The organism is Streptomyces sp. NPDC059679, assembly GCF_042734105.1.
GTDB lineage: Bacteria > Actinomycetota > Actinomycetes > Streptomycetales > Streptomycetaceae > Streptomyces.
Window position 1 is genome coordinate 112,166 of the sequence record NZ_JBHWES010000002.1, and the last position, 57,671, is coordinate 169,836.

The following is a 57,671-nucleotide window of genomic DNA, read 5'->3' on the forward strand; positions in this document are numbered from 1 at the left end:
CGTCCGTGGCGGCGGCCCCAGCTGACTCATAGGACGAGGCCCGCTCCGACGGCTCCGAGGGCACGGAGCCCGGGCGGTCGGCGGGTGTGGCGTCGACGCCGCTTGTGGCGGGCGGCGGGGACGGGTCCTGGCGGTTTCCTGAGGCGCCGCGGTAGACGGCCGTGAAGGCCAGCGCGACGACCCCTATGCCCATCAGAATCGCCAGCAGCCAGGCCACCGGGCGGTGCCAGCGGGCGTGGCCGCGGTAGGGGCGCCCCGCGCTGCCGTATCGGCCGTACGGGCCATAGGGTCCGTAGCCGTCCCGGCCGTGGCCGAATCCGTCGGCCTGGTCGGTGTCGGGATCGGCGGCCTCGTCGTCGTACACGCCATATCCGAACTCGGCGTCGCCGTCGGGGCCGTAACCGTCCTCGTAGAGCTCGTCCTCGGGAGAGACGCCGGCCGAGCGGCGGCGGGACGCCTCGGCGTCGGCGCGGGCCTGGGCGGCGGCCAGCATCCGCTCGATGGCGGTGGGTTCGTGAATCGCGGCGGATCGTACGAAGTCCTCGTCGAAGACCACGGTGGCGAACTCGTCGTTCGCTTCCCCGTGGCTGCGGTCTTCGGGCTCGTCACCGTCCGGGAACGGCTTGCCTCCCACATCGTCCGGCACCCATTCAGAGTAGACCGGACGGGTCAATTTGGGCAGGGTGAAATGCTATTCGGGGGAACAGGCACCTGGAGTGGAGCGGCAGAAGTCCACCCGACCGGAGTACCCCCGAGTGCCCGCGGCGTCCCCCGATCGGGGGACGCCACATGGGGGATGCGACGCGGATGCCGCAGCAGGGAATCCCGCTCAGCGGGTGTGGCCGTCGCCGGTGACGATGTACTTGGTCGAGGTCAGCTCGGGCAGGCCCATCGGGCCGCGGGCGTGCAGCTTCTGCGTGGAGATGCCGATCTCGGCGCCGAAGCCGAACTGGCCGCCGTCCGTGAACCGGGTGGAGGCGTTCACCGCGACCGTCGTCGAGTCCACCAACTGGGTGAAGCGGCGGGCGGCCATCTGGGACGTGGTGACGATCGCCTCGGTGTGACCGGAGGACCACAGCCGGATGTGGGCCACCGCGGCGTCCAGGGAGTCCACGACCGCCGCCGCGATGTCGTACGAGAGGTACTCGGTCTCCCAGTCCTCCACCACCGCCGGGACGACCGTGGCCTTGGAACCCTCCAACTGCTCCGCGAGGGCCACCACCCGCTCGTCGCCGTGCACCGTCACCCCGGCCTCGGCCAGGGCGTCCAGCGCGCGCGGCAGGAACGCGGCCGCGATGTCCTGATGGACCAGCAGGGTCTCGGCGGCGTTGCACACGCTGGGCCGCTGCGCCTTGGAGTTCACCAGGATCTCGACCGCCATGTCGAGATCGGCCTGCGCGTCCACGTACACGTGGCAGTTGCCGGTGCCGGTCTCGATGACCGGGACCGTCGACTGCTCGACGACCGTACGGATCAGCGATGCGCCACCGCGCGGGATCAGCACGTCCACCAGACCGCGGGCGCGCATCAACTCGGCCACCGAATCCCGGCTCTCGCCCGGCACCAACTGCACGGCGTCCGCAGGCAGTCCGGCCCCGCCGACCGCGTCGCGCAGGACCTTCACCAGCGCGGTGTTGGAGTGGTACGCGGACGACGAGCCGCGCAGCAGCACGGCGTTGCCCGACTTCAGGCACAGCGCGGCCGCGTCCACCGTGACGTTGGGCCGGGCCTCGTAGATGATTCCGACGACGCCGAGCGGCACCCGCACCTGGCGCAGATCGATCCCGTTGGGCAGGGTCGAGCCGCGCACCACCTCGCCGACCGGGTCGGGCAGCGCCACCACGTCGCGCACGTCCGAGGCGATGGCCCGCACCCGCTCGGGGGTGAGGGTGAGCCGGTCGATGATCGCCTCGCTCGTGCCCGCCTCGCGCGCCCGCGCCACGTCCACCGCGTTGGCCTCGACGATCTCCTTGGTCCGCACCTCGAGCGCGTCGGCCATCGCGAGCAGCGCGTCGTCCTTGGCTGCGCGCGGCAGCGGGGCGAGGTCGGTGGCCGCGACCCGGGCCCGGTAGGCGGTCTGGAGGACCGGGGACTTCGGCCAGGGGTTGGTGAGAGGCGAGGTGGGTGCGCTGGTCATGAAGTGAAGCCTACTGAGCGCTCGGCCGTATGCCCTCCGTCGTTCCGCCTTTCGAGACGGAATTCTCACGATGGGAACGGCCGAGCCGTATCAGGACACATCGGGCCACATAGGGGCCCTGTCGGTCCCTGCCAGTCCCTGCCAGTCCCCGTCAGTATGGGTGCACCCCTACCGGCGCGGCCGGCGGCGGTCCGTACCCCTCCGCGATGCGCTGATGGTAGGTCTCGCGGTCGATGACCTCGAGGCCGACGATCTCCCAGGGCGGCAGCTTGGCCGTGGACCGGTGCTCGCCCCACAGCCGCAGGGCGACCGCCGCCGCGTCATGCAGGTCCCGGGCCTCTTCCCAGTAGCGGATCTCGGCGTGATCGTTGGCATAGCGGCTGGTCAGCAGGAACGGATGGTCATGCGCCAGCCGCTCGAGCGCCTGCCGGACGTCCCGCAGCGGGGCCTCCGCGCCCGAGAGGCTGAGGGTGACGTGCCACATCCGGGTGGCCTCACCGGGCACGCCCGGCGCATCCGCCACGTCCACCGCGCCGGGCGCCTCGCCCACCCCCGCGCCCACGGTCCCGACACTGGTCAGGGTGCGCCCCACAGCTTCTTTGGGCAGCGCCCCCTCTTTGGGCAGCGCCCCCGAGCGCCCTCGTCTCACCGGCGGCCTCCTGTTGCTCGCTGCTCCGCTCACGCACCGGCCGGAGCCGGTGTTGCGCTGCGGTTACCCACGGTTCGATGTACGGGCCCACTGCCGGTGCGGCCCCGTGCAACAAAGTTGACCAGTCCGCGGGAGGCCGCGTGGCGATTTTCCGGAAGCTCTCCGTTGAATGAACGGACTTGTCGGATTTTCTCTCCCCTGAGTGACGTCCGTCACGTGTGCATCATGTGTGCAACACGACCAGGTCGTCCCGGTGCACGACCTCGCGCTCGTACGCCGGACCCAGCTCGCGGGCCAGCTCACGCGTCGACCGCCCGATCAGCCGGGGGATCTCCTTGGCGTCGAAGTTGACCAGCCCACGGGCGACGGCCCGCCCCTCGGTGTCGCGCAGCTCGACCGGGTCCCCCGCGGTGAACTCGCCCTCCACTGCGGCGATACCGGCCGGCAGCAGCGAGGTACGGCGCTCCACCACGGCCCGCACCGCCCCGTCGTCCAGGGTGAGCGCCCCGCGCGGGGCGGAGGCATGCGCCAGCCACAGCAGCCGGTCGGCGGAGCGGCGGCCGGTGCGGTGGAAGAACGTGCCCGTAGGGCGGCCCAGCAGGGCGTCACCGGCCCGGCTGGCGGAGGTCAGCACCACCGGAACACCGGCCGCAGCCGCGATCCGGGCCGCCTCGACCTTGGTGACCATGCCGCCGGTGCCCACCCCGGAGCGGCCCGCGCTGCCGATCGAGACGCCGTCCAGGTCCTTGGGGCCGGTGACCTCGGCGATCCGGGAGGTGCCGGGGGTACGGGGATCCCCGTCGTAGAGGCCGTCCACATCGGAGAGCAGCACCAGCAGATCGGCCCGCACCAGATGGGCGACCAGGGCCGCGAGCCGGTCGTTGTCGCCGAACCGGATCTCGTCCGTGGCCACCGTGTCGTTCTCGTTGACGATCGGCACGGCCCCCATGGCCAGCAGCTGGTCCAGGGTGCGGGTGGCGTTGCGGTAGTGGGCGCGGCGGCTGGTGTCGTCGGTGGTCAGCAGCACCTGGCCGACCCGGCGCCCGTAGCGCGCGAAGGAGGCCGTGTAGCGGGCCACCAGCAGGCCCTGGCCGACGCTGGCGGCGGCCTGCTGGCGGGCCAGGTCGCGCGGGCGCCGCTCGAGCCCCAGCGGCGCCAGGCCGGCGGCGATGGCGCCGGAGGAGACCAGGACTATCTCCTTGCCCTCCACGTCGCCGGAGCCGCCGGGACCGCCCAGGCCGCCCAGGCCGCCCGGGCCGCCCGGGCCGTCCACGAATTTGGCGAGGACGTCCACCAGCGCGTCGACCCGGTCGGCGTCCAGACCTCCCGCCGCGGTGGTGAGGGAGGACGAACCGACCTTGACCACGATCCTGCGGGCCGCGGCCACCTCGTCCCGTACCGCCGCCGACCCGTCCTGCTCGCTCACACCGCTCCCCTGCTCGTCCCCTGGTCGTGCGCGCCCTGAAGAGCGCTTCTTTCTACACACTCATCATGACAAGCGCGCAATGTACGTCAGCCGGGCCGCCGGATGCCCGCGTATTTCAGCCCCTGGACGCGCCGACCCGTCGAACACCCGACGAACCTCTGAAAGAAGGCCCCGACGGCCGTCCACAGGTCGCCCTCCGGTCGTCCGTGAGTTGCCCGGCAGTCGCCTCGAAGTCGTCCGGTGGCCGCCTGAGCGGCCTCGGGAGGCTCCTTTGGACCCGATTCGAGATGGTTGGCGCGGGCGCGGATTGTCACCGGGCCGGGCGGCGGCATACGGTCAGGGGTCCCCCCATCAAAGTTCCCTCGTCCTCCTGCCAGGAGCTCAACCCGTGCCCTCTGCCGGAATCGCCCCCCGCCGGGCCGTACAGCTGGCTGCGCTGCTCGCGATGCTGGTGTTCTTCACCACACAGCTCATCGGCGCCGTGCTCCCGAACGTGCCCCTCCTGATCGCCGCCTCGGCGGGTGGCCTCGCGCTCGATCTCTATCTGCAGCACAAGCAACCTGGACTGCTGTCGCTGCTGGGCAAGGTCCGCCTCGACGTCACGGTGCGCCAGCTGTTCCGGGACATGCTCATCCTGGTGGGACTGCTGCGCATAGACGGCATCGACCCGCTGCACGAGCAGGCGCCGCTGACGGCCGGGCTGCTGCTGTTCTATGTGACGCACTTCGCCTGCCAGGCCGCGGCCATACTGGTCCGCCGCACCCGCCAGCTGCCGTTCGTCACCCGCAACATCGACGCGTCGGCGCTGCGGCTGAGCGACGCCCCGCCGCGGCTGTTCGCCCGCCAGCACGCCCGCCGGCTGGTGCGTCTGTCGATCCCGGTCACCGCGGGTCTGCTGGTCACCGCGGGCACCAAGAACGCCGGGTGGGGCGGGATCGGCGTGGCCGTCGGCCTGCTGATCGCGCTCGCCGGCACCGTCCACCTGGGCACCTGGCTGCTGCCGAGCAAGCGCGTGGCCGGCGAGGCCAAGGCGCTGGAGTGGCTGGACAAGTGGCTGGCGGAGTACCAGCCGACGGTCGGCATGTACTTCTCCGGCGGCACCACCTCCGCGTACCAGGCGAACATGTGGCTCTCCACGCTCGCCGCGCTCGACGGCAACCCGATCATCGTGCTCCGCGAGCGCTTCATGGTGCAGAAGATCGACGCGACGGACGTACCGATCGTGTGCCTGCCCAAGGTCGCGCACCTGATGCGGCTCGAGCACTCCACGCTCAAGGTGCTGCTCCACCCGGCGAACTCCGGCAAGACCTCGCAGGTCCTGCGCATCCCGTCGATCAAGCACGCCTTCATCAACCACGGCGAGAGCGACAAGCTCTCCAGCTGCAACCCGTACGCCAAGGCGTACGACGAGGTGTGGGTCGCGGGTCCGGCGGCGCGTGAGCGCTACCAGCTCGCCGACATCGGCGTCGAGGACAAGGACGTGGCCGAGGTCGGCCGCCCGCAGCTGGCCCCGATCCGCCCCTACGCGGCCGCGGCCACCGGCGCGCTCGGCGGCGCCGGCGGGGAGGACTTCACCACCGTGCTGTACGCGCCCACCTGGGAGGGCTGGGACGGCAACCCGGGCAACACCTCGGTCATCCTGGCGGGTGAGAACATCGTCCGCGAGCTGCTGGCCGACCCCAAGGTGCGCCTCCTGTACAAGCCGCACCCGATGACCGGTTCGGTCGACCCGCGCGCGGGCCGCGCCAACGAGCGCATCATGGCGATGATCGCCGAGGCGAACACCAAGCGGAGCGGCGACCGGCCCGGTCCGGAGGCCGCCGCCGAACTGGCCCGTCGCACCGACGAGCTCAACCGCCTCACCAGCACCTCCTTCCGCCCCAGCGCGGACGAGATCGAGCGTATGAAGCTCCAGGGCGCCCCGGACAAGGACCGCGCCGCGGTCGTCACGGCGGCCACCACGGCCTGGGAGAACGCCTACTGGGCGTCGATGCCGGTGTGGGAGCACCAGATCGTCACCGGCCCCCGGCCGGCCATCTTCGCCTGCTTCAACCAGTCGGACCTGCTGATCAGCGACGTCTCGAGCGTGGTCTCGGACTACCTGACGAGCGAGAAGCCGTACGCGGTGGCGAACACCAGCGGGCTGTCCGAGGCCGAGTTCAAGGCGGGCTTCCCGACGGTGCGCGCCGCGACCATCCTCACCCCGAAGGCGAAGGGTCTGACCACGCTCCTCGAAGCGGTCCGCGACCCGGCGAAGGACACCAACGTGGCCGCGCGCGCGCAGCTGAAGGTGCATCTGCTGGGCCCGTCCGACCCGCCGTCGCTGGTGCGCTTCAACGCGGCCGCCCAGGCCCTGTGCGCCAAGGCCGACGCCCGCCGGGCCCGGATGGCCACCCGCCTGGCGGACGAGATCCCCGCGCAGCGCGAGGCCAGGGACGCCGCCGAGGAGGCGGAGCTGGAGCCGGGCTCGCCCGAGGCGGAGGAGACGGCGGCGGTCTGACCACGCCACCGCACGCCGCAGGACGCGTCGCAAAGGGCCCCGGGAGAACCGAGCGTTCTCCCGGGGCCCTTTGCCGTACGCACCGCCGTCCGTACGCGCCGCCGTAGCGGGCCCTCAGGCGCCGCTAGAAGGGCTCAAAGGCGTCGTACTCGTGCTGGGCCTCGTCCCGCTCCGCATCGCGCTCACGGCGGCGCTGGGCGGCCGGGCGCGGGGCCTCGAAGCGGTGGTCCTCGCCGCGGCGGCCGAGCATCTCCGCACCGGCCGTGAGGGTCGGCTCCCAGTCGAAGACGACGGCGTCGTCCGCGGCGCCGATGACGACCTCGTCGCCCGCCCGCGCCCCGGCCTTCACCAGCGCCTCCTCGACGCCCAGCCGGGCCAGCCGGTCGGCGAGGTAGCCGACGGCCTCGTCGTTGTTGAAGTCGGTCTGGCGGACCCAGCGCTCGGGCTTGTCGCCCACCACCCGGTAGAAGCCGTCCTCGGCGACGACCTTGAAGCCCGCGTCGTCCACGGCCTTCGGGCGGATGACGATACGGGTCGCCTCCTCCTTGGGCTTGGCCGCCCGCGCGTCCCCGACGATCTTCGCCAGGGCGAACGAGAGCTCCTTGAGGCCGTGCCGGGAGACCGCCGACACCTCGAAGACCTGGTAGCCGCGGGCCTCCAGGTCCGGCCGGATGATGTCGGAGAGGTCCTGGCCGTCGGGGACGTCGACCTTGTTGAGGGCGACCAGCCGCGGCCGGTTCTCGAGGCCGCCGTACTCCCTCAGCTCCGCCTCGATGACGTCGAGGTCGGTCAGCGGGTCGCGCTCGGACTCCAGCGCCGCCGTGTCCAGGACGTGGACGAGCACCGAGCAGCGCTCGACATGGCGCAGAAACTCCAGGCCCAGGCCCTTGCCCTGGCTGGCGCCCGGGATCAGGCCCGGCACATCGGCGATCGTGTAGACGGTCGAACCGGCCGTCACCACGCCGAGGTTGGGCACCAGGGTGGTGAAGGGATAGTCGGCGATCTTCGGCTTGGCGGCCGAGAGCACCGAGATCAGCGAGGACTTGCCGGCGCTCGGGTAGCCCACCAGCGCCACGTCCGCGACGGTCTTGAGCTCCAGGACCACATCCCCGGCGTGGCCCGGCTCGCCCAGCAGCGCGAAGCCGGGGGCCTTGCGGCGGGCCGAGGCCAGCGCCGCGTTGCCCAGGCCGCCGCGGCCGCCCTGGGCGGCGACGAAGGTGGTGCCCTGCCCGACCAGGTCGGCCAGCACATTGCCCTGTGTGTCGAGGACGACGGTGCCGTCCGGGACGGGCAGGACCAGGTCCGTACCGTCCTTGCCGGAGCGGTTGCCGCCCTCGCCCGGTTTGCCGTTGGTGGCCTTGCGGTGCGGGCTGTGGTGGTAGTCGAGCAGCGTGGTGACCGACTGGTCGACGACCAGGATCACATCGCCGCCACGGCCGCCGTTGCCGCCGTCCGGGCCGCCGAGCGGCTTGAACTTCTCGCGGTGCACGGAGGCGCAGCCGTGGCCTCCGTTACCCGCGGCGACGTGCAGCTCGACGCGGTCCACGAAGGTGGTCATGACGCTGTGCCTCCAAAGTTGCTACGTACGGTACGTCTTACGTACCGAATGTCTTAGGCGTAACGCACCGAGGGCGGACCCGCTTCCCCGTCACGGGAAAGAGCGGTCCGCCCTCGGAAAGGTGTGTGGTGTCGCCCCGGGCTGATTACTCAGCGACCGGAACGATGTTCACGACCTTGCGGCCACGCGCGGTGCCGAACTGAACCGCACCGGCGGCCAGCGCGAACAGCGTGTCGTCGCCGCCACGGCCGACGCCCGTGCCCGGGTGGAAGTGCGTGCCGCGCTGGCGGACCAGGATCTCACCCGCGTTGACGACCTGGCCGCCGAAGCGCTTGACGCCGAGCCGCTGGGCATTGGAGTCGCGACCGTTCCGGGTGGACGATGCGCCCTTCTTGTGTGCCATCTCTCCTCAGTCCCTTACTTCGCAGCCGCGTCGATGCTGGTGATCTTCAGCGCGGTGTGCAGCTGACGGTGGCCGATCCGCTTGCGGTAGCCGGTCTTGTTCTTGTACTTCAGGATGTCGATCTTGGCGCCCTTGTGGTGGTCCACGACCTCGGCCTGAACCTTCACCCCGGCCAGCACCCACGGGTCGCTGGTCACGGCGTCGCCGTCGACAACGAGCAGAGTCGAGAGCTCGACGGTGTCGCCGACCTTGCTGCTGGACAGACGGTCGACCTCGATGACATCGCCCACGGACACCTTCTGCTGGCGGCCGCCGGTGCGCACGATTGCGTACACGCGGTTCTCACTCTCTCGTTAGTAATCGGGACCTCTGATGCCAGCCGCTCCCCACCGACCCGTACGGTCCGTGGTTCACCGATCGCCTCGTAGCGCCACGCGTCTCCACGTGGGGATGCCCAGACAACAGCGAGCGGCCTCTCCCGACAGAGCGGGAGGGATTTGCTCAGGGGTTTGGCGTACAAACGCCGACGGTCAAGGTTACGGGGCCGGGACCAGGGGGTCAAACCGGGGCCGGGGCGGGGTGTACACCGTGTGTCGGTGCACACCCCGGGCGCCCCGGCCCCGGTCCGGCGTGCTCAGTCGTCGGTGGAGGCCGTGACCGAGGACGGCGTCTGCTGCTCCGCCGCCGCGGTCTTCTTGGCCGCCGCCTTCTTCGCCGTCGTCTTCTTCGCGGCGGTCTTCTTGGCGGTCGTCTTCTTCGCGGCCGTCTTCTTCGCCGCCGTCTTCTTCGCCGGCGCCTTCTTGGCGGCCTTGCGGGCCGTCTTCTTCGCCGGCGCCGGGGCCGCCGCCTCCTCCGGCTCCACCGCGGCCTCGGCAGCCGCCTCAGGAGCCTCGGGCACCGTCTCGGGCTCGGGCTCGACCGCCACCGGCCCCGGTGCCGACTCCGGCGCCGAGTCCTGGGCGGCCGCGCTGACGACCACCACGGCCGCCTCCTCGGAGCCCGACGGCGAGCCCGCGGGAGCGGTCACCTTACGGGTCACCCGGCGGCGCGCACGGGGCGCGGACACCGGCTCCGGCGCGCCGACCGGCTCGGCCTTCGGCTCCTCCGCCGGGGCCGGGGCTTCCTTGGGCTCCTCGGCCGGCAGGACCACCACGGCCGCCTCCGGCCGCTCCGCGGCCTTCGGGGCGCCCGCGGGGGCCGTCACCTTCCGGGTCGCCCGGCGGCGCGTACGGCCACGCGTGGCGGCGGCCTCGGCCTCCGCGGCGCTGCTGTACAGCTCCTCGTCGGCGGCGAAGGTCACCGGCTCCGGCACGGTCTTGTGCTCGGCGGCCTCGTGGGCGGCCTCGGCCACCGTCTCCGGCTCGGCCTCGACCACGGCCGCCACGGCGGCCTCCACGACCTCGGCGGTCTCCGGGGCCTGCTCGGGCTCGGCCAGGTGGCCGGTGGCACCCTTCTTCTTCTTGCGCTTGCCGCCACCGCCGCCGACCGCCGCCGGCTGGTCCATGTGGACGATCAGACCACGGCCGTTGCAGTGCACACAGGGCTCGGAGAAGGACTCCAGCAGGCCCTGGCCGACCCGCTTACGGGTCATCTGGACCAGGCCCAGCGAGGTGACCTCCGCCACCTGGTGCTTCGTACGGTCCCGGCCCAGGCACTCCAGCAGGCGCCGCAGCACCAGGTCCCGGTTGGACTCCAGCACCATGTCGATGAAGTCGATCACGATGATGCCGCCGAGGTCGCGCAGCCGCAGCTGGCGCACGATCTCCTCGGCCGCCTCCAGGTTGTTCCTGGTGACCGTCTCCTCCAGGTTGCCGCCCTGGCCGGTGAACTTGCCGGTGTTGACGTCGACCACGACCATCGCCTCGGTCCGGTCGATCACCAGGGAGCCGCCGCTGGGCAGCCAGACCTTGCGGTCCAGCGCCTTCATCAGCTGCTCGTCGATCCGGTACGTGGCGAACACGTCGACGTCCGACGTCCACTTCTGGAGCCGGTCCGCGAGGTCCGGCGCGACATGCGAGACGTATCCGTGGATCGTGTCCCAGGCGCCGTCACCGCTCACGATGACCTTCGAGAAGTCCTCGTTGAAGATGTCGCGGACGACCCGGACGGTCATGTCCGGCTCGCCGTACAGCAGCGTGGGGGCGCCGCCGTTCTTCGCCTTCTTCTGGATCTCCTCCCACTGCGCCTGGAGCCGCTGGACGTCGCGGGACAGCTCGTCCTCGCTCGCGCCCTCGGCCGCGGTGCGGACGATGACGCCCGCGTCCTCGGGGACGATCTTCTTGAGGATCTGCTTCAGGCGCGCCCGCTCGGTGTCCGGCAGCTTGCGGCTGATGCCGGTCATCGAGCCCTCGGGCACGTACACCAGATAACGGCCGGGCAGGGAGACCTGGCTGGTCAGCCGGGCGCCCTTGTGGCCGATCGGGTCCTTGGTGACCTGGACCAGAACGGACTGGCCGGACTTGAGGGCGGTCTCGATACGGCGCGGGCCGTTGGCGAGACCCAGCGCCTCGAAGTTGACCTCGCCCGCGTAGAGGACGGCGTTACGGCCCTTGCCGATGTCGACGAAGGCGGCCTCCATCGACGGCAGGACGTTCTGCACCTTGCCCAGGTAGACGTTGCCGACGTAGCTGTTCGACTGTTCCTTGTTGACGAAGTGCTCGACGAGGACGTTGTCCTCCAGCACGCCGATCTGGGTGCGCTCGCCGTTCTGCCGGACGACCATCACCCGCTCGACCGCCTCGCGGCGGGCCAGGAACTCGGCCTCCGTGATGATCGGCACCCGGCGGCGGCCCTGCTCACGGCCCTCGCGGCGGCGCTGCTTCTTCGCCTCGAGCCGCGTCGACCCCTTGATCGACTGCACCTCGTCGGCGCCGGACTCGGTCTCCTTCGCGCGCCGCTCCCGCGGCTCGCGGATCTTGACGACCGTACGCTCCGGGTCGTCGCCCGCCTCGACCTCGGCGGCGTCCCCGCTGCGCCGGCGGCGGCGCCGACGGCGACGGCTGCTGCTGGAGCCCCCGGCGCCGGCCGTCTCGTCGCCCTCTTCTGCCTCCTCGGCCTCGCCGGTGGCCTGCTCGTCCGCGCCCTCGCCCGGGTGCTCGTCCTCGTAGCGCTCGCCGGTCTCGCCCTCGGCGTCCGCGGCCTCGCCCCGGCGGCGGCGGCGACCGCCACGGCGACGGCGGCGGGACGGGCGCTCGCCCGACTCCTCGTCGCCGTGCTCGCCCTCCGCGAGCTCGGCCTCCTCGGCGGTCTCGGCCGTCTCCTCGGCCTCGGCCTGTGCGGCCTGGGCGGCCTGCTCGGCCTGGTCGTCAAACGCCTCGCCGCGGCGACGGCGACGGCGGCGCGCACCGCTGGTGGGCGCCGACGGCTCGGCGATCCCGAACGCCCCCGCGTCCTCGGTCTCGTCCGTCTCATCCACCTCGTCCGCCTCTTCGGCGGCCGCGGCGGCGGCCAGGGCCGCGCTCTCCGGCGTCTGGAACACCGGCTCGGTGAACACCGGCGCCTGGAACACGGCCGTCGGCGGCCGTACGGCCCGGCGCCGCCCCCTGGCCGGAGCCTCCGGCTCGGCCTCTTCGGCGGCCTGCGGGGCTTCGGCCTGCTCGTCGACGGTGGCTGCGGCCGCCGCACGGGTCGCCCGGCGGCGGGTACGGGCTCGCGGCGCGGCCTCGGCGGGCTGCTCCGCGGCGGCGTCACCGGCAGCACTCCGGTCGGCGGAGGTCTCGTCGGCCGGTGTGGCGGAGGTCTCGGCCACGGCGGTCACCTCCGGGGCCTCGGACTCGGTCGAGCCCGCAGCGGCGGTCGCCTTACGCGTCGCACGACGGCGGGTACGCCGCGCGGGCGCGGCCTCTTCCGGCGCCTCGGCGGCGACGTCAGCGGTCTCGGGGATCTCGGTGGGCTGGGCGGCGGTCTCTTCCGCCGGGGCGGACGCCTTACGCGTCACCCGACGACGCCGACCGACCGGCGCCACAGCCTCGTCGGCCTCGGCGGTCTCGGCGGCTTCAGCGCTCTCGTCAGCGGCCTCGGCGGCCTCGGCGGCGACAACGGGTTCGGCCGCCTCCGGCGCACCCGCCGGAGCGGACGCCTGACGGGTCGCACGACGGCGCTTGCGCACCGGTGCCGCGGCCTCGGCGGTCTCATCGGACTCGGCAGGCTGCTCAACAGCCGCCTCGTCCGCCTCGTCCGACACGTCAGCGGCCTCGGCCGCGACAACGGTCTCAGCGGTCTCCGGCGCACCCGCCGGAGCGGACGCGTGGCGGGTCGCACGGCGGCGCTTGCGCGCCGGCGCGGCGGCCTCCTCCGCGACCTCGGCGTCAGCCGCCTCGGCGGCCGCGATGCCGTTTTCAGCCGTCTCCGGCGAACCCGCCGGGGCGGTGGCCTTGCGCGTCGTCCGACGGCGCGTACGCGGCGCGGGCACCGGCTCCTCGGCCGGTGTGGCGTCCTCAGCGGCGGAAGCCGACTCCGCGGCCGAGACCCCCGTCTCGGCCGTCTCCGGCGAACCCGCCGGAGCAGTCGCCTTACGGGTCGCACGACGGCGCGTACGCGGCGCGGGCACCGGCTCCTCCGCCGACGCCGACGAGACTGCGGCCTCGGCCGACACGCTCTCGAGGTCGGTGGCCTGGGCGGCCGGTATGGCCGGAGTGGCGGTCTGGGCCGCCTCGTCGCTCAGCGTCCCCGCGGGCGGGCCGGCCGGCCGGGAGGCCGCGCGGCGGCGGCGCGGCGGCAGGGTGTCGCTGGGCGTGTTGTTCTCCGTGGTGTCCCTGGGCGCGACGGCACGCTGAGCGGGCTGTCCCAGAGGCTGGATAGGTTCGATCGGCTCAATAGGCTCGAGCATGCGGGCGTTTCTCCCGTCACGCTCCCGGGCGCCGCGTCTGCGTCCGGCCGCAATCCGCGCGCTGTGCGCGATTGCCGCCGCCCGCGGCGCGGGCGCCGCACGGGAGCTGTCGTCTCACTCGCCGGGACCGGAAATGCCGGGACCGGCGAAAGTCTCCTGGTCAGTGCGCCTGCCGGACCCGGGTGGCTCCCTGGTGCATCGGCGGCGCGTCGACGGCGGTCCTACGCGGAACCTTCCGGCGCCATCGCGGCGGTCAGCCCGGCGGCCGTGGGTGGGGCGGCCAAGGCTGCCTCGCGATCGGGCGCGAGCGGGTCGGTCACCGTGCCGGACTCCTCATCGAGCAGCCCCTGCGCCAGCCTGGTCACCGCTGCGGGGACCGGCGGCGCCAGGTCGGCCGTAGCGCGGAGACCGGACAGGACGTCGTCGGGTCGTACGGCAGGTGTCAGATGCCGTACCACCAGCCGCAGTATCGCACAGGCAGGGTCCTCCGGCCTATCGACCGGGGCCGTAAGGGCCTCGAGCCGGGCCACCGCGCCACGCGCGTCGAAGGACCGCAACCCATTTTTCGTCATGCGCTCGACCTGGACCGTTTCGGCCACGAGGAAGGCGGCGACGGCGCGTTCGGCCTCGTCCGGGTCGACTCCCTCGAGCCGGATCTCCCAGACGGAGGCCTGCAGCCGCTCGGCCAGATTCGACGTACGGGCCTCGACGGCGTCGATGACGTCGAGCCCGGGGGGCAGCGACTCGTCGAGGAGTCCACGCAGCCTTTCGGGGTCGCGCGCCTCGGTGAGCTGGATCTCCAGGTACTCGGCCTCACTGCCCGTGCCGGTGGGTGCGGCATTGGCGTACGACACCTTGGGGTGCGGGGTGAACCCCGCCGAGTACGCCATGGGCACCTCGGCGCGGCGCAGCGCCCGCTCGAAGGCGCGCTGGAAGTCGCGGTGGCTGGTGAACCGGAGGCGGCCGCGCTTGGTGTAGCGCAAACGGATGCGCTGCACCGCGGGTGCGGGCGGCGGGCCTTCGGGCTGTCGCTTGCCCAGGGGTCCTTCTCCTTGCTGTCTGACGGCTGTGGTGCGCCGGTGGGCGGGCCGCTCACCCGAGCGGGTGGAGCGGTCCGTGCCTCTTCCAGCGTACTTGTCGGGCCGTGGGTTACTTGACGACCGACAGCGGCAGCAGCTTCCTGCCGGTCGGTCCGATCTGGATCTGGGTGTCCATCTGCGGGCAGACGCCGCAGTCGAAGCACGGGGTCCAGCGGCAGTCGTCGACCTCGGTCTCGTCGAGCGCGTCCTGCCAGTCCTCCCAGAGCCAGTCCTTGTCGAGACCGGAGTCCAGGTGGTCCCAGGGCAGGACCTCTTCGTAGCCGCGCTCGCGGGTGGTGTACCAGTCGACGTCCACGCCGAACTCGGGCAGCGTCCGCTCGGCGCACTCCATCCAGCGGTCGTAGCTGAAGTGCTCGCGCCAGCCGTCGAAGCGGCCGCCGTCCTCGTAGACGGCGCGGATGACCGCGCCGATCCGGCGGTCGCCGCGGGAGAGCAGGCCCTCGACGATGCCCGGCTTGCCGTCGTGGTAGCGGAAGCCGATGGAGCGGCCGTACTTCTTGTCGCCGCGGATCTTCTCGCGCAGCTTCTCCAGGCGCGCGTCCGTCTCCTCGGCGCTGAGCTGCGGCGCCCACTGGAAGGGGGTGTGCGGCTTGGGGACGAAGCCGCCGATCGAGACGGTGCAGCGGATGTCGTTCTTGCCGGAGACCTCGCGGCCCTTGGCGATGACCTTCGTCGCCATGTCGGCGATCTGCAGCACGTCGTCGTCGGTCTCGGTCGGCAGACCGCACATGAAGTAGAGCTTCACCTGCCGCCAGCCGTTGCCGTACGCGGTGGCGACGGTCCTGATCAGGTCGTCTTCGGAGACCATCTTGTTGATGACCTTGCGGATGCGCTCACTGCCGCCCTCGGGGGCGAAGGTGAGGCCGGAGCGGCGGCCGTTGCGGGTGAGCTCGTTGGCGAGGTCGATGTTGAAGGCGTCCACCCGGGTCGACGGGAGCGACAGGCCGATCTTGTCTTCCTCGTAGCGGTCGGCGAGGCCCTTGGCGATGTCGCCGATCTCGGTGTGGTCCGCCGAGGACAGGGACAGCAGGCCGACCTCTTCGAAGCCGGTGGCCTTGAGGCCCTTGTCGACCATCTCGCCGATGCCGGTGATGGACCGCTCGCGCACCGGGCGGGTGATCATGCCCGCCTGGCAGAAGCGGCAGCCGCGCGTGCAGCCGCGGAAGATCTCGACGGACATCCGCTCATGGACCGTCTCGGCGAGCGGCACCAGCGGCTGCTTGGGGTACGGCCATTCGTCCAGGTCCATCACGGTGTGCTTGGACACCCGCCACGGCACACCGGAGCGGTTCGGCACGACGCGGGAGATCCGGCCGTCGGGCAGGTACTCCACGTCGTAGAACCTGGGCACATAGACCCCGCCGGTCCGGGCGAGGCGGAACAGCACCTCGTCCCGGCCGCCGGGGCGGCCCTCGGCCTTCCAGGCGCGGACGATCCCGGTCATCTCCAGGACGGCCTGCTCACCGTCGCCGATCACCGCGCAGTCGATGAAGTCCGCGATCGGCTCGGGGTTGAACGCGGCGTGACCGCCCGCGACCACGATGGGGTGGTCGTCGCCGCGGTCCGCGGCGTCGAGCGGGATCCCGGCCAGGTCGAGCGCGGTGAGCATGTTGGTGTAGCCGAGCTCGGTGGAGAACGAGAGCCCGAAGAGGTCGAACGCCGCGACCGGGCGGTGCGAGTCGACGGTGAACTGCGGCACCTTCTGCTCGCGCATCAGCGCTTCCAGGTCCGGCCAGACGCTGTACGTGCGCTCGGCGAGCACGCCCTCGCGCTCGTTCAGCACCTCGTAAAGGATCATGACGCCCTGGTTGGGCAGACCGACCTCGTACGCGTCCGGGTACATGAGCGCCCAGCGGACGTCGCAGCTGTCCCAGTCCTTGACGGTGGAGTTCAACTCCCCGCCTACGTACTGGATCGGCTTCTGCACATGCGGGAGCAGGGCCTCGAGCTGCGGAAAGACCGACTCGACAGACATCCGGGAGACCTTCGTGAGCTGGCAAGGGTGACCCTCAAGCCTAACCCGCCCGGCGGACACCCTTGACGCCGCTCACGGCGGCCCCTTTCCGGCCCTTCCAACCCCTTTGGCCTACCCGCGCATCACGGCCGCAGCGCCGCCCGGTGCTCCTCGCGCGAGACCTCGGCCCACAGCGCGGGCAGCTCCCGCTCGCGGGCGGCGGCCCGCGCCTCCTCGCGGCCGTAGAGCAACCCGAAAGTGAAGGCGCTCTCCCCCGCCCCGTGGGCCTGGACGGCCAGCTCGCGCAGCGTCGCCCGGGCAACCACGCTGTCCTGGTGGTCGCCCAGCAGATCCTGCAGCTCGGTCATGAGGCGAGCGAACGCCTTCGCGGGCTTGCCGAGAACGGGGCGGGCGGCCTCGGCGGCGTAGCGGACGCGCTTGGCCTTCTTGCGCGCCTCGTGCACGGCGACGTCCCGGTCGTGTCCGGGGGGAGCGGCGAGGGCGGCGGTGACGAGGCGGGCGAGCCGTTCGTCGTCGCGCAGCACGGCCGCGAGGATCACCTTCTCGGCCGGCCGGGCGGCGGCGGGCCGCAGCGGCGGGTCGGCGGACAGCGCGTCGAGGGTGGCGAGCAGGGCGAGATAACGCTCTCCGTCGAGCACGCCGATCAGCCGCTCGCGCGCGCCGAGCCGGCTCGTCTGCGACCAGATGCGCAGCCGGGCGGACACGGGGCCGAGCCGCAGCTCGACAGGGACCTCGCCGAGCCGTTCCTCGATGCGGGCGGTGAGCACTTCCCGGTCGCGGTCGATGCCGAGCTCGCCGGCCAGCCACTTCAGCTCGTCGCCGATGGGATCCGTGACGGCCCGGTCCAGGACCTTGCGGTACGAGCGGAAGCAGCTGCGCAGCCGGCGGGTGGCGACGCGCATACGGTGCACGGAGTCGGGCACGTCCAGGCGTACGGCGGGGTCGAGCGAGATGATGGCGGCGATCTGGGCGCGGACGTAGTCGAGGACCACATCGCCCGCCGTGGGCTCGGCGGCCTTCTTACCCTCCTTCCCCTTCTTGCTCGCCTTGCCTGCCTTACTCGCCTTGTCCGCCTTGATGGCCACGCCCGTTTCGGCCAGCGCCCTGGCCAGCTTGGACGGGGCGGCCGACCGGCGCAGCCCCGCCTCCGTCAGATGCGACTCGAGCGCGTCGAGGAACGCCGGGTCGCCGCCCGGGGCGAGTTCCGTCTCGACCTCCGTCCACTCCACCGGACCGCCCGGCTCCGGGGTCAGCCGACGCGCCGTGACATGGTCGGCGGACAGCTCGGCGAGCAGGGCGCCACCGGCGTCCACGAGGTGTCTGACGTTCCGTTCGGACACCAGGCGGACCAGCGGTACGAGCGCCTGGTCGCGGACGCGGGAGCGGACGAGGGCCGCGAGCTCGGCGGGCAGCGTGTCCGACAGCGGCGCGCGGATCTCATCCCGGGCATCCGGTCCGGCCGGCAACTTGAGGTGCCACCCGGCGTCGCTGCCGCCGGTGCGGCGGCGCAGCGTGATGCCGTCCGCCGCGAGCCGCTGGTCGACGGTGTCGTAGTACGTGGCGTCCAAAGTGGCCACGCCCTTGTCCACGACCTCCGCGACGCCGGCGACTTCGGCGATTCCGGCCAGCTCCGGGAGCCGGCCGTCGTCGGGAGCCTCGTACTTGCGCTCGATCTCACGCACCGTGTCCGCCATGACGTGAATGTACTGCCGTGCGCTGTTTGAGGGCAGCCCCCAGACGTCAGGCCGATACGGGACGCTGCACCCGGATCGACTGCAGCAGACCGACCGCTATCCACACGGCGAACATCGACGACCCGCCGTACGAGACGAACGGCAGCGGCAGACCGGCCACCGGCATGATGCCCAGCGTCATGCCGATGTTCTCGAACGCCTGGAAGGCGAACCAGGCGATGATCCCGGCGGCGACGACCGTGCCGTACAGCTCGGAGGTGTCCCGCGCGATCCGGCAGGCGCGCCACAGCACGATGCCCAGCAGCACGATGATCAGGCCCGCGCCGAGGAAGCCCAGCTCCTCCCCCGCGACCGTGAAGACGAAGTCGGTCTGCTGCTCGGGCACGAACTGGCCGGTGGTCTGGGTGCCGTGGAACAGGCCCTTGCCGGTGAGGCCGCCCGAGCCGATCGCGATCCGCGCCTGGTTGGTGTTGTAGCCGACGCCGGCCGGGTCGAGGGCCGGGTTGGCGAAGGCGGCGAAGCGGTCGATCTGGTACTGGTCGAGCACGCCGAGCTGCCAGATGAGGACCGCGCCGATGACGGCCGCGCCGATCAGCCCCACCACCCAGCGGTTGGAGGCGCCCGAGGAGAGCAGCACGGCGAGCACGATGACCGCCATGACCATCACCGAGCCGAGGTCCGGCATCAGCAGCACGATCGCGATGGGCAGCGTGGCGAGCCCGAGCGCCTGGACGACGGTGCGGTGGTCCGGGTGGACCCGGTCCCCCGCGTCCACGCGCGCGGCCAGCAGCATCGCCATTCCCAGAATGATGGTGATCTTGGCGAACTCGGACGGCTGGAGGGAGAAGCCGCCGCCGATCACGATCCAGGCGTGCGCGCCGTTGATGGTCGAGCCGAGCGGGGTGAGAACGGCGAGGACGAGCACCACGGACAGCGCGTACAGCACGGGCACGGCCCCGCGCAGCGTGCGGTGGCCGAGCCAGATCGTGGCGATCGCGAGGACCAGCCCGATACCGGTGTTCATGGCGTGCCGGATCAGGAAGTAGTACGGGTCGCCCTGGTTGAGCTCGGTGCGGTTGCGGGTGGCGGAGTAGACGAGGACGGTGCCGATGCCCGACAGGGCGAGCGCGGCGAACAGCAGTATCCAGTCCAGCCGGCGCACGATCGAGTCGCGCGCCATGAGCTTGCCCCAGGTGCCGCGCTCCGGGGTGAACCGCCGCGTGGTGTACGTATGCGTGGACGCACTCATGACAGCTGCTCCCGCCTTCCGACCACCGCGATCGGCTTGCCCAGCGGCTGGGCCTGGATGGTGCCATCGGAGTCGATCCTGGGCAGGGTCGCCTGGGGCTGGGGCAGCAGCGCCTTCTTGTTGTCGATGCCGCCCTTGGCGTCCACCCCGTAGAGCGCGTTGTAGATGTTGCGCACAGCCGGGCCGGAGGCGCCGGAGCCGGTACCACCCTGGGAGATCGTCATGACGATCGAGTAGTCCTTGGTGTACGTCGCGAACCACGAGGTCGTCTGCTTGCCGTAGACCTCGGCCGTACCCGTCTTGGCGTGCATCGGGATCTTGTCCTGCGGCCAGCCGCCGAATCGCCAGGCGGCGGTGCCACGGGTCGCGACTCCCGCGAGGGCCTTGTCTATCTTGTCGCGCGTGCCCTGGGTCATCGGCAGCTTGCCGTGCGACTTGGGCTTGATCTGCTGGACCTTCTTGCCGTCGGCGCTGACGATCGCCTTGCCGATGGTCGGGTCGTAGAGCGTGCCGCCGTTGCTGATCGCGGCGTAGATGGTGGCCATCTGGATCGGGGTGACGAGCGTGTCGCCCTGGCCGATGGAGTAGTTCACGGAGTCACCGGCGCGCATCTTCATGCCTTCGAGGCAGTTCTCGTAGGCGATCCGCTGACCGTAGTTCCCGCTCTTCTTGCCGTACTTGCACCAGGCGTTCTTGTTGGCCTTCCAGTAGTCCTTCTTCCACTGGCGGTCCGGGATCCGGCCGGTGACCTCGTTGGGAAGGTCGATGCCGGTCTCCTTGCCGAGGCCGAACTGGTGGGCGGTCTTGTAGAACCAGTCCGCCGGGTGCTTCTTGGGCTTGTTGCCGCCGTCCTTCTGCCACTGCTTGTACGAGAGGTCGTAGAACACGGTGTCGCAGGAGACCTCCAGCGCCCGGCCGAGGCTGATCGGGCCGTAGCCCTTCGACTCGAAGTTCTTGAAGACCTGGCCGCCGATGTTGAAGGAGCTGCTGCAGTTGTAGTTGCCGTCGAAGGGGTAGCCGGCGTTGACCGCCGCCGTGGTCGGGACCACCTTGAAGATCGAGCCGGGCGCCGACTGGCCCTGGATCGCCCGGTTCAGCAGCGGATAGTTGGAGCTCTTGCCGGTGAGCTTCTTGTAGTCCTTGCCGGAGATGCCGCCGACCCAGGCGTTGGGGTCGTACGTCGGGTTGGAGGCCATCGCGACCACCCGGCCCGTCTTCGCCTCCATGACCACGACCGCGCCCGCGTCCGCCTCGTACTTGCGGCCGGTGTTCCGGTCCATCTCCTTGCGGGCGTCCTTCATCGCCTGGGCCAGCTCCTTCTCGGCCACGGCCTGCACCCGGGCGTCGATGCTGGTGACGACGTTGGCGCCGGGCTGGGCCTTCTGGCTCTCGGCCTGGCCGATGACCCGGCCGAGGTTGTCGACCTCGTAGCGGGTCACCCCGGCCTTGCCGCGCAGCTCGTCGTCGTACTGGCGCTCCAGGCCGTTACGGCCGATCTGGTCGGAGCGGAGCAGCGGCGAATGGCTGTCCTCGGCCTTCTTGATCTCCTCGTCGGTGACCGGGGAGAGATAGCCGAGCACCTGGGCGGCGTTGGCGTCGCCGGGAGCGGCGTAGCGGCGCACGGCGGTGGGCTCCGCGCTTATCCCGGGGAAGTCCTCTTCACGCTCGCGGATCTGCAGGGCCTGCTTGGGGCTGGCCTCGTCGGTGATGGGGATGGGCTGGTAGGGCGAACCGTTCCAGCAGGGCTGGGGCGTCTTGGCGTCGCACAGCCGGACCTTGTCCATGACGTCCTTGGGCTTCATGTCCAGGACGCCCGCCAGGCGGGTGAGGACGGCCTTCCCGTCGTCCTTCATCTTCATCAGCTCGGTGCGGCTGGCGGAGACGACCAGACGGGTCTCGTTGTCGGCGAGCGGCACCCCGCGGGCGTCCAGTATCGAGCCGCGTACGGCGGGGTGGACGACCTGCTGGACGTGGTTGTTGGCGGCTTCGGCGGTGTATTCGTCGCCGTTGCGGATCTGCAGGTACCAGAGGCGGCCGCCGAGCGTGAGCAGCAGCGAGAAGACGAGGATCTGGATGGCGACGAGCCGGATGGTGACGCGCGGCGTCCGCCCGGTCTCGGGGATGTTGCTCACGACGGCAGCCCCCACTGGTTGTCAGAACGCGGCTGAATGCCAGAACGCGGCCTCACAGGCGCTTGACCCCCTTGAGGCGTCCCGTCCCCCGGTTGGCGGCCTTCATCAGGAGGCCGCCGCGCTGGCTGCCGATGCGGGAGCCGCCGGAGGAGTCGGCCATCGGGTCGTTCTCGCTCTTTCTGGCCATCCCCATGATCAGCGGCACCGTGAACGGCGCCAGCAGCAGGTCGTACAGCGCCGCGGTGAACAGCAGCTTGCTCAGGCCCGCATGGCGGGCGGCGTCGTCGCCGACGAGCTGGCCGACGCCCGCGTACAGCAGCGTGCTGCCGATGGCCGCCGCGACGACCACCAGCATCGGCCCGGTGGCCGACCTCAGCTGGCCGGTCTCGGGCTTGGCGAGGCCCGCCAGATAGCCGATGACGCACAGCACCAGGGCGTAGCGCCCGGCCGCGTGGTCGGCGGGCGGGGCGAGGTCGGCGAGCAGGCCCGCGCCGAAGCCGATGAGCGCGCCGCCGGTGTGGCCGTAGACGAGCGCGAGGCCGAGGACGACGAGCAGCAGCAGATCGGGGACCGCGCCGGGCAGCTGGAGCCGGGCGAGTACGCAGACCTGGACGACGAGGGCGATGACCACGAGAAGGGTCGACAGCAGGACCCGGTTCAGACGCAGCATCGGTCAGCTCCTGTTGGCGGAGGCGCTCGGCGACGAGGACGGTTTGACCGTGACGGTGACCGTGGGCGCCGGCTTGGGCTTGGCGGGCTTGGGCGGCAGCACGGTGTCCCGCGGGTTCTCGCGCGGCGGTTCGACGACGACGCCCACGATGTCGAGCTTGGTGAAGCCCACGTACGGGCGCACCACCAGGGTGCGGGTCAGATCGCCGCCCGAGGGGTCGACGCGGACCACCTCGCCGACCGGAACGCCGGGCACGAACGGCTTGTTGGCGCGGGAGCCGAAGGTGACGAGCCGGTCGCCCTTCTTGATCTTGGCCTTGCCGTTGAGGAGCTGGACGCGCAGCGAGCGATCGCCCTGGCCGTTGGCGAAGCCGAGCTCGCCGGACTTCTCCATGCGGGTGCCGACGGTGAAGTCCGGGTCGATGGCCAGCACCACGGTGGCGGTCGACGGGCCGACGGTGGTGACCCGGCCGACCAGGCCGTCGCCGTTGATGACGGTCATATCGCGGCGGATGCCGTCCTTGCTGCCCACGTCGATGGTGACGGTCCAGGAGAAGCCCTGGGCCGCTCCTATGGCGATGACCTGGGCGCCCTTGACGCCGTACTGGCCGGCGCCCGCGGTCTTGCGCAGCTTGTCCAGCTCGACGACGCGGGCGCGGTTGCGGACGTCGCTGCCGAGCCGCTGCTTGAGCTCGGCGTTCTCCCGCTCCAGTGCGCTGATCCGGTCGTGCCGCTCGTCGGAGTCCCGGACGGCCGACACGGCGTTGCCGATCGGGTCGACCGCGGAGGCGACCCCTTCCTCAACCGGCCCGAAGACGGACGCGGCGGCCTGGCGGGCGCCGTCGAGGGGCGAATCCTCGCCGCCGCGGATATCCACCGTGATCAGTGCGAACGCGATGGCGACCAGCAGCACCAGGAGCAGCCGGCTCTCTCGTGTGTCCCTCACGTGCGGCGACGTGCCTTCCTCGTCGGAGTCGGACCGGCTACGGCTTTGTTGTGTTTTCTCAACGGCTGCCGGTCATGGGGAGCCTTATGCCTGTATATCAGTGAACCGCCACTCCGCCGTACGGGAAGTCGGCACCCCGTACGGCGGATTCACCGGATCGTCATCTGCGGGGCTGGGCGTCCAGCACCTGCTGCAGCGCCTCGAACTCCTCGACGCATTTGCCGGAGCCGAGCGCGACCGAGTCCAGCGGGTCCTCGGCGATGTGGATCGGCATACCGGTCTCCTGGCGCAGCCGCTGGTCGAGGCCGCGCAGCAGGGCGCCGCCGCCGGTGAGCACGATGCCGCGGTCCATGACGTCGCCCGACAGCTCGGGCGGGCACTTGTCGAGCGTGGTCTTGACCGCGTCGACGATCGCGTTGACCGGCTCCTCCATGGCCTTGCGGACCTCGGCGGCGGAGATCACGACGGTCTTGGGGAGGCCGCTGACCAGGTCACGGCCGCGGATCTCGGTGTGCTCCTCCTCCTTGCCCTCGAAGGCGGAGCCGATCGTGATCTTGATGTTCTCGGCGGTGCGTTCGCCGAGCAGAAGGCTGTACTCCTTCTTGATGTGCTGGATGATCGCATTGTCCAACTCGTCGCCCGCCACCCGGATGGACTGTGCGGTGACGATTCCGCCGAGCGAGATGACCGCGACCTCAGTGGTGCCGCCGCCGATGTCCACGACCATGTTGCCGGTGGCCTCGTGGACGGGGAGGCCGGAGCCGATGGCGGCGGCCATGGGCTCCTCGATGATGTGCACCTGGCGGGCGCCCGCCTGGGTGGATGCCTCGATGACGGCGCGGCGCTCGACGCCGGTGATACCGGAGGGCACGCAGACGACGACCCGGGGACGGGCGAGATAGCGGCGCTTGTGGATCTTCAGGATGAAGTAGCGCAGCATCCGCTCGGTGATCTCGAAGTCGGCGATCACGCCGTCCTTGAGCGGGCGCACGGCCACGATGTTGCCAGGGGTGCGGCCGATCATCTTCTTCGCCTCGGCGCCCACCGCGAGGATTCCACCGGTGTTGGTGTTGATGGCGACGACGGACGGCTCGTTGAGGACGATCCCGCGGCCCCTGACGTACACCAGCGTGTTGGCGGTCCCGAGGTCGACAGCCATGTCACGGCCGATGAACGACATGTTGTTCCCCATGAGGATGCGTCAGGCCTTCCCACTTGAAGCGTTTGCTTTTTGAGGTCGGCAGGATGTGGTGCGCTGCGAGGCGCGGAAGCTCTCATCGTAGTCACGCCCGCTCGAACACGCTGCGGGGGTCCTCCGCCATTGTCAGCAGAACACGGGCCCGCCCCCTGCTAATGGTGACGTCGTGTCGCGGGGATGCGTTCCCCCGATCGGCCCGCATATGCCAAAGGGCGGCCGAACAATATCGGCCGCCCCAGGCCAGGAGGGGTGACGATGTGATGAACGGTCAGCGATGAAGGTCAGGCGAGCCCGGGGAAGAAAATCTTGATCTCCCGCAGGGCGGACTCTTCGGAGTCGGAGGCGTGGATCAGGTTCTCCCGCACGATCGTGCCGAAGTCGCCACGGATGGAGCCGGGCGCCGCGGCGATCGGGTCGGTCGGCCCCGCCAGCGCCCGTACGCCCTCGATGACGCGCTCGCCCTCGACGACCAGCGCGACGACCGGGCCGGAGGCCATGAACTCCACCAGCGGCTCGTAGAACGGCTTGCCCACGTGCTCGGCGTAGTGCTGCTCCAGAGTGTCGCGGCCGAGCTCACGCAGCTCCAGCGCGCTGATCGTCCAGCCCGCCTTCTTCTCGATGCGGCTCAGGATCTCGCCGATCAGTCCGCGTCGTACGGCGTCGGGCTTCAGAAGGACGAGCGTGCGCTGGGTCACTACGAGAACTCCTTTGGAACGTGGCATGCGGGTGATGCTGTGCCGCCGAGGCTACATGGGTGAACGACGGCCACGTTACGCAGTGTCAGCAGGGGCGGCGGCGAAGCGCGCCTTGGCCTCGTCGACCTTGCGGCCGAAGTGGACCGAGGCCCACCACAGCGCGGCGAAGGCCGCGCCCAGGATGTACATGGTGGTGACGATCGTGCCGCTCAGCACCAGGCCGATCTGCAGGGCCCAGCCGATGTGCACCGCGCCGGGGCGGCCGAGCATCCCGCACAGCAGGACGCACAGCGCCATGGCGATACCGCTGACCGTCCACACCGTGGTCGCGGACAGACCGGAGGTCTTCATGGCCACCAGCCCGGCGAAGCCGATCACAAAGAATTCACCGATCAAGGTGGACGCGCAGAGCGTTCGCATTTCAGCCCTTTCCCAGGAGCAGCCGGGCCTCGCCGACCGTGATCACCGATCCGGCCACCAGCACGCCCGCGCCGGAGTACTCGCCTTCTTCCTCGGCGAGCGTGATCGCCGCCTCCAGGGCGTCGTCCAGCCGCGGCTCGACCTGCACCCGGTCCACGCCGAAGACCTCCACGGCGATGGCGGCCAGTTCGTCCGCGTCCATCGCGCGCTGGGTCGAGTTGCGAGTGATCACCACCTCGGCGAAGATCGGCTCAAAGGCCTCCAGGAGGCCGCGCACATCCTTGTCGCCGCTCGTGCCGACCACACCGATCAGCCTGCTGAAGCCGAACGCCTCGGTGACCGCCTCGGCCGCCGCCCGCGCGCCGGCCGGGTTGTGCGCGGCGTCCAGGACCACGGTCGGGCTGCGGCGCACGACCTCGAGGCGGCCCGGGGAGGTGACGGAGGCGAAGGCGGTCCGGACGGTCTCGAGGTCGAGGGGGCGGGCGTGCTCCGAGCCGACGCCGAAGAACGCCTCCACGGCGGCCAGCGCCACCGCCGCGTTATGCGCCTGGTGGGCCCCGTACAGCGGGAGGAAGACCTCCGGATACTCACCGCCGAGGCCGCGCAGGGTCAGCAGCTGACCGCCGACCGCCACCTCGCGGGAGAGCACGCCGAACTCCATGCCCTCGCGAGCGACCGTGGCGTCCACCTCGACCGCGCGCTTGAGGACCACGGACGCGGCCTCCAGCGGCTGCTGCGCCAGCACCACCGTGGAGTCCTGCTTGACGATCCCGGACTTCTCGGTGGCGATCTGCTCCGGTGTGGTGCCCAGCCGGTCGGTGTGGTCCAGCGAGATCGGCATGATCACCGCGACCCCGGCGTCGATCACATTGGTGGCGTCCCAGACGCCGCCCATGCCGACCTCGACCACCGCGATATCGACCGGCGCATCGGCGAACGCCGCGTACGCCATGGCGGTGAGCACCTCGAAGAACGAGAGCCGGTGCTCCTGCGAGGCGTCGACCATGTCGATGTACGGCTTGATGTCCCGGTACGTCTCGATGAACCGCTCGGCGGAGATCGGCGCCCCGTCCAGGCTGATCCGCTCGGTGATCGCCTGCACGTGCGGGCTGGTGTAGCGGCCGGTGCGCAGCTCGAAGGCGCCCAGCAGCGACTCGATCATGCGGGCGGTGCTGGTCTTGCCGTTCGTCCCGGTGATGTGGATCGAGGGGTACGCGCGCTGCGGGGAGCCGAGGATGTCCATCAGCGCCTCGACGCGCACCAGCGAGGGGTCCAGCTTGGTCTCGGGCCAGCGCCCCGCGAGCTCCGTCTCCACCTCCCGCAGCGCCCGGTCCAGCTCCGGGTCGGCCGGGCGGGCGGGCACGCCGTCCCCCTGCGGCGGCCCCGACTGGGTCCGCAGCGTCCGGCTCCCGGCCTCGATCACGGCGAGATCGGGGTCGCGGTCGGTCTCGGCTCCGACGATCTCGTCGAATTCGTCCGGTTCGTTCTGGGGGCTCTCGCTCACGCCGCCAAGTCTACGAGGCACCACTGACAGCCCCGAGCAGCCCCGGCGGCCCCGGCCGGCCATGGGCTCCCGTCCGGTCCGGCCTGGGGCTCAGGGAGCTCTCCGACAGACGCCGGTGACCGAACAGTCGTAAGCCCGGCCGGGGCGCTCCCCGGCCGGGCTTACGACTGTTGAGCTGTTGGGCTCAGCCCTGGGGCAGGGCCGCCAACTGGGCCGTGATCCGGGCGATATCGGCATCGGCCGTGGTCTGCCGCTGCCGGATCTTCTCCACGACGTGGTCGGGCGCCTTGGCCAGGAAAGCCTCGTTGTTCAGCTTCGCCGTGGTCTGCGCCTTGTCCTTCTCGGCCGCCGCGAGGTCCTTGGCCAGCCGCTTGCGCTCGGCCTCGACGTCGATCGCGCCGGACAGGTCCAGGGCCACGGTCGCGCCCGCGACCGGCAGCGAGGCGGTGGCGGTGAAGCCCTCACCAGCCGGCTGAAGCCGCAGCAGCGAGCGCATGGCGTCCTCGTGGGCCGCCAGCGGGGTGCCGGACAGGTCGAGGCGCGCCGGGACCTTCTGGCCGGGCTGCAGGCCCTGGTCGGCGCGGAACCTGCGGACCTCGGTGACCACCTGCTGGAGCGTGGTGATCTCCTGCTCGGCCGCGGCGTCGCGGAAGCCGCTGTCGCGCGGCCAGTCGGCGATGACGACGGACTCCCGGCCGGTGAGCGCGGTCCACAGCTTCTCGGTGACGAACGGGACGACCGGGTGCAGCAGCCGCAGCATCACGTCCAGGACCTCGCCGAGCACCCGGCGGGACGCGTCGGCCGCCTCGCCGCCCCGGGCGAAGGTGGTCTTCGACAGCTCGACGTACCAGTCGAAGACCTCGTCCCACGCGAAGTGGTAGAGGACGTCCGACAACTTGGCGAACTGGTAGTCCTCGTAGTACGCGTCGACCTCGGCGACCACCGTGTTCAGCCGGGACAGGATCCAGCGGTCGGCCGCCGACAGCCGCTCGGCCGCGGGCAGTTCGCCCTCGACCGTCGCGCCGTTCATCAGCGCGAAGCGCGTCGCGTTCCAGATCTTGTTGGCGAAGTTACGGGACGCCTGGACCCAGTCCTCGCCGATCGGCACGTCCACACCGGGGTTGGCGCCCCGGGCGAGGGTGAAGCGGACCGCGTCCGAGCCGTACTGGTCCATCCAGTCCAGCGGGTTGACCGCGTTGCCGAAGGATTTGGACATCTTCTTGCCCAACTGGTCGCGCACCATGCCGTGCAGGGCGATGGTGTGGAACGGCGGGGTGCCGTCCATCGCGTACAGGCCGAACATCATCATCCGGGCGACCCAGAAGAACAGGATGTCGTAGCCGGTGACCAGGACGGAGTTCGGATAGAACTTCCGCAGGCTGCCGGTGTCCTCCGGCCAGCCGAGCGTGGAGAACGGCCACAGGCCCGAGGAGAACCAGGTGTCCAGGACGTCGCTGTCCTGGTGCCAGCCCTCGCCGGACGGCGGCCGCTCGTCCGGTCCGACGCACACGACCTCGCCGTTCGGCCCGTACCAGACCGGGATCCGGTGGCCCCACCACAGCTGGCGGGAGATGCACCAGTCGTGGAGGTTGTCGACCCAGTCGAAGTAGCGCTTGGCCATGTCCTCCGGGTGGATCTTCACCCGGCCGTCGCGGACCGCGTCGCCCGCGGCCTTGGCCAGCGGGCCGACCTTGACCCACCACTGCATGGACAGCCGCGGCTCGATGGTCGTCTTGCAGCGCGAGCAGTGGCCGACGGAGTGGACGTACGGCCGCTTCTCGGCGACGATCCGGCCGTCGGCGCGCAGCGCGCCGACGATGGCGCTGCGGGCCTCCAGCCGGTCCAGGCCCTGGAAGGGGCCGTGGGCGGTGATGACCGCGTGCTCGTCCATGACGGTCAGGCTCGGCAGGCCGTGGCGCTGGCCGATCTCGAAGTCGTTCGGGTCGTGGGCCGGGGTGACCTTGACCGCGCCGGTGCCGAACTCCGGGTCGACGTGCTCGTCGGCGACGACCGGGATGCGGCGGCCGGTGAGCGGCAGTTCGATCTCGGTGCCGATCAGGTGGCGGTAGCGCTCGTCGTCGGGGTGGACGGCGACCGCGGTGTCGCCGAGCATCGTCTCGGCGCGGGTCGTGGCCACGACGATGGACTCGTCGCCCTCGCCATAGCGGATCGAGACCAGCTCACCGTCGTCGTCCTGGTACTCCACCTCGATGTCGGAGATGGCCGTCAGACAGCGCGGGCACCAGTTGATGATCCGCTCGGCGCGGTAGATCAGCTCGTCGTCGTAGAGCTTCTTGAAGATGGTCTGGACGGCCTTGGACAGCCCCTCGTCCATCGTGAAGCGCTCGCGGTTCCAGGCGACGCCGTCGCCCAAGCGCCTCATCTGGCCGGAGATCTGCCCGCCCGAGCCGGCCTTCCACTGCCACACCCGCTCGACGAACGCCTCGCGGCCCAGGTCGTGGCGGGAGACGCCCTCCTTGGCGAGCTCGCGCTCCACCACGTTCTGCGTGGCGATACCGGCGTGGTCCATGCCGGGCTGCCAGAGCGTCTCATAGCCCTGCATGCGCTTGCGTCGAGTGAGCGCATCGATGATGGTGTGCTCGAAGGCATGCCCGAGGTGCAGGGAGCCGGTGACGTTGGGCGGGGGGATGACGATGGTGTAGGGCTCTTTGCCGCTGTTCTCGTCCGCCTCGAAGTAACCGCGCTCTACCCAGCGCTCGTACAGCTGCCCCTCTACATCGGCCGGCGCGTACTGGGTCGGCAGTTCGGGGTGGCTGTTGGGCCCGCTGTCGGGGCGCTGCTGAGAGTTCTCGGTCACGAGCGCAGTCTAAAGGGCCGCGGCACTCCGTTACGAACAAGTTGTGGCCCCGCCGCAAAGGGAGGGCTTCCCGTCAGGAAGGATGTTGCGCACCTGTCATGCGCATCGATAGAGAGGGCACGATGAGCTACCACCAGCCGCCGCCGCAGCCCGGCCCCTACGGGGCGCAGCCGGGTCCGTACGGCGCCGGCCAGTCGCCCGTGCCCAATAATCCCTACACCCAGCAGCCCGGCTATGGCTATCCGCCCCAGGGCGGCCGGCCGGGCGGACAGCCCGGCGGACAGCCCGGCGGGCAGCCTGGCGGCTACGGCGGCTCCGGTACGTACGGGGGCTACGGCCGGCCGAGCCCTTATGGCCAGCCGAATCCGTACGCCCAGCCACCACAGCAGCAGATACCGCCGCAGCAGCAGATACCGGGCGCCGGCTACGGCTATCCGCCGCCGCAGCCCCAGCCGCCCGTGCCGGGCCGCCGCCGGGGCGGAGCCGTGGGCATCGCGGTGGGTGTGGTGGTGGCCCTGGGGGCCGTGGCCGGCGGGGTCTACTACTTCGCGCTGGGCGGGGGCGATGACGGCCCGTTCAAGCTGACCACCCCGAAGACGGTCGCCGGCGACTACCAGCGCCAGGGGGCCGGCACGGACGAGAACGACCTGTCCGAGTCCGGCAAGAAGGACCTCCAGCAGGTGCCGGTCGTCAAGGATCCGCATCTGGTGGCGGCCGACTACCAGTCCTCCGGGAAGAACATGATGAAGTTCACCGGGGTCTGGGGCGATGTGACCGATCCGAAGCGGGGCGCGGACCTGTCCTTGGCGGTCATCGTCAAGGCGCTGCAGGACAACGGCACGGCGCAGGCCCAGGGCAGCGCCCAGGAGTTCTCCCCCGACGGCTTCGATGGGGACGTCCTGAAGTGCCAGACGTTGAAGTTCACCTCGGATCAGGGATCCGTCGAGGCACCCGCGTGCGTCTGGGGCGACAAGGACACCTTGGGCGTCACCGTGATGGTGGACCCGGCGGCCGCGGTCCTGGGCGGCGGGGGCATGTCACTACGGGATGCCGCGGAGCTCACCGTCAAGGTGCGCAAGGACGCGCGCGTGGAGATCGACGGCTAGATCAACAGCTAGCAACAACCGGCAACAAAGCGAAGAAGGACAGACATGAGCTACAACCAGCCGGGCCCGTACGGCCAGCAGCCCCAGCAGCCGGGTCCCTACGGGCAGGGCGGCGCGGCCGGACAGCCCGGCTACGGCTACCCGCAGCAGCCACCGCAGCAGGCCGGCGGCTACGGTCAGCCGAACCCGTACGGCCAGCCCCAGCCGCCGCAGCAGCCCGGGTACGGCCAGCCGCCGCAGGCCCAGCCCGGGTACGGCTACCCGCAGCAGCCGGCCGACCCGTACGGCCAGCAGCAGTACGGGCAGCCGGGCATGCCCGGGCCCTACCAGCCGACGCCCCCACCGAGCGGTGGCAACAAGAAGGGCCTGGCGATAGGCATCGGCGCGGTGGTCGTGGTGGCCGCGGTGGTCGGCGGGTTCCTGGTGTTCAACAACAAGGACGACGACGGCAAGGGCGGCGGCGGCAACAAGGGCGGCGGCAAGAACGTCGTCGCGGACGACGGCAAGCGCTACAAGCTGATCACGCCCGCGACGGTCGCCGGCGAGTACACCAAGGACGCCTCCAAGGGCGGCGACACGCTGACCGAGAGCGACAAGGCCGACTTCGAGAAGCTCGGCGTCTCCAACCCGCAGTCCACCGGCGCCAGCTACAAGGCCGGCGAGGGCATGAGCCAGAAGGTCCTGAGCTTCAACGGGCTGTGGGGCAAGATCGACAACCCGCAGGCCGTGGTGGACGGCGCCTTCGCGAAGATCTCGCAGGAGGCCGAGAAGGACTCCAGCGTCGGCAGCGGCGGCACCGCCAAGCTCGAGGGCAGCCCGCAGGCGGTCACCCCGGCCGGCCTCGACGACGCCGTGATGAAGTGCCAGAACGTGAAGTTCACCGGTGCCGCCGGGACCACCAAGAGCTTCACCATCCCGATCTGTATGTGGGGCGACAAGAGCACCATCGGCTATGTGGTGGTCTCCGACGTCTCGGCCGCGCTCTCCGGCGGGGGCACGTCGATCGACACCGCCGCCGAGATCACCGCGAAGGTCCGCAAGGACGTCCGCGTGGAGATCAAGTAGCCGCCCGCTCAGCGAAGTTCACAGGCCGCAGCCCGGAGGGGATACTCCACACGATGAGCTACAACCAGCCGCCGCCGCAGCCCGGCCCCTACGGCGGAGGCCAGCCGGGCCCCAACCCGTACGGGGGCGGCCAGCCCAATCCGTACGGCGGGGCGCAGCAACCGCCCTCGGAGCCCAATCCGTACGCGCAGCAGCAGCCGGGCTACGGCTACCCCCAACAGCCGTCACAGCAACAGGGCTACGGCTATCCCCAGCAGCCGAACCCCTACGGCCAGCAGCCCCAGCCCCCCTTCCCCGGGCCCGCCGCGCCCGCCGGGGGCCGGAACAAGACCAAGATCATCGCGATCACGACGGCCGGCCTTGTGGTGGTCGGCGCGATCGTCACCGGCGCCGTGGTGCTCAACAAGGGCGACGACAAGCCCAAGGCGATGAAGCTGGTCACCCCCAAGACGCTGGACGACGGCACGTACACGCTGGACAAGGGCACCAAGGACCTGGAGAACGAGGGCACCAGCGTCCAGGACCGCATGCCCGAGGGCGCCACCTCGGTCCTGGCCCAGTACACCCGCGCCGAGGACTCCAACTCGGGGCTGGCCTTCTCCGGCGTGTACGGGGAGTTCAGCGACCCCGACAAGGTCCGCGACGAGATGTTCAAGGGCTTCTCGGGCGGCGACGCCTCCCCGAGCGTCGAGGAGAAGCGCAAGAAGTTCCAGCCCGAGGGCGCCGACGGGCCGAGCATCGAGTGCGAGGTCGTGAAGATGTACGACCGCATCTACGCTCCGGCCTGCGCCTGGGCGGAGAAGACGGACGCCGCGATGGTGCTGGATGTGAACGCGGAGAACACGACCGCGGACGACGCCGACATGGAGGCGTTCGCGAAGGTGACCGCGGGCATCTACAAGGCCACCCGCAAACCCGCCTGAGAGGCGCGCTGACGCCGTAAGACGCGAGGAGGGCCCCGGGAAGATCCCCCAGGGCCCTCCTCGCGTCTTGTGGCTGCCGGCCATGCCCCGGCCGAGGCGGCGCTCGGGCCTGTGTCCCCTGACCCCGCTCAACTTCCCTCTCCGGGGCTTCAGCAGGCGGTCCGCCCGTGCGAGCGTGCTGTGATGCGCGTCTATATGGATCTGCTGAAATACGGGGCAGCTCGCCGGCTGATCGCTGCCACCGCCACCGGCAAATTCGGCTTCGCGATCTTCCCGCTGGCCACCGTGCTCCTCGGCCACGGCTCCTCCGGGTCCTTCCTGGACGCCGGGGCCGTCGCCGGTGCGTGGAGCACGGGCGGCACCATAACGGGGCCGCTGCGCGGACATCTGGTCGACCGCTACGGCCACCGCGTGCCGCTGGCCGCCTTGGCCCTGCTCACCGCCGTTGCCGCCACCGGCCTGGCCACCACCTCGGGGACCACGCAGCTGATCTGCTTCGGCGCGCTCGCCGGCGCCGCCGCCCCACCCATCGTGGCCGGCATCCGGCCCTTATGGACCCAGGCGGTTTCGCGGGACCTGGTGCACAGCGCCTACGCCCTGGACGCCGTCCTCACCGAAGTGACCAAGATCTGCGGACCGCTCCTCGCGGCCGTGGCGGCCGCATACTCCCCACAGCTGGGTGTGGTCACCGCCGGAGCCCTCCTGGTGACCGGCACCTGCCTGGTGGTCCTCCACCCGCCGACGGATCGCCCTTCCGTCGCATCAGGTACCGACTGGGGCGTCCTGGCCTCCCCCGCGCTGCGGCTACTGTGTGCCGCCAACATCTGCGCGGGCCTGTGCCTCGGAGCACTGACAGTCGCCCTCCCCGCCCGGGCCGCCGAACACGGTTCAGCCGCGGACGCCGGGTGGATGTTCGCCTGCCTGGCCGTGGGCAGCGCGCTGGCCGGCACGGTCATGGGGACCCCCCGCTCGACCGCGCCGATCACCGGATATCTGACCGCCTTCGTCTGGCTCACCCTTGCTTTGACTCCCCTGACCATCGCCTCGGCATCGCCGCTTTTGGTGGTGCTGCTGATCAGCGCCGGAGCCGCGTTCGCGCCCATGACGATCTGCCTGTTCGAGCTGCTGGACGCCCATGCCCCGCGACACACAGCCGTCGCGGCCATGATGTGGATGGTCGCGGCGGAAGAGCTTGGGATCGCCGCCGGGACGGTCACCGCAGGGGCAACGGCTCAGCACGCTGGTGCCTGGTTGGCCCTCTTCACCGCGGCGGTCGGCGGTGGACTCGGTGCCCTTGTCGTCGTCACGTACAGGGCACGCCTCCAGCGAGAGAGGCGCAGCGGTTTGCGGTGAGTATGAGACGGCGACACGCTGTCGCGTCGGCGTGTCGCCGCCTCATACTCACCGCAAAGTCAGGCAGCGATTCCGAAGCCACCGGGGCCTGGGGTCGCCTCGAACCCGAGGAGCCTTCCGCTGGTGCCGGAGTGGGCGCGGCGGGCCTTGCGACCGCTGGACGGCATGGTCCGGACGCCGCGTGCAGGCACGTCTCGCGCCTTCGGCGCAAAGCGGCCAGCAGCGGGAAAGGGGAGGAGCGGCGGAGGCATCGTCGCCGTCCAGCCCAATGGGTCGTCACCGGCAGGCGGGGCGGTGAGGGTCGCCCGAAACGGTGGACGCCGGTCCGGTTGGGGCCCTCCTCCACCCCCCTCTTAAAAAGATGCTTGCTCTACATCAAGTACTGCATCAAGTGTTTTTCTGAGAGGGGATGGGTGGAGAGCCGACTGGCCGGCTTGGCCACCGTGCGGCAGCAGCTGCGGCGGAGCGTAGCGGAGCCTGTCTTGAGCTCAGCCACCCGCCGGGCCGAGGAACCGGGACACCGGGCCAGCCGCCCCCTTCCCCTCTCCTGCCGGCGCTGCGGACCCGGAGGGTCCGAGACGAAACCCGCACCCGCCCGAACCGAATGCCGCGAGACGGCGTATAGGCGCAGGCGAAGCGGAGCGTTCAAGCCGCGATGTCGAAAGCCTCGTGGTGTGGGGTGAGTTCGAACCACAGGAGCCTTCCGCTGGTGCCGGAGCGGTGGTCGGTGAGCGGGTAGCCGCCCCAGTTGTCCGCGCACAGGCGGACGAGGAGGAGGCCGCGTCCGTGGGTGGCGTCGGCGGCGTCGGCCGCCTCGGTGAGTGCGTTGTGGTGGGTGAGCGGGCCGGGTGGGGTGTGGAAGGGGCTGGGGATGCGTGGATTGGAGTCCCAGACGATGACCCGGAGGCGGCTCTCTTCCATGTTGCGGAGGCGGAGCTGTGCCGGACCGTCGGAGTAGTGGAGGGCGTTGGTGACCATTTCGCTGGTCAGCAGCTCGGCGGTGTCGGCGAGCCCGGTCATGCCGTGGCTGTGGAGTACGACGCGGAGGGTGGCCCTGGCGACGCGGGCGGCCCGGGCGTCGTGCGGCAGGCGGAGCGAGTAGGTCCACGGTTGGCTGGATGGCTCCAGGCAGCGGGCCTGCGGCGATACGGTGGGCATGGAAGTCTCCTGGTGGGAGGTGACATTGGCTGGCGCCGCGCGGTGTCGTTGCCGTCCCCTCGCTGCAGTCGGGCAGGCCGGTGCGCTTCCGCGTTGTGCGGCGGGCCAGTTGAGTGGCTTGCCTCACACCGTAGAGTGACTGCATGAGTTATTAGGCACTCTCGCGCAAAGTCGTTAGAAACACGCTCGTGTGGGTGACAGGCGGGCGCCGTGGATGGACGAGGAGTACGGGACGATGACCGCCAGACCGGCGCCGACCGCGCGTCGGCTGCGCCTCGGGGCCGAACTGCGAAGACTCCGCGAGCGCGCGGAAATGAGCTCAACCGACTCCGGACGCCTGCTCGGTACGAACCAGACCCAGATCAGCAACATCGAGTCGGCCCGGTTCGGCGTGAGCGCGGAGCGCGTACGGGTAATGGCGCGCAACTACGACTGCTCGGACCACGAGCTGGTCGACGCCCTGGCGAAGATGGCAGGTGAACGACACCGGGGCTGGTGGGATGAGTACCGGGGCACTCTGCCGTCCGGCCTGCTCGACCTCGCTGAGCTGGAGCATCACGCGGCGAGGCTGCGCACGGCGTACACGGCCCACATCCCCGGCCTGTTGCAGACGACGGAGCATGCCCGCGAGGTCTTTACGCACGGGGTGACCAAGCTGTCGCCGCCGGAGATCGAGCACCGGGTGTCGTTCCGGGCGAAGCGGCAGGCAGTGCTCTACCGGGATGCCCCGGTGCCGTACCACGCGATCGTCCACGAGGCGGCGCTGCGGATGAAGTTCGGCGGCCCCAAGGTGGCCCGTCGGCAGCTCGAGTATCTGCTGGAGATGGGTGAGCGGGAGCATGTCACCGTTCTGGTGATCCCGTTCGACGCCGGAGCCTATCCAGGCTCCGGGCAGTCGATCTGCTACGCGGACGGGCCCGTCGCCCGGCTCGACACCGTGCAGTTGGACCAGTCCCATGGGCCGGTGATGGTGGATACCGAGGAGGAGCTGACCAAATACCGGGGGCTCTTCGAACGGCTGGACGCCGTCACCCTGAAGGAGCAGGATTCGCGGGACTTCATCTTCGGCATCGCGCAGAGCCTGTAGGGGAACGGAACATGCTTCAGCCTGACTGGCAGCGATCGTCGTTCTGCAGCGAGGGCAACGCCTGCGTCTACGTCGCCGCCGCAGGCGACGGCGCGGTCCTGCTCCGCGAGAGCGACCAGCCCGACGTCGTCCTGACGACGAACCGGCGCACGCTGTACGCATTCATATCGGGAGTCAAGGCAGGCGCGCTCGACGACGTGGGATGACCGCGTCAGCCCACCTGAGCGGCGCATCGCACGGGAGATCTGAAGGGGAGATGGCGTTGTCCACGCTCGGCTGGCGGAAGTCCCCGTACAGCGAAGAGGCTTCGTCCTGCGTCTACGTCGCCGCCGCGGACGACGGCGCGGTCCTGCTCCGCGAGAGCGACGAGCCCGACGTCGTCCTGGTGAACGACACGACGCACGCTGCGGGCGTTCATATCGAGGGTCAAGGCGGGCGCGCTCGACGACGTGTCGTGACCTCCCGGGCGTCCGAGGTGCCTGAGAGGCGCGCTGAGGCCCATAGGACGCGAGGAGGGTCTCGGGGGAAACCCCGGGACCCTCCTCGCGTTTTACAGCGCCTCACGGCGCCGTAGGCGCCTTACGCGCTCTTCTCGTGGCGCTCGCCCGGCTCGCTGCCGCGGCTGCGCGGCACGAGGGTCGGGTTGACGTTGGAGTGGACGACGTCCTCGGTGATGACGACGCGGGCGACGTCCTTGCGGGACGGCACCTCGTACATCGCCGACATCAGGACCTCTTCGATGATGGCGCGCAGGCCGCGCGCGCCGGTGCCGCGCAGGATCGCCTGGTCGGCGATGGCCTCCAGGGCGGGGCGGTCGAAGTGGAGCTCCACGCCGTCGAGTTCGAAGAGCCGCTGGTACTGCTTGACCAGCGCGTTCCGCGGTTCGACGAGGATCTGCAGCAGCGCCTCGCGGTCCAGGTTGTGGACGGAGGTGATGACGGGGAGGCGGCCGATGAACTCCGGGATCATCCCGAACTTCACCAGGTCCTCCGGCATGACCTCCTGGAACTGGTCACTCGCCTCGATCTCGCGCTTGGAGCGGATCGTGGCGCCGAAGCCGATGCCCTTGGCGCCGGCCCGCGACTCGATGATCTTTTCCAGACCGGCGAAGGCACCGCCCACGATGAACAGCACATTCGTCGTGTCGATCTGGATGAACTCCTGGTGCGGGTGTTTGCGGCCGCCCTGCGGCGGCACCGAGGCGGTGGTGCCTTCCAGGATCTTCAGCAGCGCCTGCTGAACGCCCTCGCCGGAGACATCACGGGTGATCGAGGGGTTCTCGCTCTTGCGGGCCACCTTGTCGATCTCGTCGATGTAGATGATGCCCGTCTCGGCCTTCTTGACGTCGTAGTCGGACGCCTGGATCAGCTTCAGGAGAATGTTCTCCACGTCCTCGCCGACATAGCCCGCCTCGGTGAGGGCGGTGGCGTCGGCGATGGCGAAGGGGACGTTCAGCATCCGGGCGAGGGTCTGCGCCAGCAGGGTCTTACCGGAGCCGGTCGGGCCGAGAAGCAGGATGTTGGACTTCGCCAACTCGATGCCGTCGTCCCGGTTGTGCGCGCTGTTCTCGCCCGCCTGAACCCGCTTGTAGTGGTTGTAGACGGCGACGGAAAGCGCCTTTTTCGCGGCCTCCTGGCCGACGACATAGCCCTCGAGGAACTCGTAGATCTCACGCGGCTTGGGAAGTTCCTCCCAGCGCACCTCGGAGGTCTCGGCGAGCTCTTCCTCGATGATCTCGTTGCAGAGATCGATGCACTCATCGCAGATGTACACACCCGGGCCCGCGATGAGCTTCTTCACCTGCTTCTGGCTCTTCCCACAGAACGAGCACTTGAGCAGGTCGCCGCCGTCACCGATGCGTGCCACGAGGTGATTCCCCTTCGCCTTGGATCCGCTCAGTTTCGCGAATCCGGGTGCTTGCGCTGCGCTTTCTGCTTCTGTTACCGGGGGCCGACCCCAGCCCCCTATGACGGTACCTTGCCCAGGGCCCGGTTCGGGCCCCCCTTGGCCCTACTCGGTACAAGGGGGGCGCCGATACCGGAGTTCAGCCCAGGCCCACCGACGTCTTGCGGGTCGAGACGATCTGGTCGATCAGACCGTACGACAGCGATTCCTCGGCCGTGAGGATCTTGTCCCGCTCGATGTCGTCGCGGATCTTCTCGATCGGCGTCGTGGAGTGCTTGGCCAGCATTTCCTCGAGCTGCGAACGCATCCGCAGAATCTCGTTGGCCGCGATCTCCAGGTCGGAGACCTGACCGCGGCCGGTCTCGCTGTACGGCTGGTGGATCAGCACGCGGGCGTTCGGCAGCGCCATCCGCTTACCGGGCGTGCCGGCGGACAGCAGCACGGCCGCGGCGGAGGCCGCCTGGCCCATGCAGACCGTCTGGATGTCGGGCTTCACGAACTGCATCGTGTCGTAAATGGCGGTCAGCGCGGTGAACGAGCCGCCGGGCGAGTTGATGTAGATCGAGATGTCACGGTCGGGGTCCATCGACTCCAGGCACAGCAGCTGCGCCATGACGTCGTTGGCGGAGGCGTCGTCGATCTGCACGCCGAGGAAGATCACGCGCTCTTCGAAGAGCTTCGCGTACGGGTCGTACTCCCGGATGCCCTGGGAGGTCCGCTCGACGAAGCGCGGGACGACATAGCGGGCCTCGGCCTGCGGGCCGGCGTAGCGGGCGTACAGACCGCTGCCGGGGAAGTTCTGGGTGTTCACATGCACCGTCCTGGTGATGAGCAGTGGGCTGGGTCGGCTGGGAGCGGGCGGCTCAGGCCCCGGTGCCGCCACCGCCCGGGATGTGTGCGGCGGAGGCGATGACCTCGTCGACCAGGCCGTACGCCTTGGCCTCCTCGGCCGAGAACCAGCGGTCGCGGTCCGAGTCGCGAGTGATCTGCTCAACGGTCTGGCCGGTGTGGAACGCGGTCAGGTCGGCCATCTTCTTCTTCGTGCGCAGCAGCTGCTCGGCGTGGATCTTGATGTCCGACGCGGAGCCCGCCAGGCCCGCGGACGGCTGGTGGATCAGGATCTCGGCGTTCGGCAGCGCGAAGCGCTTACCGGGGGTGCCCGCGCTCAGCAGGAACTGGCCCATCGAGGCGGCGAGGCCCATGGCGATGGTGATCACGTCGTTCTTGATGTACTGCATGGTGTCGTAGATCGCCATGCCGGCCGTGATCGAGCCGCCCGGAGAGTTGATGTAAAGGTTGATGTCCTTGTCCGGCTCCGCCGCGAGGAGCAGCAGCTGCGCGGTGATCTTGTTGGCGATGTCGTCGTCGACCGGCTGGCCGAGGAAGATGATCCGCTCACCGAGCAGCCGGTTGTAGACCTGGTCGCCGAGGCCTCCGAAGGTCGGCTCGCCGGCGGCGGAAGGCATCGTATTCGTCACGTATCCACCTGCTCGTCTCTGACGGCGACTGGCCGTCTCAGCGTCTTCTTCTGGGACGCGGGGGCGTAACCGCCGGTACGCTCCGGCGGGCTCGTGGGACTCCCCTGCCCTCGTATCTACGGACCCTAACGCGCTGGTCGGCGGCGGCCATCCCGCATCAGGAACTGTTCGCTCTGAGCGCAGGTTCCGGCCGGTGGCGGGGGTGCGCGGGGGGCCGGGCGCGGGCTTACGAGGCGGGGGGCCGCCAACGGGGCACGGGGGCCGCCCAGGGCGCCTCACAGGGGCCGCCAGGGGCCCGTGGAACCACGAACGGGCCCGGACGCGCTCAGACGTTCGGACCCGTTCGTATGCGGGCTGCGGAGGGCGGCCGGGCGATCAGCCCTCGGCCTTCTCCCCACCCTTGTCGGCCTCGGCGACCTCGGCGGCCTGCTCGGCCTCGTTGTCGGACTCCTCGGCGGTCGGCTCCTCGGAGGTGGCCTCGACGGTCTCGCCGGTCTCGTCCTCGTCGTCTTCGAGGTCGACCGTCTCGCCCTTGTCGTCAACCACCTTGGCGGCCTCGACCACGACCGCGAGCGCCTTGCCCCGGGCGACCTCGCCCACGAGCATCGGCACCTGGCCGCCCTCGACGACTGCCTGGGCGAACTGGTCCGGGCTCATACCGGAGGACTGCGCACGGCGCATCAGGTGCTCGGTGAGCTCCTCCTGGCCGACGGACAGCTTCTCCTTGTTGACCAGCTCGTCGAGCACGAACTGGGTCTTGATGCCCTTCTCGGCCTGCTCCTTGAGCTCGGCCTCGAACTCCTCGGCGGTCTTCTCCTGCATCTCCAGGTAGGCGTCGAGGGTCAGACCCATCTGGCCGAGCTGGTGGTGCTCCAGGTTGTGCTTACGGGTCTGGATCTCGTCCTCGAGAAGCTTCTCGGGGATCGGGACCTCGACCAGCTCAAGCAGGGCATCCAGCACCTTCTCCTGGGCCTGGGTGGCCTGGTCGAACTTCTTCGACCGCTCCAGGCGCGTACGGGTGTCGCCGCGCAGCTCCTCGAGGGTGTCGAACTCGCTGGCCAGCTGGGCGAAGTCGTCGTCCAGCTCGGGCAGCTCACGGGCCTTGACCTCGGAGACCTTGACCGAGACCTCGGCCTCCTTGCCCTTGGCGGAGCCGCCCTTGAGCTCGGAGGTGAAGGTGGCGGAGCCGCCGGCCTCCAGGCCGGTGACCGCCTCGTCGATGCCCTCGAGCAGCTCACCGGAGCCGATCGTGTAGTTGACGCCGTTGGCCACGCCGTCCTCGAGGACCTCGCCCTCGACCTTGGCCTCGAGGTCGACGACCACGATGTCGCCCTCGGCGGCGGCGCGCTCGACCGCGCTGGTGGTGGCGAAGCGGTCGCGCAGCTGCTCGACGGCCTTGTCGATGTCCTCGTCCGAGACCTCGACGGAGTCGACGGTGACCTCGATGCCGGAGTAGTCCGGGATCTCGACCGTCGGGCGTACGTCCACCTCGGCGGTGAAGGCCAGCAGCTCGTTGTCCTTGAGCTCGGTGATGTCGACCTCGGGCTGGCCGAGCGGGTTCAGCTCACCCTCGTTGACCGCCTCGGTGTAGAACTTCGGGAGCGCGTCGTTGACGGCCTCCTCCAGCACGGCGCCGCGGCCGAACCGCTGGTCGATGACGCGGGCCGGGATCTTGCCCTTGCGGAAGCCGGGCACCGTGACCTGCTGGTTGATCTTCTTGTACGCCGCGTCGAGGCTGGGCTTGAGCTCCTCGAAGGGCACCTCGACAGTGAGCCGAACCCGGGTCGGGTTCAGGGTCTCCACGGCGCTCTTCACGGTTCGGTCTCCTTGGGGCTGACTTCTTGGTGTTCTGCTGCGTTGCTGTCGTGCGTTTCAGCGGATCGCGCCCGGCAGAGAAAGTCACAGACGCGCAGCTTGCATAGTAACCGCACGCATGACGCGGCCCACAATGCGATCTTGCGCTCATGACAAACGTGATGGTGGTCGGGGTGGCCGGATTCGAACCGACGACCTTCCGCTCCCAAAGCGGACGCGCTACCAAGCTGCGCCACACCCCGCCGGTGCGACACGTAGGGTACATGCCCGCGCGGGCCCCGGCTGCCGCTTTTTCGACTGGTGGGCAAGGGTGTGCGGGATGTGGTGCGGACCCGCTACGATGCTTCCCGTGCCGCGGGTCGAGCGATCACGCTCGGCGGCCGCGCCCGGGACATCCGGCGAGGCGGCGGCACAGGCGGGCGTAGCTCAATGGTAGAGCCCCAGTCTTCCAAACTGGCTACGCGGGTTCGATTCCCGTCGCCCGCTCCATGCCTCATGGCCCGGTTGCTCGGGGTTTCTCCCGGCGCCGGGCCGTATGTGTTTCGCAGGGGCCTGACCTTATGCGGGGTCCGGGACCCGTCTTACGGGCCCCGGGGGTCCTTCGGGTCAGATGTCGATTTCGCTGATCGAGTGCGTCACCGAGTCGAGGAAGTCCTGGATGTTCGGCGCCAGGTCGGACGATGCGAGCAAGAAGCCGAAGAGCGCCGCCACGAGAGCCGGCCCCCAGGTGATCTTGCCGTTGCGCACCATCAGCACAAGGATGATGCCCACCAGCACCACCAAAGACACAGATATGACCACGCCTGATCACACACCCTCGGTCGCTACGCATCTCACCGGCCCGGAAGCACGCGACCTCGCACACCCCCGCAACACCATCGTGCCATCAACTCCCGCCGCGCTGGAGCCGCGTGGCGGGAACCGCAGGCCCGTCGCCCCGCAGCTCATCTACCCACTGAGGGGTCCGTCGATGCGGCGCCGGACGAGCCCGGCACTCGTGATGCCGCCCACAATTCGAGGACCTGCCCGACGATCAGAATTGGACTTGATCACATAGTCCGGCGGGAAATTCCAAATGCGCGGCGAGCCCGTTTCCGCGAGCCGGCACGTAACGACAAAGCGCCAATGAACCAGACATTCCGCCAGAGCCGCTTGCGGGTCGTATGTCGTCATTTAAGCAGGATGAAACCTGACAGATCGGGCATCTTGAGACTCTATCCAGTCCATCTGGATCGCTTTGTCGACTTAACCTCCACGGGTGTATGCGTCTGCCATGTATGCGATAGGCAACAAAGAACTGAACGAGGTTTTACGCAATAGCGGTTTCGGGGCTATCGTGCCTCAGATGTTCCACGCTGCCATCACTCCCCGGCGCGCAGTGTGGTCCCGGGTTCTCTCCCCCAGTTCCTGGTGGGAGGGCCTGTGACCAACTCCCTGCGCCCGCACGGTTATCAGCGGGCCCCGCTCCCCCCGGCCCGGGAGGCGGAGCCCTCTCCCCCCACACCGCACCGCGACACAGCAGGGCATCAGACGGGTCCGCCGACCGCCCCGACCGGGTCCAAGCCCAAACAGCGGGACGCGTTCTTCGACAACGCCAAGTACCTCGCGATCGTCCTGGTCGCCATGGGCCACGCGTGGGAGCCGCTGACGGACTACAGCCGGACCGCCGAAGCGCTCTACATGACGCTCTACACGTTCCACATGCCGGCGTTCATCCTCATCTCCGGCTACTTCTCGCGCAGCTTCGACATGCGGCCCGACCGGCTCAAGCGGCTCATCACCGGTATCGCGGTGCCGTATCTGGTCTTCGAGATCGCGTACACCTTCTTCAAGCGCTGGGCGGACGACGACCCCACGTACGACTTCAGCCTGCTGGACCCGTGGTACCTCACCTGGTTCCTGATCGCGCTGTTCGTCTGGCGGATGACCACCCCGATCTGGAAGATCATCCGCTGGCCCATCCCGCTCTCGCTGGCCATCGCGACGCTCGCCTCGGTCTCCCCCGACATCGGTGACGACCTCGATCTGCAGCGAGTGCTGCAGTTCCTGCCGTTCTTCGTGGTCGGGCTGCAGATGAAGCCGGAGCACTTCCAGAAGCTGCGCGGGCGCCGGATGCGGATCCTGGCCCTGCCGGTGTTCGCCTGCGCGTTCGTGTTCGCCTACTGGGCGGGCCCCCGGATGAATTCGGCATGGTTCTACCGCCGCGACAGCGTTCAGGAGCTGGCCGCGGCGCCGTGGACCGGGCCGGTGATGACCCTCGCGCTCTTCGGCTGCTCGATGGTGCTGGTTTTCTGCTTCTTCGCCTGGGTGCCGCGGCGCCGGATGTGGTTCACCGCCCTGGGCGCCGGAACCCTGTACGGGTATCTGCTGCACGGCTTCCTCGCCAAGGGTTCCCGTTTCTGGGGCTGGTACGACGCGAACCCGTGGACGCATGAGCCGCTGGGCGAGATCGTCGTCACCATCATCGCCGCGACCGTGATCACGCTGCTGTGCACCCCACCCGTACAGCGCCTCTTCCGGTTCGTGATGGAGCCGAAGATGGTCTGGGCGTTCCGGAAGGACCCGGCCGAACAGGCCCGTAAGCGCACCACCACGGCGGCCTGACCGCCTCCCTCGTATCCGAGCACGGCACAAGGCCGCGCCAGGACCGTCGTACACGGCCCCGGCGCGGCCTTCGCCGTCTCCGGCCTTCGCTGTCTCCCGTCTCCCGCCTCAGCCGGCCCGGCCGCGGCGGAGCACCGCCCGGGCGGGCAGCCCCGTCGCGAGCAGGCCCAGCGCCACCGCGGCGCCCGCGAACCCCCCGTACGTCAGCGGCGGCAGATACGGGTCCTCCCCGGTCAGGCCGCGCACCATCGGAACGAGCGTCGCCAGCGCGATCGCCGTGCCGAGCACGACCCCCGCGATCACCACCAGCAGCGCCTCCCAGCGCACCATCCCCAGGACCTGCCGCCGCGTCGACCCGATCAGCCGCAGCATGCCCAGCTCCCGGCGGCGGTCCAGGACGGTCATCACCAGCGTGTTGGCGGCGGCGACGGCCGCGAAGCCGCCGAGGACCGCGGCCATGACGGTGTTGGCCCAGACATTGAGCTCGTCCTCCTTGTCCCGGGCCGCCGCATAGCCGCCGGATCCGGTGACCTCACCGAGGGGGCGGAGCGCGGCCGCGACGGCCGCCGGTTCGGCGCCCTTGTCGTCCCGTATCAGCACATGGCTGTCGAAGGCCGAGGTCACATGGGTGGCCAGCGCCGCGCGGGGCAGTGTGACCGCCGCCAGGCCCAGTCCCCGCCCGTACGTCGCGACGACCTTCGGCGCGACGGCCGTGCCGTCCGGCAGGTACATCCGGAGCCGGTCGCCGACCTTCACACGCGCCGCGGACGCGAGGCTCGCGTCCACGGCCACCGTGGAGCGGCCGAGTGCGGCCAGGCTGCCCGTACGGACGTCGAGGTCCTGGACCGCCGCCAGATCGCGCCCGGTCCCGGAGACGCCCTGCGCCGACGCGTTCTCCAGCCACGCACCGTCGCCCGAGCCCCTGGGCACCAGGACGCCGGTGCGCAGCACTCCGACCGCCGACGCCACTCCCCGGACTGAGCCGGCGCGGGCCACGGCGTCGGCGGGCGGACCGCCGGGCGCGGAGAGGACGTGGTCGGCGACGACGCCCGCGCGCCGCTGCCCGTCCGTCGCATGGGCCTCGCTGGTGTGCATGAACACCAGCGTCGAGGCGAAGGCCATGGCGAGCACGAGCGGGGTGATCGCCGAGGCCAGGCGGCGGGCGTTGGCCCAGGCGTTGGCGGCGGCCAGGGCGGCCGGGGCCCGGCCAGCCCGCAGCGGCAGGCCGACCAGCCAGGCGCAGCCGCGGGCGACGAACGGGCCGAGCAGCCCGACGGCCAGCATGAACAGCATCACCACGCCCAGCGCGGCGTTGGCCGCGTCGTCCCCCGACGCCGCGGCCGCCACGCCCGTCAACACACCGCCGCCGGCCAGGGCCGCGATGCCCAACAGCGTGCGGATCACCCCCGGGCGGAACGGCTCGGCCGCCGCCTCGCCGAGCGCCTGGCCCGGTTTGATCCGGGCCGGTCTGCGGGCGGCCGCCAGGCCCGCGAGCAGCGCGGCGAGCAGCCCCGCGCCGACCGCGCTGACCAGCGGGATCCAGGAGACCGAGAGCTCCACCCCGGCCGGGATCGCGCCCCGGTCCCGGAGTTCTCCGAACCACCAGTGCGCGAGCGCCATACCGGGCAGCGTGCCGAGCGCGCCCGCGAGCGGGGCGACCAGCAGCGCCTCGGTGGCGATGGACCGGCGGATCTGGCGCGGGGTGGCGCCGACCGCGCGCAGCAGCGCGATCTCGCGGCCGCGCTGGCCGATGGAGAGCGCGGTGGTACCGGCGGTGGTGAAGATCGCGACCATGGTGGCGATCCCGCCGAAGGAGCCCCCGATCCCCTCCAGCAGCTCCTTGGCCCCGTCGAGACCGGGCTCCCGGGCGGCGCCGCGCCCGTCGCCGGTGTGCACACGGGCGGCGGGCACCGCCTTGAGGGCGCGTTTGAGGTCGGCCGCCAGGGCGGCGGGGGCGGTGCCGGGTCCGGGGCAAACAACAACGGCGTCGACGGTGCCGGGGTGGCCGGACAGAGCCCCCGCCTGGGGGTCGGTGAACCAGACGGCGGGACCGGAGTCCTGGGCGCCGCCCGTACGGGTGATGCCGGCGACCCGGAAGCGGTGGTCCCCGTCAGCCGCGGTCAGGGTGACGCTGCCGCCCACGCGTACGCGCGCCGCGCGGGCGGCGGCCGGGTCCAGTACGACCTCGCCCTTCCGCGGGGCCGCGCCGGAGCCGAGCGCGACCCCGGTGAAGGGGGCCGAGCCCCAGCCGTGGGCGGTCCAGGAGGCGCCGCCGCCCTGGACCGGGAAGCTCCAGTCGGGCGCGGCGGCGGCGACGCCCTGCGTGCGGGCGGCCGTGACGACGAGCGAGGCGTCGAGCCGGACCCGGTCGGGGGCGGGTTCCGACTCCTCCCGGTCCCCCACGCGCTGCTCCGCGGCGACCACGACCGGGGCGCTCGCATAGCGCCCGGGCGGCACCGTGGCCCGCAGCCCGGACTCCAGCAGGATCCCGCAGGCCGACACGATCGCGGCGGCCAGCATCAGGGCGATGAACGTGCCCGCGAAGGCGGCGGGCTTGAAGCGGACGGCAGCACGGGCAAGACCGTTGCCCAGCAGCCTCATGGGACGATCTCCCCGCGCGAGGGCGCACCGGCCGGCACGCTCGCCGTGCGGATCGGCGTGCCCGGCGCCGTACGGATCGGCATACCAGGTGCGCCGACAGCCGTACGGGCCGTGAGCCGGGCCATCCGGGCGGCGACCTCCTGGGCGGGGGCGCGCGTCATGCTGTCGGCGAGGGAGCCGTCGGCGAGGAAGAGCACGCGGTCGGCGTAGCTCGCGGCCACCGGGTCGTGCGTGACCATGACGACGGTCGCGCCGAGCGCGTCCACGGCCTGCCGCAGCAGTCCGAGCACTTCGGCGGCGGTGCCGGTGTCGAGGGCGCCGGTCGGCTCGTCGGCGAAGACGACGTCGGGGCTGGTGACGAGCGCGCGGGCGATCGCCACCCGCTGCTGCTGCCCGCCGGAGAGCCGGCCCGGGAGGCGCCTGGCGTGCTCGTGCAGCCCCACCTGGGCGAGCACGGCCCGGGCCCGGGCGCGGTCGGGGCGCGCGCCCGCGAGCCGCATCGGCAGCACCACGTTCTGCTCGACGGTGAGCGAGGGCAGCAGGTTGAAGGACTGGAAGACGAAGCCGAGGCGGCTGCGGCGCAGCGCGGTGAGCTTGTTCTCGCTCATGCCGGTGATCTCCGTACCGCCGAGCCGGACCGAACCCGCGGTCGGCCGGTCGAGGCCGGCGGCGCACTGCAGGAACGTGGACTTGCCGGAGCCCGAGGGGCCCATCACGGCGGTGAAGCTCCCCCGGGGGAGGGCGAGGTCGATACCGCGCAGGGCGTGCACGGCGCGCGAGCCGCGCCCGTACTGGCGCCGCACACCACGCAGTTCGACGGCGGCGCCCTGCGTGCCGCCGATCGCCTCCCGCCCCTCCTCCCGGCGCTCCGCGCGCCGTTCTTCGCGCCGCTTCCGCAGCCGCATGGTCTCCGCCCTTCCGAGGTCGTTGTCGATGCCTCGAACGTACGGATCAGCGGGGTGCCGGAGCCATGACGGCTGCCGCCGTTTCCGGGGTAGGGCTAGCCCCCGCCCATCCCCCGCCCCGGCGCGGCAGGGCAGGCCCGGGAAAGGGCCCGTCGCGGCCCTGGGACGGCCCTGAGAGCCCCTGGCAGGGGCGGAAGGCACCCGGGGGCCCGGAAGAGGTGGAAGCGCCGCGCTACTGGCGACAGATCAGCAGCAGCGCCCGGTCGTCGTTGACGTCCTTGGCGACGGTCTCGATCAGATGCCATGCCGCGCCGTGGAAGTTGGACGCCACATAGCGGTCGGCCTCGCCGGTCAGGCGGTCGATGCCTTCGCTGATGTCGCGGTCGGCGGTCTCCACGAGGCCGTCGGTGAAGAGCATCAGGACGTCGCCGGGGCGCAGCGTGCCCTTCGTGGGGTCGAACTGGGCGCCGTCGTAGACGCCGAGCAGCGGGCCGTCGGCGGTCTTCTCCTCCCATTTGCCGGTGCCCGCGCTCAGCTGGAGCGCGGGCAGATGTCCGGCGGAAAAGAGCTCGAAATCGCCGCTGTCGAGGTCGAGTACGAGGTGGATGGAGGTCGCGAAGCCCTCGTCCCAGTCCTGGCGCAGCAGATAGCCGTTGGCGGCCGGGAGGAAGCCATGGGGCGGCAGGGAGCCGAGGAGGCCGCCGAAGGCGCCGGACAGCAGAAGGGCGCGGGAGGCCGCGTCCATGCCCTTGCCGGAGACGTCGGTGAGGACGACTTCGAGGGTGCGGCCGCCGTTCGTACGGGCCGCGACGACGAAGTCGCCCGAGAAGGACTGCCCGCCGGCCGGGCGCAGCGCCATCTCGCGGTGCCAGCCGCTGGGCAGACCGGGCAGCTTGCTCTGTACGCGGATGCGTTCGCGCAGGTCGAACAGCATGGTGCCGCCGCGCCGCCAGGGCACCCCGACACGGCTGCGGAACTGGGCGATGAGCAGGCCGAAGAAGCCGACGGCCGCGACGACCAGGATGGTGCCCGGGGTGACCCGGTCGGAGGTGTCCTGTTCGGTGTAGGGGCCGAGGATGGCGGATTCGATGATGAGGGCGGTGGCCGCCGCCCCGTAGAGCGCGAGGAGGCTGGCCGGACGCAGCACCAGGCCGCCCGCGACGATGGGCAGCACGAGGGCGGCGGGGGCGCACCAGTCGGGCTGGGCGATGGTGCCGAAGGCGATGGCCGGGACGGAGAGCAGCAGCATCGTGAGGGCGAGCCGGTCCGAGCCGCCCCCGCGGAAGTAGTCGACTCCGGCTTTGCGCACGCCAGTGCGAGCCCGGTGCAGCGCCTTGCGCAGCCGGGCCGTTGGAGTGTCTACGCCGCCATTCATTGCATCGGGACCCTACCCACCCGTTCGGACGCGCGTCGATTCGTGGCGCGTCGAACCACCCACCGGAGTGGGCAATCGTAAGCGAAATTCGTTCGCCTGTGCCGGAATCCGCTGCTAGGGATGGGAATATGACGATGGAGCTGCGTGTGCTCGACCCGGCCCACTGGGACGAGTGGTACAGGACGTTGATGCTCGCCTTCGGCGGGGTCCAGGAGTCGCCGGAGGAGCGCGTTCTGGACCGTGACTTGATCGAATGTCCGCGTTCGGTCGGGGCGTGGGACGGCGAGGAGATCGTCGGGACGGCGGGGCTGTTCAGCTTCCGGCTGTCGGTACCGGGCGGCGCCGTGGTGCCGGCGGCCGGGGTCACGGCGGTCGGCGTGCAGCCGACGCACCGCAGGCGCGGGGTGCTGCGCGCCATGATGCGCCGTCTGCTGGACGACGTACGCGCCGCGGGCGAGCCGCTGGCGGTGCTGACCGCGTCGGAGCCGCAGATCTACGGCCGGTTCGGCTTCGGCGAGGCCACCCGGGTCGCGCTCGCCGAGATCGACACCGCGCGGGTGGGCCTGACCGTCCCGGAGGGGGCCGACGAGGTGGCACTGCGCGCCGTGGCACCCGAGGCCGCGCTGGAGGCGTGTGAGGCGGTCTACGCCCGCCTGGTGACCGCCCGGCCGGGGATGCTGGAGCGGCGCCCGGGCTGGGAGCGCAAGCCGCTGCTCGACCCGCCGAGCGAGCGCGCGGGCGCCTCGCCACTGCGGTGCGTACTGGCCGAGCGGGACGGTGAGGTCACCGGTTATGTGCGCTTCGCGGTCAACCCGGACTGGGACCTGGCCGTGCCGAAGGGCGTGGTGATCGTGCGCGACTTGGAGGCCCTGGACCCGGCGTCCCGCGGCGCACTGTGGCGCTTTCTCTTCGATATCGACCTGACCTGCAAGATTCGCATCGGTCGCCGACCGGTCGACGACCCCTGGCAGCAGATGGTCTCCGATATCCGGCGGTGCCAGGTCCTGCTGCGCGACGACCTGTATCTGCGCCCGGTCGACGTCGGCGCGGCGCTCGAGGCGCGGACGTACGCCCTGCCGGTGGATGTGGTCCTGGAGGTCACCGACGCCTTCTGCCCATGGAACGAGGGGCGCTGGCGGCTGACCGGGGACGCCAAGGGCGCGAGCTGCGAGCGGACGTCGGATGAGCCCGGGCTGCGGCTGGACGTACGGGAGTTGGGCGCGGCGTACCTCGGCGGGACCTCGCTGTCCGCGCTGGCGGGCGCCGGCCGCGTCCAGGAGCTGCGCCAGGGCGCGCTGGCGGAGGCGTCGGCCGCCTTCCGCAGCGATGTCGCGCCCTGGCTCCCGCACACCTTCTGACCGCGCCCGCGGGCCTGCGGGGCCTAATGGCGCTGACAGTTCGGGCACCAGAACAGATTGCGGTTGGCGAGGTCCGCGGTGCGCACCTCGCCGCCGCAGATATGGCAGGGCTGTCGGTCCCGGCGGTAGACGTAGACCTCGCCGCCGTGGTCGTCGACGCGCGGCGGGCGGCCCATCGCCTCGGGGGTGTGCTCGGGGCGGACCGTGTCGATCCGGTTGTTCCGTACGCCCTCGCGCATCAGCGCCACCAGATCCGCCCAGATCGCGTCCCATTCGGCGCGGCTCAGGTCGCGGCCCGCGCGGTACGGGTCGATGCCGTGCCGGAACAGGACCTCGGCGCGGTAGACGTTGCCGACCCCCGCGACCACCTTCTGGTCGAGCAGCAGCGCGGCCACGCTGGTGCGGCTGCGGGAGACCCGGGCCCAGGCGCGGTCCCCGCCGTCCGAGGGGCGCAGCGGGTCCGGGCCGAGCCGGTCGTGCACCGCCCGCTTCTCGTCGTCGGTGATCAGCGCGCAGGCGGTCGGGCCCCGCAGGTCCGCGTACGCCTCCTGGGTGGCCAGCCGCAGCCGTACGGTGTCGGTCGGCGGCGGGGCGGGGGCCGGGCCGAGGCCCACCTTGCCGAACAGGCCGAGGTGGACATGGACCCAGCCGGTCGCCGGGAAGCCCAGGAAGAGGTGCTTGCCGTGGGCCTCGGCGTGCTCCAGCACCTGTCCGTCGATCAGCGCCGCGCCGTCGGCGAACTTGCCCTGCGGGCTGCTGGCGCGTACGGGCCGGCCGCCGAACAGCTCACTGTGGTCGGCGGCCAGCCGGTGGATGGTGTGCCCTTCGGGCATCAGGCCATCAGCCCTGCTGCGGGTGGTGGGCGGGGATCGGCGGCAGCTCGCCGGTGGCCTCGTAGGCCGAGAGCATCTCGATGCGCCGGGTGTGACGCTCCTCACCCGAGTACGGGGTGTTCAGGAAGATCTCGACAAACTTGGTCGCCTCGTCCTGCGTGTGCATCCGGGCGCCGACGCTGATCACATTGGCGTTGTTGTGCTCACGGCCGAGAGAGGCGGTCTGCTCGCTCCAGGCCAGCGCTGCGCGCACGCCCTTGACCTTGTTGGCGGCGATCTGCTCGCCGTTTCCGGAGCCGCCGATCACGATGCCGAGGCTGTCCGGGTCGGCCGCGGTCCGCTCGGCGGCCCGCAGACAGAACGGCGGGTAGTCGTCCTGGGCGTCGTAGATGTGGGGCCCGCAGTCGACGGGCTCATGTCCGGCCGCCCGGAGCCAGTCAACTAGGTGGTTCTTGAGTTCGAAACCGGCATGGTCGGAGCCGAGGTACACGCGCATGCCCCGAGTGTGACACGGCCGTGTGGTCGCCACCGCCCGGGGTACGAGTTGCGGAAGCCCTCAGTAGCACCAAGGAAACCCATAGAAACCTCGGGTAACAATCCGGAATCAAAGGTTCAGTTGATCGTGTACCTGAGTTTCACTGGCGTCGCTCGTCACCCGAGAGCAAAGGATCGAGCATGAGCGCACAACCCGCGACCAATACGGCCGAGGCGACGGCCGGATCCTCCGGCCCAGGTGCCCCGAACGACGGCCTCAAGGCCGGTCTCAAGAACCGCCATCTGTCGATGATCGCGATCGGCGGGGTGATCGGCGCCGGGCTGTTCGTCGGCTCCGGCGCCGGTATCGCCAAGGCCGGGCCCGGCATCCTCATCTCCTACGCGCTGGTCGGCCTGATGGTCGTCCTGGTGATGCGGATGCTCGGCGAGATGGCAGCCGCCAACCCCACCTCGGGTTCCTTCTCCGCCTACGCCGACCGGGCACTCGGCCGCTGGGCCGGATTCTCCATCGGCTGGCTCTATTGGTTCTTCTGGGTGGTGGTGCTGGCGGTCGAGGCGACGGCGGGCGCCGAGATCCTCGAGGGCTGGATGCCGGATGTGCCGCAGTGGGGCTGGGCGCTGATCGTGATGGTGGTGCTGACCGCGGCCAACCTGGTCTCGGTCTCGTCCTACGGCGAGTTCGAGTTCTGGTTCGCCGGGATCAAGGTCGTCGCGATCGCCGCGTTCATCGTGGTGGGCGGGCTGGCCGTGTTCGGAGTGCTGCCCGGCTCGGACAACGAGGGGGCGGGCTTCGCGCACCTCACCGACCACGGCGGGTTCCTGCCGCACGGCCCGGGGGCGATTCTCACCGGTGTGCTGCTGGTCGTCTTCTCCTTCATGGGCAGCGAGATCGTCACCCTCGCCGCCGGTGAGTCCGCCGACCCGCAGCGGGCGGTGACCAAGGCGACCAACAGCGTGATCTGGCGTGTCGCCGTCTTCTACCTGGGCTCCATCTTCGTCGTGGTGACCCTGCTGCCGTGGAACGACCCGGGGATCGCGGACAAGTCGAAGGGCAGCTACGTCGCCGCGCTCAACTCGATCGGCATCCCGCACGCGGGCCAGGTCATGAATGTGATCGTGCTGACCGCCGTGCTGTCCTGTCTGAACTCCGGCCTCTACACCGCCTCCCGGATGGCCTTCTCGCTCGGTCGGCGCGGGGACGCGCCGGCCGCCTTCGCGAAGACCACCTCGCGCGGGGTGCCGCAGACCGCGATCCTCGGGTCGGTCGTCTTCGGCTTCGTCGCGGTCTGGTTCAACTACCAGTGGCCGGACACGGTCTTCCAGTTCCTGCTGAACTCCTCGGGCGCGGTCGCGCTGTTCGTCTGGCTGGTGATCTGCTTCACCCAGCTCAGGATGCGCGGGATCATCCTGCGCGAGAACCCGGACAAACTGGTCGTCCGGATGTGGCTCTTCCCGTATCTGACCTGGGCGACGATTGCGATGATCTCGTTCGTGCTGGTCTACATGCTCACCGACAAGGACGGACGCGAGCAGGTGCTGCTGTCCGCGGCGGTGGCCGTGGTGGTCGTGGCCTTCTCGCTGATCCGCGACCGGCTCCCCGGGGCCCGGAGCGAAGGCGCCGACAGCAAGCCGAAGGAATCGGTGCTCCCTTAGGGGCCTCCCTCCCCACCGCATGGCTCAGGCGCCGGACGAACCATCTCGTCCGGCGCCTGAGTGCGTACCTACGCAAGCGAGGCCGGGGGCACCTCCCAGCGGTAGCTGGGGGAGAACCGAGCCCTAGAAAGAGGGGCCGCGGCGGCCGATCAGCTTCCAGGCGGTGGGCAGCGCGCCCATGGCCAGTGCGGCCTTCAGGGCGTCGCCGATCAGGAACGGCGTGAGGCCCGCGGCGACCGCCTGGCTGAGGGAGATGTCCGCGGCCAGCGCGAGGTAGGGGACGCCGACGGCGTAGATGATCGCCGAGCCGACCGCCATGGTGCCCACCGTGCGCAGCACCCCGCGGTCCCCGCCGCGCCGGGCCAGCGCGCCCACCGCGGCCGAGGCGAGCAGCATGCCCAGCACATAGCCGAAGGACGGCATCGCGGCGCCCGAGCTGCCCTCGGCGAACCACGGCAGGCCCGCCATGCCGAGGAGGGTGTACAGCGCGAGGGAGAGGAAGCCGCGCCGGGCGCCGAGCGAGGTGCCGACCAGCAGCGCGGCGAAGGTCTGGCCGGTCACCGGGACAGGGGAGCCGGGGACGGGCACGGAGAGCTGCGCGGCGAGGCCGGTGAGCGCGGCGCCGCCGACGACCAGGGCCGCGTCCCGGGCCAGAACCTGCCGGGAGGAAGGGGCGGACGAGGCGGCCGGCCGGGCCCGGCGGGCCGGGAAGATCACGTCCGCGAGGACCGTACCCGGGTGGACGGTGGCGGCAGAAGCGGTGCTCATCGACGGTTCTCCGAGGTGAGAGGCGGTGTGGGACACGGTGACGGTACCCGGGGGCAGGTCCGCGATCACGGTCGGCGGGCGACAAAGCCGCACCGGCCCGCTTGGAGACTTCCGGCAGCCGGCTGCCGGGCGATGGAGCGGGTACGCAGCGTCATGCGAGCGTCCGATATTCAGACATCTTGCGGCCGAATGTTGTCCTGAACGGACACCGCCCTCACACTGAGGGCGTTTTGCCCCCAGCAGCACCTCCCGTACGCACCCCTCATGTAATGGAAACCACAGACCCATGAACCGGACACCCGCGTCCACCCCGCAGGAGCGCGACGCCGAGGCGGTCGGCACCGGCCGGGCCGGCGGCGCGCCGCTGTCCCACGGCCTCAAGCAGCGCCATCTGTCGATGATCGCCCTCGGGGGTGTGATCGGCGCGGGCCTGTTCGTCAGCTCCGGCACCGGCATCGCGGCCGCCGGGCCGTCGATCGTGATCGCGTATGCGCTGTCCGGCCTGCTCGTGATGCTCGTGATGCGCATGCTCGGTGAGATGTCCGCGGCCAACCCGGCCTCCGGCTCCTTCTCCGTACACGCCGAGCGGTCGATCGGGCCGTGGGCCGGATTCACCGTGGGGTGGACGTTCTGGGTGCTGCTGTGCGTGGGCATCGCGGCCGAGGCGATCGGCGCGGCGGGGATCATGGTGAAGTGGTTCCCCGGCACCGAGTCCTGGATGTGGGTCGCCCTGTTCATGGTGGTCTTCTGCGGGACGAACCTCGCGGCCGTCGGCAACTTCGGCGAGTTCGAGTTCTGGTTCGCCGCGCTGAAGATCACCGCGATCTCGCTCTTCCTGGTCCTGGGCGTGCTGGCCATCCTCGGCGTGCTCCCGGGCACCGACGCCCCGGGCGCCGCCAACCTCACCGGGACCCATGGCTTCCTGCCCAACGGCCTCGACGGCCTCGTCCTGGGCCTGCCGGCCACCGTGTTCGCGTACGGCGGTCTTGAGACGGTCACCATCGCGGCGGCCGAGTCCGAGCATCCGGTCCAGGGGGTCGCGAGCGCGGTGCGCACCGCGATGTGGCGGATCGCGGTGTTCTACGTGGGCTCGATGCTGGTCGTGGTCACCCTGATCCCGTGGAACGATCCGTCGGTCGTCGCCGACGGCCCGTACGTGGCCGTGCTCGAGCACCTCGACATCCCGGCGGCCGGCCAGCTGATGAACGTCATCGTGCTGGTGGCCCTGCTCTCCGCGATGAACGCCAACATCTACGGCGCCTCCCGCATGGCGTACTCGCTCGCGGCGCGCGGCGAGGGGCCGTCCGTCCTGGGCGGGGTCAGCGGCGGGGTGCCCCGGGCGACCGTGGTCGCCTCCTCCACCTTCGGCTTCTTCGCGGTGCTGCTGAGCTACTGGTGGCCGGACACCATCTTCAAGTGGCTGCTCAACATGGTCGGCGCGGCCGTGCTGATCGTGTGGGGTTTCATCGCGGTCTCGCAGCTGAGGATGCGCAGGCGGCTGGAGCGCGAGACGCCCGACAAGCTCGTGGTGAAGATGTGGCTGTTCCCGTATCTGACGTGGGTGGCGCTGGCCGGGACGGTCGTCGTGCTGGCGCTGATGACCCGCGAGTCCGACACCCGCACCCAGCTGTACTTCTCGGCCGGGCTGACGGCGGCGCTCGCGGTGGTCGGATACGTACGGCAGCGGTTGGCGGCGGCGCGGGGCTGACCGCCCCGGCGTGACCCGAAGGCCCCCGTGCGACCGTGTCGCGCGGGGGCCTTCACCGTTCGTCAGGCACGCCCCGGGCCCGTTATGAGCGCTGTCCGTCGCAGGTGCCTCAGGTGTGCCTCAGTCGAAGATCGGGCCCACCGTGCGGGTGCGCTTGATCTCGTAGAAGCCGGGGATCGAGGCGACCATCAGCGTGCCGTCCCACAGCTGGGCGGCGGCGTCGCCCTTGGGCGCGGGGGTCACGACCGGGCCGAAGAAGGCGATCTGCTCGCCGTCCGGGCCGGGGACCGCGATGACCGGGGTGCCGACGTCCTGGCCGACCAGGTCGATGCCCTCCTTGTGGGAGGCGCGCAGCTCGGTGTCGTACTCGTCGGAGTCGGCGGCGTCCGCGAGCTCGGCGGGCAGGCCGGCTTCCTCGAGGGCGGCGACGATCGTCTCGCGGTTCTTCTCCAGGCCCTGGTTGTGGAAGCGGGTGCCGAGGGCGGTGTAGAGCGGGCCGAGGACGTCGCTGCCGTACTTCTGCTCGGCGGCGACGCAGACCCGGACCGGACCCCAGGCGGTCTTCATCAGCTCGCGGTACTCCTCGGGCAGTTCGTCGACCCGGGGCTCGTTGAGCACGGCCAGACTCATCACATGCCAGCGCACCTCGACCGGGCGGACCTTCTCCACCTCCAGCATCCAGCGGGAGGTCATCCAGGCCCACGGGCACAGCGGGTCGAACCAGAAGTCGGCAGGAGTCTTGGCGGTTTCGGTCACGATCTCTCCTCGAACGGACAGCCACGGAAAAGCGACAGGTGTTCCAGGAAACACGGCCGGGCGTGGCGGCCATTCCCCGATTCCCGTTGTCAGTGCCGCGTGACATGATTTCGCGTGTTCGAGTGTCCGATATTCGAGACGATGACGAGGGAGCCGCGTCTTGCCCGGCGAGAACCTGACCCGTGACGAAGCCCGAGAGCGCGCGCAGCTGCTGACCGTGGACGCGTACGACGTGGCGCTCGACCTGCGGTCCGCGGTCGGGGAGCACGCGGGTGAGGGGCCGCGCACCTTCCGCTCGACGACCACGCTGCGCTTCCGCTGCGCCGAGCCGGGGGCGGCGTCCTTCGCCGATCTGATCGCGCCGCGGGTCACCGCCGTGCGGCTGAACGGGCGGGAGCTCGACCCGAAGGCCGCCTTCGACGGCGCGCGGATCGCCCTCGACTCCCTCGCCGCGGAGAACGAGCTGGTGGTGGAGGCGCAGTGCGCCTACAGCAGGACCGGCGAGGGGCTGCACCGCTTTGTGGACCCCGAGGACGGCCAGGTCTATCTGTACACGCAGTACGAGCCGGCCGACGCCCGCCGCGTCTTCGCGAACTTCGAGCAGCCCGACCTCAAGGCCCGCTTCACCTTCTCGGTGACCGCCCCGCAGGACTGGACGGTGCTCAGCAACGGCGCGGTGGCGGCGCTCGAGCCGTGGGGAGCGGGTGACGGGTTCGCCACCACCCACTTCGCGCCGACCGAGCCGATCTCGACGTACATCACGGCGGTCGTGGCCGGCCCGTACCACTATGTACGGGACCACTACAGCCGCGCCCTGCCGGACG

The 57,671-nt window shown here is 70.7% G+C and carries 46 protein-coding genes and 2 tRNA genes (2 of these 48 running past the window's edge); 14 read left to right on the plus strand and 34 right to left on the minus strand.

Annotated elements, in window-relative coordinates; translation table 11 throughout:
• The 4 genes from ACFV2X_RS03105 to proB all read right to left on the minus strand — a co-directional run.
• Positions 1–646: the 5' portion of a hypothetical protein gene (locus tag ACFV2X_RS03105; RefSeq protein WP_385610679.1), read on the minus strand. 41 nt of this gene lie to the left of the window's left edge; the window shows 646 of its 687 coding nt (coding positions 1–646); it begins with the start codon at positions 644–646; its stop codon lies off the left edge, out of view.
• A 183-nt stretch (positions 647–829) separates the two neighbouring features.
• The gene (locus ACFV2X_RS03110) at positions 830–2,137 is read right to left on the minus strand and encodes a glutamate-5-semialdehyde dehydrogenase (protein WP_385610682.1); all 1,308 of its coding nucleotides are present in this window, start codon (positions 2,135–2,137) and stop codon (positions 830–832) included.
• 151 nt (positions 2,138–2,288) lie between these two features.
• A complete protein-coding gene (locus ACFV2X_RS03115; RefSeq protein ID WP_385610686.1) occupies positions 2,289–2,786 on the minus strand; it encodes a hypothetical protein in 498 nt (165 codons plus the stop codon).
• Between the two features lie 223 nt (positions 2,787–3,009).
• The gene (proB, locus tag ACFV2X_RS03120; RefSeq protein WP_385610689.1) at positions 3,010–4,212 is read right to left on the minus strand and encodes a glutamate 5-kinase; all 1,203 of its coding nucleotides are present in this window, start codon (positions 4,210–4,212) and stop codon (positions 3,010–3,012) included.
• A 388-nt stretch (positions 4,213–4,600) separates the two neighbouring features.
• Here proB and ACFV2X_RS03125 point away from each other — a divergent pair, with 388 nt between their 5' ends.
• On the plus strand, positions 4,601–6,712 hold the full coding sequence (locus ACFV2X_RS03125; protein ID WP_385610692.1) for a hypothetical protein: 2,112 nt from the start codon (positions 4,601–4,603) through the stop codon (positions 6,710–6,712).
• Positions 6,713–6,836: 124 nt separating this feature from the next.
• Here the strand turns inward: ACFV2X_RS03125 and obgE are convergent, their stop codons facing one another.
• The 16 genes from obgE to ACFV2X_RS03205 form a co-directional block, all read right to left on the minus strand.
• Positions 6,837–8,270 (minus strand): GTPase ObgE, encoded by a 1,434-nt coding sequence (obgE, locus tag ACFV2X_RS03130; RefSeq protein WP_385610695.1) that lies wholly within the window; start codon positions 8,268–8,270, stop codon positions 6,837–6,839.
• 145 nt (positions 8,271–8,415) lie between these two features.
• On the minus strand, positions 8,416–8,673 hold the full coding sequence (gene rpmA, locus ACFV2X_RS03135; RefSeq protein WP_014179696.1) for a 50S ribosomal protein L27: 258 nt from the start codon (positions 8,671–8,673) through the stop codon (positions 8,416–8,418).
• A 14-nt stretch (positions 8,674–8,687) separates the two neighbouring features.
• Positions 8,688–9,008: a 50S ribosomal protein L21 gene (rplU, locus tag ACFV2X_RS03140; RefSeq protein WP_014179695.1), complete on the minus strand. Its 321-nt coding sequence runs from the start codon at positions 9,006–9,008 to the stop codon at positions 8,688–8,690.
• Between the two features lie 299 nt (positions 9,009–9,307).
• Positions 9,308–13,501, minus strand: a complete 4,194-nt coding sequence (locus ACFV2X_RS03145) for an Rne/Rng family ribonuclease (RefSeq protein WP_385610699.1) — start codon at positions 13,499–13,501, stop codon at positions 9,308–9,310.
• A 221-nt stretch (positions 13,502–13,722) separates the two neighbouring features.
• Positions 13,723–14,499 carry a TIGR03936 family radical SAM-associated protein gene (locus ACFV2X_RS03150; RefSeq protein ID WP_385610701.1) on the minus strand — a complete coding sequence of 259 codons (777 nt, stop codon included), beginning with the start codon at positions 14,497–14,499 and terminating at the stop codon, positions 13,723–13,725.
• 151 nt (positions 14,500–14,650) lie between these two features.
• The gene (locus ACFV2X_RS03155) at positions 14,651–16,576 is read right to left on the minus strand and encodes a TIGR03960 family B12-binding radical SAM protein (protein WP_385610704.1); all 1,926 of its coding nucleotides are present in this window, start codon (positions 16,574–16,576) and stop codon (positions 14,651–14,653) included.
• A gap of 122 nt (positions 16,577–16,698) precedes the next feature.
• Positions 16,699–18,270, minus strand: a complete 1,572-nt coding sequence (locus ACFV2X_RS03160) for a CHAD domain-containing protein (RefSeq protein ID WP_385610706.1) — start codon at positions 18,268–18,270, stop codon at positions 16,699–16,701.
• 46 nt (positions 18,271–18,316) lie between these two features.
• A complete protein-coding gene (rodA, locus tag ACFV2X_RS03165; protein ID WP_385610709.1) occupies positions 18,317–19,519 on the minus strand; it encodes a rod shape-determining protein RodA in 1,203 nt (400 codons plus the stop codon).
• Entirely contained in the window at positions 19,516–21,651 is a 2,136-nt protein-coding gene (gene mrdA, locus ACFV2X_RS03170; protein ID WP_385610712.1) for a penicillin-binding protein 2, read from the minus strand. Before mrdA ends, rodA begins: the two co-directional genes overlap by 4 nt.
• A 52-nt stretch (positions 21,652–21,703) precedes the next feature.
• Positions 21,704–22,318, minus strand: a complete 615-nt coding sequence (gene mreD, locus ACFV2X_RS03175; RefSeq protein ID WP_385611467.1) for a rod shape-determining protein MreD — start codon at positions 22,316–22,318, stop codon at positions 21,704–21,706.
• 6 nt (positions 22,319–22,324) lie between these two features.
• Positions 22,325–23,266: a rod shape-determining protein MreC gene (mreC, locus tag ACFV2X_RS03180; protein WP_385610715.1), complete on the minus strand. Its 942-nt coding sequence runs from the start codon at positions 23,264–23,266 to the stop codon at positions 22,325–22,327.
• Between the two features lie 160 nt (positions 23,267–23,426).
• Positions 23,427–24,446 carry a rod shape-determining protein gene (locus ACFV2X_RS03185; protein WP_043491595.1) on the minus strand — a complete coding sequence of 340 codons (1,020 nt, stop codon included), beginning with the start codon at positions 24,444–24,446 and terminating at the stop codon, positions 23,427–23,429.
• A gap of 299 nt (positions 24,447–24,745) precedes the next feature.
• Positions 24,746–25,159 carry a nucleoside-diphosphate kinase gene (gene ndk, locus ACFV2X_RS03190; RefSeq protein WP_385610718.1) on the minus strand — a complete coding sequence of 138 codons (414 nt, stop codon included), beginning with the start codon at positions 25,157–25,159 and terminating at the stop codon, positions 24,746–24,748.
• Positions 25,160–25,234: 75 nt separating this feature from the next.
• Positions 25,235–25,579 (minus strand): DUF4233 domain-containing protein, encoded by a 345-nt coding sequence (locus ACFV2X_RS03195; protein WP_014179684.1) that lies wholly within the window; start codon positions 25,577–25,579, stop codon positions 25,235–25,237.
• A gap of 1 nt (position 25,580) precedes the next feature.
• Positions 25,581–27,083, minus strand: a complete 1,503-nt coding sequence (locus ACFV2X_RS03200; protein WP_385610721.1) for a bifunctional folylpolyglutamate synthase/dihydrofolate synthase — start codon at positions 27,081–27,083, stop codon at positions 25,581–25,583.
• 184 nt (positions 27,084–27,267) lie between these two features.
• Positions 27,268–29,901 carry a valine--tRNA ligase gene (locus tag ACFV2X_RS03205; protein ID WP_385610724.1) on the minus strand — a complete coding sequence of 878 codons (2,634 nt, stop codon included), beginning with the start codon at positions 29,899–29,901 and terminating at the stop codon, positions 27,268–27,270.
• A 98-nt stretch (positions 29,902–29,999) separates the two neighbouring features.
• Here ACFV2X_RS03205 and ACFV2X_RS03210 point away from each other — a divergent pair, with 98 nt between their 5' ends.
• From ACFV2X_RS03210 to ACFV2X_RS03225, 4 genes are all read left to right on the plus strand, one after another.
• Positions 30,000–31,007 (plus strand): hypothetical protein, encoded by a 1,008-nt coding sequence (locus ACFV2X_RS03210; RefSeq protein ID WP_385610726.1) that lies wholly within the window; start codon positions 30,000–30,002, stop codon positions 31,005–31,007.
• Between the two features lie 45 nt (positions 31,008–31,052).
• The gene (locus ACFV2X_RS03215) at positions 31,053–32,072 is read left to right on the plus strand and encodes a hypothetical protein (RefSeq protein ID WP_385610728.1); all 1,020 of its coding nucleotides are present in this window, start codon (positions 31,053–31,055) and stop codon (positions 32,070–32,072) included.
• A 53-nt stretch (positions 32,073–32,125) separates the two neighbouring features.
• Complete coding sequence (locus tag ACFV2X_RS03220; protein WP_385610731.1) at positions 32,126–32,995, plus strand: hypothetical protein; 870 nt, start codon at positions 32,126–32,128, stop codon at positions 32,993–32,995.
• A gap of 183 nt (positions 32,996–33,178) precedes the next feature.
• Positions 33,179–34,348 carry an MFS transporter gene (locus ACFV2X_RS03225; RefSeq protein WP_385610734.1) on the plus strand — a complete coding sequence of 390 codons (1,170 nt, stop codon included), beginning with the start codon at positions 33,179–33,181 and terminating at the stop codon, positions 34,346–34,348.
• Positions 34,349–34,993: 645 nt separating this feature from the next.
• Here the strand turns inward: ACFV2X_RS03225 and ACFV2X_RS03230 are convergent.
• A complete protein-coding gene (locus ACFV2X_RS03230; RefSeq protein ID WP_385610736.1) occupies positions 34,994–35,506 on the minus strand; it encodes an ATP-binding protein in 513 nt (170 codons plus the stop codon).
• 235 nt (positions 35,507–35,741) lie between these two features.
• Between ACFV2X_RS03230 and ACFV2X_RS03235 the strand changes: the two genes are divergently transcribed.
• From ACFV2X_RS03235 to ACFV2X_RS03245, 3 genes are read left to right on the plus strand one after another with little or no spacing between them, the layout of a single operon-like run.
• Entirely contained in the window at positions 35,742–36,593 is an 852-nt protein-coding gene (locus ACFV2X_RS03235; RefSeq protein ID WP_385610739.1) for a helix-turn-helix domain-containing protein, read from the plus strand.
• An 11-nt stretch (positions 36,594–36,604) separates the two neighbouring features.
• Positions 36,605–36,799: a DUF397 domain-containing protein gene (locus ACFV2X_RS03240; protein ID WP_385610742.1), complete on the plus strand. Its 195-nt coding sequence runs from the start codon at positions 36,605–36,607 to the stop codon at positions 36,797–36,799.
• A 50-nt stretch (positions 36,800–36,849) separates the two neighbouring features.
• Entirely contained in the window at positions 36,850–37,167 is a 318-nt protein-coding gene (locus ACFV2X_RS03245) for a DUF397 domain-containing protein (RefSeq protein ID WP_385610744.1), read from the plus strand.
• A gap of 5 nt (positions 37,168–37,172) precedes the next feature.
• Here ACFV2X_RS03245 and clpX read toward each other — a convergent pair whose 3' ends face one another.
• The 5 genes from clpX to ACFV2X_RS03270 form a co-directional block, all read right to left on the minus strand.
• On the minus strand, positions 37,173–38,459 hold the full coding sequence (clpX, locus tag ACFV2X_RS03250; protein ID WP_014179676.1) for an ATP-dependent Clp protease ATP-binding subunit ClpX: 1,287 nt from the start codon (positions 38,457–38,459) through the stop codon (positions 37,173–37,175).
• Between the two features lie 178 nt (positions 38,460–38,637).
• On the minus strand, positions 38,638–39,309 hold the full coding sequence (locus ACFV2X_RS03255; protein WP_014179675.1) for an ATP-dependent Clp protease proteolytic subunit: 672 nt from the start codon (positions 39,307–39,309) through the stop codon (positions 38,638–38,640).
• A gap of 52 nt (positions 39,310–39,361) precedes the next feature.
• Positions 39,362–39,976: an ATP-dependent Clp protease proteolytic subunit gene (locus ACFV2X_RS03260; RefSeq protein ID WP_089506800.1), complete on the minus strand. Its 615-nt coding sequence runs from the start codon at positions 39,974–39,976 to the stop codon at positions 39,362–39,364.
• A gap of 375 nt (positions 39,977–40,351) precedes the next feature.
• Positions 40,352–41,791, minus strand: coding sequence for a trigger factor (gene tig / locus ACFV2X_RS03265; protein WP_385610749.1), 1,440 nt, complete (start codon positions 41,789–41,791; stop codon positions 40,352–40,354).
• Between the two features lie 165 nt (positions 41,792–41,956).
• Positions 41,957–42,033 (minus strand) — tRNA-Pro (locus ACFV2X_RS03270).
• A 173-nt stretch (positions 42,034–42,206) separates the two neighbouring features.
• Here ACFV2X_RS03270 and ACFV2X_RS03275 point away from each other — a divergent pair.
• Positions 42,207–42,280: transfer RNA gene (locus ACFV2X_RS03275), tRNA-Gly, on the plus strand.
• Between the two features lie 117 nt (positions 42,281–42,397).
• On the opposite strand, the gene ACFV2X_RS03280 is transcribed toward ACFV2X_RS03275, so the two are convergent.
• Positions 42,398–42,592 carry a hypothetical protein gene (locus ACFV2X_RS03280; protein WP_385610751.1) on the minus strand — a complete coding sequence of 65 codons (195 nt, stop codon included), beginning with the start codon at positions 42,590–42,592 and terminating at the stop codon, positions 42,398–42,400.
• A 621-nt stretch (positions 42,593–43,213) separates the two neighbouring features.
• On the opposite strand from ACFV2X_RS03280, the gene ACFV2X_RS03285 reads away from it, so the two are divergent.
• Complete coding sequence (locus tag ACFV2X_RS03285; protein WP_385610753.1) at positions 43,214–44,395, plus strand: acyltransferase family protein; 1,182 nt, start codon at positions 43,214–43,216, stop codon at positions 44,393–44,395.
• 108 nt (positions 44,396–44,503) lie between these two features.
• On the opposite strand, the gene ACFV2X_RS03290 is transcribed toward ACFV2X_RS03285, so the two are convergent.
• The 3 genes from ACFV2X_RS03290 to ACFV2X_RS03300 all read right to left on the minus strand — a co-directional run bounded on the left by ACFV2X_RS03290 (position 44,504) and on the right by ACFV2X_RS03300 (position 49,276).
• The gene (locus tag ACFV2X_RS03290) at positions 44,504–46,996 is read right to left on the minus strand and encodes an ABC transporter permease (RefSeq protein WP_385610755.1); all 2,493 of its coding nucleotides are present in this window, start codon (positions 46,994–46,996) and stop codon (positions 44,504–44,506) included.
• Positions 46,993–47,901 carry an ABC transporter ATP-binding protein gene (locus ACFV2X_RS03295; protein WP_385610758.1) on the minus strand — a complete coding sequence of 303 codons (909 nt, stop codon included), beginning with the start codon at positions 47,899–47,901 and terminating at the stop codon, positions 46,993–46,995. Before ACFV2X_RS03295 ends, ACFV2X_RS03290 begins: the two co-directional genes overlap by 4 nt.
• Positions 47,902–48,133: 232 nt before the next feature.
• Positions 48,134–49,276 (minus strand): PP2C family protein-serine/threonine phosphatase, encoded by a 1,143-nt coding sequence (locus ACFV2X_RS03300; protein WP_385610761.1) that lies wholly within the window; start codon positions 49,274–49,276, stop codon positions 48,134–48,136.
• A gap of 128 nt (positions 49,277–49,404) precedes the next feature.
• On the opposite strand from ACFV2X_RS03300, the gene ACFV2X_RS03305 reads away from it, so the two are divergent.
• The gene (locus ACFV2X_RS03305) at positions 49,405–50,634 is read left to right on the plus strand and encodes a GNAT family N-acetyltransferase (RefSeq protein ID WP_385610763.1); all 1,230 of its coding nucleotides are present in this window, start codon (positions 49,405–49,407) and stop codon (positions 50,632–50,634) included.
• 23 nt (positions 50,635–50,657) lie between these two features.
• Here the strand turns inward: ACFV2X_RS03305 and ACFV2X_RS03310 are convergent, their stop codons facing one another.
• The gene (locus tag ACFV2X_RS03310; protein ID WP_385610765.1) at positions 50,658–51,467 is read right to left on the minus strand and encodes an Fpg/Nei family DNA glycosylase; all 810 of its coding nucleotides are present in this window, start codon (positions 51,465–51,467) and stop codon (positions 50,658–50,660) included.
• 7 nt (positions 51,468–51,474) lie between these two features.
• A complete protein-coding gene (locus tag ACFV2X_RS03315) occupies positions 51,475–51,963 on the minus strand; it encodes a ribose-5-phosphate isomerase (RefSeq protein WP_385610767.1) in 489 nt (162 codons plus the stop codon).
• A 179-nt stretch (positions 51,964–52,142) separates the two neighbouring features.
• Between ACFV2X_RS03315 and ACFV2X_RS03320 the strand changes: the two genes are divergently transcribed.
• Positions 52,143–53,615, plus strand: coding sequence for an amino acid permease (locus ACFV2X_RS03320; RefSeq protein WP_385610769.1), 1,473 nt, complete (start codon positions 52,143–52,145; stop codon positions 53,613–53,615).
• 123 nt (positions 53,616–53,738) lie between these two features.
• Here ACFV2X_RS03320 and ACFV2X_RS03325 read toward each other — a convergent pair whose 3' ends face one another.
• The gene (locus ACFV2X_RS03325; RefSeq protein WP_385610772.1) at positions 53,739–54,383 is read right to left on the minus strand and encodes a biotin transporter BioY; all 645 of its coding nucleotides are present in this window, start codon (positions 54,381–54,383) and stop codon (positions 53,739–53,741) included.
• Positions 54,384–54,669: 286 nt separating this feature from the next.
• Between ACFV2X_RS03325 and ACFV2X_RS03330 the strand changes: the two genes are divergently transcribed.
• Positions 54,670–56,091, plus strand: coding sequence for an amino acid permease (locus ACFV2X_RS03330; RefSeq protein WP_385610774.1), 1,422 nt, complete (start codon positions 54,670–54,672; stop codon positions 56,089–56,091).
• Between the two features lie 120 nt (positions 56,092–56,211).
• Here the strand turns inward: ACFV2X_RS03330 and ACFV2X_RS03335 are convergent, their stop codons facing one another.
• Entirely contained in the window at positions 56,212–56,847 is a 636-nt protein-coding gene (locus tag ACFV2X_RS03335; RefSeq protein WP_385610776.1) for a DsbA family protein, read from the minus strand.
• Between the two features lie 160 nt (positions 56,848–57,007).
• Between ACFV2X_RS03335 and pepN the strand changes: the two genes are divergently transcribed.
• Positions 57,008–57,671 carry the beginning of an aminopeptidase N gene (gene pepN / locus ACFV2X_RS03340; RefSeq protein ID WP_385610778.1) on the plus strand. 1,955 nt of this gene lie beyond the right edge of the window, so 664 of the gene's 2,619 nt are visible here — the first part of the coding sequence; its start codon is at positions 57,008–57,010; its stop codon lies off the right edge, out of view.

What these genes read in the sequence shown, in the direction of transcription:
- ACFV2X_RS03110 (WP_385610682.1), bottom strand. Translation starts at nt 2,137, where the DNA reads ATGACCAGCGCACCCACCTCGCCTCTCACCAACCCCTGGCCGAAGTCC.
- obgE (WP_385610695.1), bottom strand. Translation starts at nt 8,270, where the DNA reads ATGACCACCTTCGTGGACCGCGTCGAGCTGCACGTCGCCGCGGGTAAC.
- rpmA (WP_014179696.1), bottom strand. Translation starts at nt 8,673, where the DNA reads ATGGCACACAAGAAGGGCGCATCGTCCACCCGGAACGGTCGCGACTCC.
- ACFV2X_RS03145 (WP_385610699.1), bottom strand. Translation starts at nt 13,501, where the DNA reads ATGCTCGAGCCTATTGAGCCGATCGAACCTATCCAGCCTCTGGGACAG.
- ACFV2X_RS03155 (WP_385610704.1), bottom strand. Translation starts at nt 16,576, where the DNA reads ATGTCTGTCGAGTCGGTCTTTCCGCAGCTCGAGGCCCTGCTCCCGCAT.
- ACFV2X_RS03160 (WP_385610706.1), bottom strand. Translation starts at nt 18,270, where the DNA reads ATGGCGGACACGGTGCGTGAGATCGAGCGCAAGTACGAGGCTCCCGAC.
- rodA (WP_385610709.1), bottom strand. Translation starts at nt 19,519, where the DNA reads ATGAGTGCGTCCACGCATACGTACACCACGCGGCGGTTCACCCCGGAG.
- ACFV2X_RS03185 (WP_043491595.1), bottom strand. Translation starts at nt 24,446, where the DNA reads ATGTCGTTCATCGGCCGTGACATGGCTGTCGACCTCGGGACCGCCAAC.
- ACFV2X_RS03195 (WP_014179684.1), bottom strand. Translation starts at nt 25,579, where the DNA reads ATGCGAACGCTCTGCGCGTCCACCTTGATCGGTGAATTCTTTGTGATC.
- ACFV2X_RS03210 (WP_385610726.1), top strand. Translation starts at nt 30,000, where the DNA reads ATGCGCATCGATAGAGAGGGCACGATGAGCTACCACCAGCCGCCGCCG.
- ACFV2X_RS03215 (WP_385610728.1), top strand. Translation starts at nt 31,053, where the DNA reads ATGAGCTACAACCAGCCGGGCCCGTACGGCCAGCAGCCCCAGCAGCCG.
- ACFV2X_RS03220 (WP_385610731.1), top strand. Translation starts at nt 32,126, where the DNA reads ATGAGCTACAACCAGCCGCCGCCGCAGCCCGGCCCCTACGGCGGAGGC.
- ACFV2X_RS03225 (WP_385610734.1), top strand. Translation starts at nt 33,179, where the DNA reads ATGCGCGTCTATATGGATCTGCTGAAATACGGGGCAGCTCGCCGGCTG.
- ACFV2X_RS03230 (WP_385610736.1), bottom strand. Translation starts at nt 35,506, where the DNA reads ATGCCCACCGTATCGCCGCAGGCCCGCTGCCTGGAGCCATCCAGCCAA.
- ACFV2X_RS03235 (WP_385610739.1), top strand. Translation starts at nt 35,742, where the DNA reads ATGACCGCCAGACCGGCGCCGACCGCGCGTCGGCTGCGCCTCGGGGCC.
- ACFV2X_RS03240 (WP_385610742.1), top strand. Translation starts at nt 36,605, where the DNA reads ATGCTTCAGCCTGACTGGCAGCGATCGTCGTTCTGCAGCGAGGGCAAC.
- ACFV2X_RS03245 (WP_385610744.1), top strand. Translation starts at nt 36,850, where the DNA reads ATGGCGTTGTCCACGCTCGGCTGGCGGAAGTCCCCGTACAGCGAAGAG.
- ACFV2X_RS03290 (WP_385610755.1), bottom strand. Translation starts at nt 46,996, where the DNA reads ATGAGGCTGCTGGGCAACGGTCTTGCCCGTGCTGCCGTCCGCTTCAAG.
- ACFV2X_RS03295 (WP_385610758.1), bottom strand. Translation starts at nt 47,901, where the DNA reads ATGCGGCTGCGGAAGCGGCGCGAAGAACGGCGCGCGGAGCGCCGGGAG.
- ACFV2X_RS03300 (WP_385610761.1), bottom strand. Translation starts at nt 49,276, where the DNA reads ATGAATGGCGGCGTAGACACTCCAACGGCCCGGCTGCGCAAGGCGCTG.
- ACFV2X_RS03305 (WP_385610763.1), top strand. Translation starts at nt 49,405, where the DNA reads ATGACGATGGAGCTGCGTGTGCTCGACCCGGCCCACTGGGACGAGTGG.
- ACFV2X_RS03310 (WP_385610765.1), bottom strand. Translation starts at nt 51,467, where the DNA reads ATGCCCGAAGGGCACACCATCCACCGGCTGGCCGCCGACCACAGTGAG.
- ACFV2X_RS03315 (WP_385610767.1), bottom strand. Translation starts at nt 51,963, where the DNA reads ATGCGCGTGTACCTCGGCTCCGACCATGCCGGTTTCGAACTCAAGAAC.
- ACFV2X_RS03320 (WP_385610769.1), top strand. Translation starts at nt 52,143, where the DNA reads ATGAGCGCACAACCCGCGACCAATACGGCCGAGGCGACGGCCGGATCC.
- ACFV2X_RS03325 (WP_385610772.1), bottom strand. Translation starts at nt 54,383, where the DNA reads ATGAGCACCGCTTCTGCCGCCACCGTCCACCCGGGTACGGTCCTCGCG.
- ACFV2X_RS03330 (WP_385610774.1), top strand. Translation starts at nt 54,670, where the DNA reads ATGAACCGGACACCCGCGTCCACCCCGCAGGAGCGCGACGCCGAGGCG.